General features: G+C 71.0%; 54 protein-coding genes and 6 tRNA genes (1 of these 60 running past the window's edge). 52 read left to right on the top strand and 8 right to left on the bottom strand.

Features of this window, described 5'->3' with window-relative positions:
• From lolD to Q0C12_RS00555, 17 genes are all read left to right on the top strand, one after another.
• Positions 1-296 carry the final stretch of a lipoprotein-releasing ABC transporter ATP-binding protein LolD gene (gene lolD / locus Q0C12_RS00635; protein ID WP_290884732.1) on the top strand. 418 nt of this gene lie to the left of the window's left edge, so the window shows 296 of its 714 coding nt (coding positions 419-714); its start codon lies beyond the left edge, outside the window; it ends in the stop codon at positions 294-296.
• 142 nt (positions 297-438) lie between these two features.
• Positions 439-2754, top strand: a complete 2316-nt coding sequence (locus Q0C12_RS00630; RefSeq protein WP_290884729.1) for a DNA internalization-related competence protein ComEC/Rec2 — start codon at positions 439-441, stop codon at positions 2752-2754.
• A gap of 3 nt (positions 2755-2757) precedes the next feature.
• Positions 2758-3408 carry a MotA/TolQ/ExbB proton channel family protein gene (locus tag Q0C12_RS00625; protein ID WP_290884726.1) on the top strand — a complete coding sequence of 217 codons (651 nt, stop codon included), beginning with the start codon at positions 2758-2760 and terminating at the stop codon, positions 3406-3408.
• Positions 3405-3827, top strand: a complete 423-nt coding sequence (locus Q0C12_RS00620) for a biopolymer transporter ExbD (RefSeq protein WP_034211316.1) — start codon at positions 3405-3407, stop codon at positions 3825-3827. The genes Q0C12_RS00625 and Q0C12_RS00620 overlap by 4 nt, the downstream gene beginning before the upstream one ends.
• Positions 3824-5581, top strand: coding sequence for a lipid A export permease/ATP-binding protein MsbA (msbA, locus tag Q0C12_RS00615; protein WP_290884722.1), 1758 nt, complete (start codon positions 3824-3826; stop codon positions 5579-5581). Before Q0C12_RS00620 ends, msbA begins: the two co-directional genes overlap by 4 nt.
• Positions 5578-6576, top strand: a complete 999-nt coding sequence (gene lpxK / locus Q0C12_RS00610) for a tetraacyldisaccharide 4'-kinase (RefSeq protein WP_290884719.1) — start codon at positions 5578-5580, stop codon at positions 6574-6576. Before msbA ends, lpxK begins: the two co-directional genes overlap by 4 nt.
• Complete coding sequence (gene kdsB / locus Q0C12_RS00605; protein ID WP_290884716.1) at positions 6563-7336, top strand: 3-deoxy-manno-octulosonate cytidylyltransferase; 774 nt, start codon at positions 6563-6565, stop codon at positions 7334-7336. The genes lpxK and kdsB overlap by 14 nt, the downstream gene beginning before the upstream one ends.
• 17 nt (positions 7337-7353) lie before the next feature.
• Positions 7354-7818, top strand: a complete 465-nt coding sequence (locus tag Q0C12_RS00600) for a low molecular weight protein-tyrosine-phosphatase (RefSeq protein ID WP_290884713.1) — start codon at positions 7354-7356, stop codon at positions 7816-7818.
• A 28-nt stretch (positions 7819-7846) separates the two neighbouring features.
• Entirely contained in the window at positions 7847-9271 is a 1425-nt protein-coding gene (locus Q0C12_RS00595) for a hypothetical protein (protein ID WP_290884709.1), read from the top strand.
• Positions 9268-11136: an excinuclease ABC subunit UvrC gene (gene uvrC, locus Q0C12_RS00590; protein ID WP_290884706.1), complete on the top strand. Its 1869-nt coding sequence runs from the start codon at positions 9268-9270 to the stop codon at positions 11134-11136. Before Q0C12_RS00595 ends, uvrC begins: the two co-directional genes overlap by 4 nt.
• Positions 11137-11146: 10 nt before the next feature.
• Entirely contained in the window at positions 11147-11707 is a 561-nt protein-coding gene (gene pgsA / locus Q0C12_RS00585; RefSeq protein WP_290884703.1) for a CDP-diacylglycerol--glycerol-3-phosphate 3-phosphatidyltransferase, read from the top strand.
• A gap of 54 nt (positions 11708-11761) precedes the next feature.
• Positions 11762-11837, top strand: a tRNA-Gly gene (locus tag Q0C12_RS00580).
• A gap of 90 nt (positions 11838-11927) precedes the next feature.
• Positions 11928-12001 (top strand) — tRNA-Cys (locus Q0C12_RS00575).
• 80 nt (positions 12002-12081) lie between these two features.
• Positions 12082-12168: transfer RNA gene (locus Q0C12_RS00570), tRNA-Leu, on the top strand.
• A gap of 24 nt (positions 12169-12192) precedes the next feature.
• Positions 12193-12495: a hypothetical protein gene (locus Q0C12_RS00565; RefSeq protein ID WP_290884700.1), complete on the top strand. Its 303-nt coding sequence runs from the start codon at positions 12193-12195 to the stop codon at positions 12493-12495.
• Between the two features lie 13 nt (positions 12496-12508).
• Entirely contained in the window at positions 12509-14137 is a 1629-nt protein-coding gene (locus Q0C12_RS00560; protein WP_290884696.1) for an FMN-binding glutamate synthase family protein, read from the top strand.
• 53 nt (positions 14138-14190) lie between these two features.
• Positions 14191-14265 (top strand) — tRNA-Val (locus Q0C12_RS00555).
• Between the two features lie 47 nt (positions 14266-14312).
• Here the strand turns inward: Q0C12_RS00555 and Q0C12_RS00550 are convergent.
• Positions 14313-15170, bottom strand: a complete 858-nt coding sequence (locus Q0C12_RS00550; protein ID WP_290884693.1) for a hypothetical protein — start codon at positions 15168-15170, stop codon at positions 14313-14315.
• Positions 15171-15306: 136 nt separating this feature from the next.
• Between Q0C12_RS00550 and Q0C12_RS00545 the strand changes: the two genes are divergently transcribed.
• Positions 15307-15615, top strand: a complete 309-nt coding sequence (locus tag Q0C12_RS00545; protein ID WP_290884690.1) for a hypothetical protein — start codon at positions 15307-15309, stop codon at positions 15613-15615.
• 97 nt (positions 15616-15712) lie between these two features.
• On the opposite strand, the gene Q0C12_RS00540 is transcribed toward Q0C12_RS00545, so the two are convergent.
• Positions 15713-16006 carry a DUF1244 domain-containing protein gene (locus tag Q0C12_RS00540; protein ID WP_290884687.1) on the bottom strand — a complete coding sequence of 98 codons (294 nt, stop codon included), beginning with the start codon at positions 16004-16006 and terminating at the stop codon, positions 15713-15715.
• Between the two features lie 95 nt (positions 16007-16101).
• On the opposite strand from Q0C12_RS00540, the gene folD reads away from it, so the two are divergent.
• From folD to tadA, 8 genes are all read left to right on the top strand, one after another.
• The gene (gene folD, locus Q0C12_RS00535) at positions 16102-16974 is read left to right on the top strand and encodes a bifunctional methylenetetrahydrofolate dehydrogenase/methenyltetrahydrofolate cyclohydrolase FolD (protein WP_034211292.1); all 873 of its coding nucleotides are present in this window, start codon (positions 16102-16104) and stop codon (positions 16972-16974) included.
• Between the two features lie 28 nt (positions 16975-17002).
• Entirely contained in the window at positions 17003-17881 is an 879-nt protein-coding gene (locus Q0C12_RS00530) for a TRAP transporter TatT component family protein (RefSeq protein ID WP_290884682.1), read from the top strand.
• A gap of 13 nt (positions 17882-17894) precedes the next feature.
• A complete protein-coding gene (dctP, locus tag Q0C12_RS00525; protein ID WP_290884679.1) occupies positions 17895-18896 on the top strand; it encodes a TRAP transporter substrate-binding protein DctP in 1002 nt (333 codons plus the stop codon).
• On the top strand, positions 18896-19390 hold the full coding sequence (locus tag Q0C12_RS00520) for a TRAP transporter small permease (RefSeq protein WP_290884676.1): 495 nt from the start codon (positions 18896-18898) through the stop codon (positions 19388-19390). Before dctP ends, Q0C12_RS00520 begins: the two co-directional genes overlap by 1 nt.
• Positions 19387-20667: a TRAP transporter large permease subunit gene (locus Q0C12_RS00515; RefSeq protein ID WP_290884673.1), complete on the top strand. Its 1281-nt coding sequence runs from the start codon at positions 19387-19389 to the stop codon at positions 20665-20667. Before Q0C12_RS00520 ends, Q0C12_RS00515 begins: the two co-directional genes overlap by 4 nt.
• Before the next feature lie 80 nt (positions 20668-20747).
• Entirely contained in the window at positions 20748-22205 is a 1458-nt protein-coding gene (gene guaB / locus Q0C12_RS00510; protein WP_290884670.1) for an IMP dehydrogenase, read from the top strand.
• 134 nt (positions 22206-22339) lie between these two features.
• The gene (gene guaA / locus Q0C12_RS00505) at positions 22340-23908 is read left to right on the top strand and encodes a glutamine-hydrolyzing GMP synthase (RefSeq protein WP_290884667.1); all 1569 of its coding nucleotides are present in this window, start codon (positions 22340-22342) and stop codon (positions 23906-23908) included.
• Positions 23909-23919: 11 nt separating this feature from the next.
• Complete coding sequence (gene tadA, locus Q0C12_RS00500; protein ID WP_290884663.1) at positions 23920-24405, top strand: tRNA adenosine(34) deaminase TadA; 486 nt, start codon at positions 23920-23922, stop codon at positions 24403-24405.
• Between the two features lie 46 nt (positions 24406-24451).
• Here tadA and Q0C12_RS00495 read toward each other — a convergent pair whose 3' ends face one another.
• Positions 24452-24913 carry a DUF2721 domain-containing protein gene (locus Q0C12_RS00495; protein ID WP_290884660.1) on the bottom strand — a complete coding sequence of 154 codons (462 nt, stop codon included), beginning with the start codon at positions 24911-24913 and terminating at the stop codon, positions 24452-24454.
• Positions 24914-24978: 65 nt separating this feature from the next.
• On the opposite strand from Q0C12_RS00495, the gene orn reads away from it, so the two are divergent.
• Positions 24979-25533, top strand: coding sequence for an oligoribonuclease (orn, locus tag Q0C12_RS00490; protein WP_290884658.1), 555 nt, complete (start codon positions 24979-24981; stop codon positions 25531-25533).
• A 2-nt stretch (positions 25534-25535) separates the two neighbouring features.
• Positions 25536-28481: a ligand-binding sensor domain-containing diguanylate cyclase gene (locus Q0C12_RS00485; RefSeq protein ID WP_290884655.1), complete on the top strand. Its 2946-nt coding sequence runs from the start codon at positions 25536-25538 to the stop codon at positions 28479-28481.
• 59 nt (positions 28482-28540) lie between these two features.
• On the opposite strand, the gene Q0C12_RS00480 is transcribed toward Q0C12_RS00485, so the two are convergent.
• From Q0C12_RS00480 to ppsA, 3 genes are all read right to left on the bottom strand, one after another.
• Positions 28541-31648: a diguanylate cyclase gene (locus Q0C12_RS00480; RefSeq protein ID WP_290884652.1), complete on the bottom strand. Its 3108-nt coding sequence runs from the start codon at positions 31646-31648 to the stop codon at positions 28541-28543.
• A 95-nt stretch (positions 31649-31743) separates the two neighbouring features.
• Positions 31744-32643: a mechanosensitive ion channel domain-containing protein gene (locus Q0C12_RS00475; protein WP_290884649.1), complete on the bottom strand. Its 900-nt coding sequence runs from the start codon at positions 32641-32643 to the stop codon at positions 31744-31746.
• Positions 32643-35015, bottom strand: coding sequence for a phosphoenolpyruvate synthase (ppsA, locus tag Q0C12_RS00470; RefSeq protein WP_290884646.1), 2373 nt, complete (start codon positions 35013-35015; stop codon positions 32643-32645). The genes Q0C12_RS00475 and ppsA overlap by 1 nt, the downstream gene beginning before the upstream one ends.
• Positions 35016-35174: 159 nt before the next feature.
• On the opposite strand from ppsA, the gene Q0C12_RS00465 reads away from it, so the two are divergent.
• The 24 genes from Q0C12_RS00465 to Q0C12_RS00350 all read left to right on the top strand — a co-directional run bounded on the left by Q0C12_RS00465 (position 35175) and on the right by Q0C12_RS00350 (position 54253).
• Complete coding sequence (locus tag Q0C12_RS00465) at positions 35175-35996, top strand: pyruvate, water dikinase regulatory protein (protein ID WP_290884643.1); 822 nt, start codon at positions 35175-35177, stop codon at positions 35994-35996.
• A gap of 38 nt (positions 35997-36034) precedes the next feature.
• Positions 36035-36535 carry a DUF1249 domain-containing protein gene (locus Q0C12_RS00460; protein WP_290884641.1) on the top strand — a complete coding sequence of 167 codons (501 nt, stop codon included), beginning with the start codon at positions 36035-36037 and terminating at the stop codon, positions 36533-36535.
• 43 nt (positions 36536-36578) lie between these two features.
• Positions 36579-36654 (top strand) — tRNA-Ala (locus Q0C12_RS00455).
• A 33-nt stretch (positions 36655-36687) separates the two neighbouring features.
• A tRNA-Glu gene (locus Q0C12_RS00450) sits at positions 36688-36763 on the top strand.
• Positions 36764-36855: 92 nt separating this feature from the next.
• Positions 36856-37581 carry a beta-ketoacyl synthase chain length factor gene (locus Q0C12_RS00445; RefSeq protein WP_290884639.1) on the top strand — a complete coding sequence of 242 codons (726 nt, stop codon included), beginning with the start codon at positions 36856-36858 and terminating at the stop codon, positions 37579-37581.
• Positions 37574-38356, top strand: coding sequence for a lysophospholipid acyltransferase family protein (locus Q0C12_RS00440; protein WP_290884636.1), 783 nt, complete (start codon positions 37574-37576; stop codon positions 38354-38356). Before Q0C12_RS00445 ends, Q0C12_RS00440 begins: the two co-directional genes overlap by 8 nt.
• Positions 38337-38597: a phosphopantetheine-binding protein gene (locus Q0C12_RS00435; protein WP_034211267.1), complete on the top strand. Its 261-nt coding sequence runs from the start codon at positions 38337-38339 to the stop codon at positions 38595-38597. Before Q0C12_RS00440 ends, Q0C12_RS00435 begins: the two co-directional genes overlap by 20 nt.
• A gap of 19 nt (positions 38598-38616) precedes the next feature.
• Positions 38617-38898 (top strand): acyl carrier protein, encoded by a 282-nt coding sequence (locus tag Q0C12_RS00430; protein ID WP_290884631.1) that lies wholly within the window; start codon positions 38617-38619, stop codon positions 38896-38898.
• 2 nt (positions 38899-38900) lie between these two features.
• The gene (locus Q0C12_RS00425; protein WP_290884628.1) at positions 38901-39437 is read left to right on the top strand and encodes a hypothetical protein; all 537 of its coding nucleotides are present in this window, start codon (positions 38901-38903) and stop codon (positions 39435-39437) included.
• Positions 39427-41109 carry an AMP-binding protein gene (locus Q0C12_RS00420; protein WP_290884625.1) on the top strand — a complete coding sequence of 561 codons (1683 nt, stop codon included), beginning with the start codon at positions 39427-39429 and terminating at the stop codon, positions 41107-41109. The genes Q0C12_RS00425 and Q0C12_RS00420 overlap by 11 nt, the downstream gene beginning before the upstream one ends.
• Positions 41106-41852 (top strand): glycosyltransferase family 2 protein, encoded by a 747-nt coding sequence (locus Q0C12_RS00415; protein ID WP_290884622.1) that lies wholly within the window; start codon positions 41106-41108, stop codon positions 41850-41852. The genes Q0C12_RS00420 and Q0C12_RS00415 overlap by 4 nt, the downstream gene beginning before the upstream one ends.
• Positions 41849-42787 (top strand): acyltransferase, encoded by a 939-nt coding sequence (locus Q0C12_RS00410; RefSeq protein WP_290884619.1) that lies wholly within the window; start codon positions 41849-41851, stop codon positions 42785-42787. The genes Q0C12_RS00415 and Q0C12_RS00410 overlap by 4 nt, the downstream gene beginning before the upstream one ends.
• Positions 42768-44324, top strand: coding sequence for an aromatic amino acid ammonia-lyase (locus tag Q0C12_RS00405; protein ID WP_290884616.1), 1557 nt, complete (start codon positions 42768-42770; stop codon positions 44322-44324). Before Q0C12_RS00410 ends, Q0C12_RS00405 begins: the two co-directional genes overlap by 20 nt.
• On the top strand, positions 44311-44730 hold the full coding sequence (locus Q0C12_RS00400) for an acyl-CoA thioesterase (protein ID WP_290884612.1): 420 nt from the start codon (positions 44311-44313) through the stop codon (positions 44728-44730). The genes Q0C12_RS00405 and Q0C12_RS00400 overlap by 14 nt, the downstream gene beginning before the upstream one ends.
• Positions 44727-45383 (top strand): outer membrane lipoprotein carrier protein LolA, encoded by a 657-nt coding sequence (locus Q0C12_RS00395; protein ID WP_290884609.1) that lies wholly within the window; start codon positions 44727-44729, stop codon positions 45381-45383. The genes Q0C12_RS00400 and Q0C12_RS00395 overlap by 4 nt, the downstream gene beginning before the upstream one ends.
• Positions 45376-47682 (top strand): MMPL family transporter, encoded by a 2307-nt coding sequence (locus Q0C12_RS00390; protein WP_290884606.1) that lies wholly within the window; start codon positions 45376-45378, stop codon positions 47680-47682. The genes Q0C12_RS00395 and Q0C12_RS00390 overlap by 8 nt, the downstream gene beginning before the upstream one ends.
• Before the next feature lie 28 nt (positions 47683-47710).
• A complete protein-coding gene (locus Q0C12_RS00385; protein ID WP_290884603.1) occupies positions 47711-48952 on the top strand; it encodes an NAD(P)/FAD-dependent oxidoreductase in 1242 nt (413 codons plus the stop codon).
• A complete protein-coding gene (locus Q0C12_RS00380) occupies positions 48940-49485 on the top strand; it encodes a DUF3261 domain-containing protein (RefSeq protein WP_290884600.1) in 546 nt (181 codons plus the stop codon). The genes Q0C12_RS00385 and Q0C12_RS00380 overlap by 13 nt, the downstream gene beginning before the upstream one ends.
• On the top strand, positions 49482-50666 hold the full coding sequence (locus Q0C12_RS00375; protein ID WP_290884597.1) for a beta-ketoacyl-ACP synthase: 1185 nt from the start codon (positions 49482-49484) through the stop codon (positions 50664-50666). The genes Q0C12_RS00380 and Q0C12_RS00375 overlap by 4 nt, the downstream gene beginning before the upstream one ends.
• Positions 50666-51130 carry a hotdog family protein gene (locus Q0C12_RS00370; RefSeq protein ID WP_290884594.1) on the top strand — a complete coding sequence of 155 codons (465 nt, stop codon included), beginning with the start codon at positions 50666-50668 and terminating at the stop codon, positions 51128-51130. The genes Q0C12_RS00375 and Q0C12_RS00370 overlap by 1 nt, the downstream gene beginning before the upstream one ends.
• A complete protein-coding gene (locus tag Q0C12_RS00365) occupies positions 51127-51855 on the top strand; it encodes a 3-ketoacyl-ACP reductase FabG2 (protein ID WP_290884591.1) in 729 nt (242 codons plus the stop codon). Before Q0C12_RS00370 ends, Q0C12_RS00365 begins: the two co-directional genes overlap by 4 nt.
• Positions 51855-53084 (top strand): beta-ketoacyl-ACP synthase, encoded by a 1230-nt coding sequence (locus Q0C12_RS00360; protein WP_290884588.1) that lies wholly within the window; start codon positions 51855-51857, stop codon positions 53082-53084. The genes Q0C12_RS00365 and Q0C12_RS00360 overlap by 1 nt, the downstream gene beginning before the upstream one ends.
• Positions 53085-53106: 22 nt before the next feature.
• Positions 53107-53559 carry an excinuclease ATPase subunit gene (locus tag Q0C12_RS00355; protein ID WP_290884584.1) on the top strand — a complete coding sequence of 151 codons (453 nt, stop codon included), beginning with the start codon at positions 53107-53109 and terminating at the stop codon, positions 53557-53559.
• Between the two features lies 1 nt (position 53560).
• The gene (locus tag Q0C12_RS00350; protein WP_290884581.1) at positions 53561-54253 is read left to right on the top strand and encodes a 4'-phosphopantetheinyl transferase superfamily protein; all 693 of its coding nucleotides are present in this window, start codon (positions 53561-53563) and stop codon (positions 54251-54253) included.
• A gap of 9 nt (positions 54254-54262) precedes the next feature.
• On the opposite strand, the gene Q0C12_RS00345 is transcribed toward Q0C12_RS00350, so the two are convergent.
• Entirely contained in the window at positions 54263-54745 is a 483-nt protein-coding gene (locus Q0C12_RS00345) for a DUF411 domain-containing protein (RefSeq protein WP_290884579.1), read from the bottom strand.
• Between the two features lie 10 nt (positions 54746-54755).
• On the bottom strand, positions 54756-56075 hold the full coding sequence (locus Q0C12_RS00340; RefSeq protein ID WP_290884576.1) for a copper oxidase: 1320 nt from the start codon (positions 56073-56075) through the stop codon (positions 54756-54758).
• Positions 56076-56148 lie beyond the last annotated feature (73 nt).

Below are 56148 nucleotides of genomic sequence, written 5' to 3'. Positions count from 1 at the left end.
TGGGCCATCGCCTCGGCCACAAGCCGGGCGAACTCTCCGGCGGCGAGCGCCAGCGCGCCGCGGTCGCGCGCGCCCTGGTGACGCGCCCGGCCTGCGTGCTGGGCGACGAGCCCACCGGCAACCTCGACGAGAAGACCGCCGCCTCGGTCTTCGATTTGATGCTGGAGCTCAACCGCGACCTGGGCACCGCCCTGGTCATGGTGACCCACGATCGCCGCCTGGCGCGGCGACTGGATCGGACCCTGGAACTGACCCGGGGACGACTGCAGCCGCTCGGGGACGATGTCATCGCCTGATTCCCTCCGGACGGCGCCCGCCCGCGGCTGAGCGGGATTGCGCGGCCGTGCGCCGCCACCGCCGGCGTCGCCCCGCGCGCCGCCAGTTCCCTGCGAGGAACCGTCCCGCATCGACGCCGCGCCGTCGCGCTGCGGACCGGCGGTGGCCGCCTGCCTGCTCGCAGGCGTCCTGCTGGTGCAGCGCTTCCCCGGACTGCCGGGCAACGCGGCGTCGGTCGCCGTGCTTGGCCTTGGACTCTGGACCTGGTGGCGGCCGGGTCCATCGCGCCTGTTCGGTGCCTTGCTCATCGGCCTGGCGCTGGCCTGCCTGCAGGGGCGGGCCACGCTGGAGGCGCAATGGCCGGCGACGCGCTCGGGCGAGGACGCGGTCGTCGTTGGACAGGTGCGCGGGCTGCCCGTATCGGCGTCCGACGCCGTGCGCTTCGAGTTCGAGGTCGAAGCTGGTCCCGCGGGACTCGCGGCCGGCAGCAAGCTTCGCCTCGGCTGGTTCGTGCGCCCGGGCCAGGCGCTGCCGGTCATCGAACCCGGCAGCCGCTGGCAACTGCCGGTGCGGCTGCGTGCGCCGCGCGGCCTGCTCAATCCCGGCGGCTTCGACTTCGAGCGGCGCGCCATCGAGCAACGCATCGCCGCCACCGGCTACGTCGTCGACGCCGGGGCCGCCCGGCAGCTCGGTCCCGGCGGTGGCCTCGACCGGTTGCGCGCCGGGCTGTCGGAGCGCATCGCCACCGCAGTGCCCGGACCCGCGGCGCGGTTCGTCGCGGCGTTGGCGCTCGGCGATACGCGCGGGCTCGACGACCACGACTGGCAGGTGCTGCGCGCCACCGGTCTCACCCACCTGATCGCGATCTCGGGATTCCATGTCGGCCTCGTGGCCGGCTTCGGCGCGGGACTGGGCCGCCTGCTTTACGCGATGTTCCCCGCGCTGGGGCGCCGGTGGCCACGCCCGCAAGGCAGCGCGTTCGTCGCCCTGCTGCTGGCGGGCGCCTACACCGCGCTCGCCGGGTTCGCACTGCCCACCGTGCGCACGCTGCTGATGATCGCCGCGGTGGTGCTGGCCCGCCTGGCGCGCCGGCCGCAAACCCTGGCGCAGTCGCTGGCATTGGCCGCAGTCGGCGTGCTGGTGGCGGATCCGGCCAGCGTGCTCGCGCCGGGTTTCTGGCTCAGCTTCCTCGGGGTCGCCTGGCTGGCCTGGTGCCTGCCGTTTCGTCCGGGCGAAGGGTGGCTGCGGCCCTTCCTCGCGTCGCAGGTGGTGGCGATGCTGGGGCTGCTGCCGCTGAGCGTGTGGTTCTTCAGCCAGGCCTCGCTGCCGGGCCCGCTGGTGAACCTGGTCGGCATACCGTGGATCAGCCTGGTCGTGGTGCCGCTGGCCTTGCTCGGCCTCGCTTTCGAACCGCTGCTGCCGGCGGCCGCCGACCTGTGCTGGCAGTTGGCCGCGGACCTGATGCAGTGGCTTTGGCACGCGCTGGAGTGGGTTTCGCGCTGGCCGCCGGCCCTGGCCTGGCTGCCCGAACCGGGGTTGGCCGCCACGGCGCTCGCCTTGCTGGGCGCGTTCTGGCTGCTGCTGCCGCGAACGGTCCCCGGCAAGCCGCTGGCCGCGCTCGTGCTGCTGCCGCTGCTCTGGCCCGCGCTGGACAAGCCCGCCCCGGGCGAGGTCGACCTGCACCTGCTCGACGTCGGCCAAGGCCTGGCGCTGCTGGTGCGCACGCGCCACCACGCACTGCTCTACGACGCCGGCCCGGCGCCGCCGCATGGCCTTGACCTGGGCGAAGCCGCGGTGGTGCCCGCGCTGCGGGCCCTGGGCGTTTCGCAACTCGACCGCCTGGTGCTCAGCCACGGGGACAACGACCACGCCGGCGGCGCCCCCGCGGTCCGGCGCGCCTACGCGCCGCCCGTGGTGATGGCGCCCGAAGGCTGGGCCGGCGCCGGCATGCAGGCCTGTGTGGCCGGGCAACGGTGGCGATGGGATGGCGTGGATTTCGAAGTGCTGCATCCGACGCCGCACTTTCCCTACCTGCGCAACGACAGCTCCTGCGTGCTGCGCATCAGCGCCGGCGGCCACCACGCGCTGCTGGCTGGCGACATCGGCCGCCACGTCGAAGCGCGCCTGGCCAAGCTGCCGCCTGCGCGGATCCGCGCCGACGTGCTGCTGGTGCCGCACCATGGCAGCGACACGTCCTCGAGCCTCGACTTCCTCGCCGCCGTTCGGCCGGGCACCGGCTTGCTGGCGGTGGGCGAGGGCAACCGCTTCGGCCTGCCCAAGCCGCTCGTGCTGGCCCGCTACGCCCGCTATGGCGTGGCGCTGCACGACAGCGCCGGCAGCGGTGCGATCGCGCTGCGGCTGGGCGAGGGCGGGGTGCAGCTTCGTGAACGCCGGCGCCAGGACCGCCCGCGCTACTGGCGCCATGCCGGTCCCGTCGGGGCAGGCTATGCTATCGCCAGGCAAGAACCCGAAAGGTGAGGCGTGCTGGAACTGATCAAAGCGGGCGGCTGGGTGATGCTGCCGATCATCCTCCTGGCGGTGCTGGCCCTGGCCATCATCCTGGAGCGATTCTGGAGCCTGCGTCGCAAGGAAGTGCTGCCGCCCGGCCTGGGCGAGGAAGTGCGCGACTGGGCCCGGGGCCGGGCGCTGGATCCCAAGCACATCGACGTGCTGCGCAAGAATTCCCCGCTGGGCGAGCTGCTGGCCGCCGGCCTCGACGTCCGCCACCGCCCGCGCGAACTGATCAAGGAGCGCATCGAGGACGTCGGCCGCCACGTCGCCCACCGCATGGAGCGCTTCCTCAACACGCTCGGCACCATCGCCGCCGTCACGCCGCTGCTGGGCCTGCTGGGCACCGTGTTCGGCATGATCGAGATGTTCCTGGACATCCTCACCGCCGGCGTGGGCGATGCCAACCGCCTCGCCGGCGGCATCGGCCAGGCCCTGATCAGCACCGCGGCGGGCCTGTGCGTGGCGATCCCGGCCGTGATGTTCCACCGCTACCTGCGCGGTCGCGTCACCGGCTACGTGGTGGACATGGAGAAGCAGGCCACCGCGCTGCTCGACGCGCTCGACGAGGGCTCGGCGCCGCCGCCGGCGAAGGCCCCGCGCGCGAAGCGGAGCGAAGCATGAGGCTGAGCACCGGCCGGGTTCCGGACGAGCCGGAGATCAACCTGGTCTCCCTGATCGACGTCGTCTTCTGCCTGATCATCTTCCTGGTGGTCACCACCACCTTCGACCAGCGCTCGGCGTTGAAGCTGGTGTTGCCGCAGTCGCAGGCGAACTCCGAGATCGACCCGGGCGAGCCGCTGACGATCCTGGTGGACGCCGAGGGGCGCTTCTTCATCGGCAACGACGAGGTGCTCAAGCGTGACGTCGGTTCGCTGCGCGAAGCCATCACCCGCGTCGCCGGCGAGGACCGCGAGCGGCCGGTGGTGCTGCGCGCCGACGCCCGCACACCGCACCAGTCGGTGGTGACGGCGATGGACGCGCTGGGCCAGGCCGGCTTCCGCAAGATCTCGATCGCCACCACCCCCGAGGCCACGCCTTGAGCCAGCCCGAGACCTCGGCCTGGGCCGTCTACCGCCGCCTGCTGGGGCGGGCGAAAAAGTATTCGTTCTTCCTGGGCGCCGCCGGCGTCGGCATGGTGCTGGAGGCGGCCGCGGCCTCGGCCTTCACCTGGCTGATGGAGCCCATGATCAACGGCACCTTCGTCGATCGCGACCCCGGGGTGCGCTGGACGCTGCCGCTGGTCATCATCGGCCTGTTCGTGCTGCGCGGCCTGGCCACGTTCTGCACCGACTACGGCATGGCCCGCGCCGGCCGCAGCGTGGTGCGCGACCTGCGCGCCGAGGTGCTCGAGAAGTACCTGCGCCTGCCCAGTTCGCGCTTCGACGCCGAGCCGGTGCCCTCGATGGTCTCGCGCCTGAACTACGACACCGAGCAGGTGACCCAGGCCAGCTCCGACGCCATCAAGGTCATCCTCACCGACAGCCTCACCATCATCGGCCTGCTGGGCGTGATGTTCTGGTACAGCCCGCGGGTGACCCTGGTGATGCTGGTGGTGGCGCCGCTGATCGCCGCCATCTCCGGCGTGGTCGGCCGCCGGTACCGGCAGATCAACCGCGGCATCCAGGACGGCGTCGCCAACATGGCGCAGTCGGCCGAACAGGCGCTGTCGGCCCAGCAGGAAGTGAAGGTCTACGGCGCGCAGGCGTCGGAGCTGGCGCGCTACACCGCGCTGATCAACCGCAACCTGGGCCTGAGCATCAAGGTCGAGTCCACCCGCGCGGCGGCCTCCTCGGTGGTGCAGGTGCTGGCCGCCACCGCGTTGGCGGTGATCCTGCTGGTGGCCGGCAGCGAAGCCGCCAAGGGCCGGATGGACGCCGGCAGCTTCGTCGCCATGCTCACGGCGATGATGGCGATGCTGCCTTCGCTAAAGCGCATCACCAACGTGCAGAGCCTCGTGCAGCGCGGCGTGGCCGCCGCCGACCGCCTGTTCGCCATCCTCGATGAACCCGACGAACCCGACCGCGGCACGATGCCGCTGCTGCACGCCCGCGGCGAGATCGAGTTCCGCGACGTGTCGGTCAGCTACCCGGGCCAGGAGGCGCCGGCGCTGTCGGGCATCTCCTTCCGCGCACGGCCGGGCACGGTCACGGCGATCGTGGGCCGGTCGGGCAGCGGAAAGTCCACCCTGATCCGCCTGCTGCCGCGCTTCTACGAACCCACGGCCGGCGCCGTGCTGGTGGACGGCGTGCCGGTCGAACAGTACCGCCTGGTCGACCTGCGCCGACAGATCGCCGTCGTCGGCCAGCGGGTGATGCTGTTCGACGACAGCATCGCCGCCAACATCGCCTACGGCCAGGCCGCGGGCGGTGATCCGGCCAGGATCCGCGCGGCCGCCGAGGCCGCCAACGCCGCCGAGTTCATCGACCGCCTGCCGGGCGGCATGGACGCGCGCATCGGCGAGAACGGCGGCCTGCTCTCGGGAGGCCAGCGCCAGCGCCTCGCCATCGCCCGCGCCATCCTCAAGGACGCGCCGATCCTGATCCTGGACGAAGCGACCGCCGCGCTCGACACCGAGTCCGAGCGGCTGGTGCAGGATGCGCTCAACCGCCTGATCCCCGAGCACACCACGCTGGTGATCGCGCACCGCCTGTCCACCGTCGAGCATGCCGACCAGGTCCTGGTGCTCGACGCCGGCAAGCTGGTGGAGCAGGGCACCCACGCCGAACTGCTGGCGCGCGGCGGCCTGTACGCCCACCTGCACCGCATGCAGTTCCGCGAGACGGAGGCCGGGTGAAGGCCGCGCTGGCGGACTGGCTGCTGCGGCGCTGGTACGGCGGCGTGGCGCCGGGCCCCGGCCTGCGTGCGCTGGCGCTGCTGTACGGGAGCCTCGTGTCGCTGCGTGCCTGGCTTTACCGGCGCGGCTGGAAGCGCGTGCACCGGCTGCCGGTGCCGGTGATCGTGGTGGGCAACCTGGTGGCCGGCGGCAGCGGCAAGACGCCGCTCACCATCGCGTTGGCGCGCGGCCTGGCCGAGCGCGGCTGGCGTCCCGGCATCGTCAGCCGCGGCTACGGCCGCCGCTCGCGCGCCCCGGTGCGCGTCACGCCGGGCATGGCCGCTTCCGAATGCGGCGACGAACCACTGCTGATCGCGCGCCAGACCGGGCTGCCGGTATTCGTGGACCGCGACCGCGTGGCCGCGGCCAAGCGCCTGCTGGCCGAGGGCTGCAACCTGGTGATCGCCGACGACGGCCTGCAGCACCTTCGCCTTGGCCGCGACATCGAGATCGAGGTCGTGGACGGCGAACGCCGGCACGGCAATGGCCGCCTCATTCCCGCCGGGCCGCTGCGCGAACCCGCCGGTCGTCGCGTCGACCATCGCATCGCCAACGGCGGCCAGGCCGCACCCGGCGAATGGCCGATGCAGCTGGCGCTGGGCGAGGCGGTTCCGCTGGCCGGCGGCGCATCGCGCCCGCTGGCCGAATTCGCCGCTCAGCCGGTGCACGCCATCGCCGGCATCGGCCACCCGGCGCGCTTCTTCGACGCGCTGCGCGCCGAAGGGCTCGCGCCGGTCGAACACCCGTTCCCGGACCACCACGGTTTCAGCGCGGCCGAGCTGGCCTTCGAGCCACCGGCCCCGCGCCTGATGACCGAGAAGGATGCGGTGAAGTGCGCCGCCTTCGACCTGCCGGATGCTTGGGCCGTGCCGGTCCGCGCCGCGCTCCCCGATGCCTTGTTCACCACCCTGCAGCAGCGCTTGGCCGATTGGAGCCCGCCCCATGACCCCGCCTGATTTCATCGTCGCCATCCCGGCCCGCTTCGGCGCCAGTCGCCTGCCAGGCAAGCCGCTGCGCCTGATCGCTGGCGTGCCGATGGTCGTGCACGTGGCCCGTCGGGCACTCGCCGCCGGCGCCCGCGAGGTGGTCGTCGCCACCGATGACGCCCGTGTCGCCGACGCCCTGGCCGGCGAGCCGCTGCGGGTGTGCATGACCCGCGCCGACCACGCCTCCGGCACCGATCGCCTCGCCGAGTGCGCCGACCAGCTCGGCTGGGCCGACGACCAGATCGTGGTGAACCTGCAGGGCGACGAGCCCTTCGCGCCGCCCGAGGGCATCCGCGCCGTGGCCGAGACCCTGGCCGCATCCACCGTCGAGATGGCCACGCTCGGCACGCCGGTCGAAGACAGCGACACGCTGTTCGACTCCAATGCGGTGAAGCTGGTGCGGGATGCGAATGGCCTCGCGATGTACTTCAGTCGCGCGCCGATTCCCTGGCAGCGCGACCAGTTTGCACGTGATCGCCTGGGCGCCGATCCGTCCGCGGCACTGCGGCATATCGGCATCTACGCCTACCGCGCCGGCTTCCTGCGCCGCTTCGCCGCGCTGCCGCCGGGCCGGCTGGAACAGCTCGAGGCGCTGGAACAGCTGCGTGTGCTCGAGGCCGGCCACCGCATCGCGGTCGGCCTGGCCCCGGTTCCGTTCCCGCCGGGCGTGGATACCGAGGCCGACCTGGCCCGGGCCGAGCGTCGCGCCCTTTCCAATAATTTAGATTAGATAGTTAACCTATCCTATTGAATATATTGTTTGTTTGCATGGGGAATATTTGCCGCTCGCCGCTGCTGGAAGGCTGGGCGCGCCACGTCCTGGCGACGGCCGGGCAGGGGCATCGCGTTCGCCTCGATTCCGCCGGTACCGGCGGCTGGCACGCGGGTGAACCACCGGACCCGCGCGCCATCGCGGCCGCCGCCCGCCATGGCATCGACATCCGGGGGCAGCGGGCCCGCGCCGTGCAGCCCGGGGATTTCCACGCCTTCGACCTGATCCTTGCCGCCGACCGCGACAACCTGCGCTGGCTGCACCAGCACGCCCCTGCCGACAACCGCGCTGAACTCCACCTGGCCCTGGCCTGGTGCGGGGTAGCGGATGAAGACGTGCCCGATCCTTACTACGGCAATGCCGCAGGCTTCGACGCCACCTGCCACCTCGCGCGCGCCGCCGCGCAAGGCCTGCTGCGCAAACTCGCGCCGCAGGCATAATGCCGCGACCCCCGGACGGAAGCCCCCCATGTCGCAGGCCCAGCAAGCCGCTCCCGAACTGTCGCCGAGCCTGCAGTGGCTCAACGCCGACCGCCAGTCGGTCGCCGCGCAGCAGGGACACGTGCTGGCGCTGGTGTTCTGGAACGCCGCTTCGGCGTACTGCCACAACCTGCTCGACGAGCTGATGCGCCTGCAGGCGCGCTACCCGGTGGCGCTGTCGGTGCTGGGCATCCACCAGCCCAAGTTCGACTCCGAGCTTGATGGCCGGCTGGTGCTCAAGGCCGCCAATCGCCTTGGCCTGACCTTCCCGGTAGCCAACGACCGCGCTTGGAGCGCGTGGCAGCACTACGGCATCCAGTCCTGGCCGTCGGTGGCGCTGGTGGATACCCGCGGCCGCCTGCGCCAGGTGCTGGCCGGCGACCACCAGGGCCCGGCGCTGGACGCCGCCATCGCCGGCCTGATCGATGAAGTGGGTGGCGCCGTGCGCCCGGTCGAACCGCCGCGCCGCACGGGTGGCGAATCGCGGCTGCCGCTGGCCTTTCCGGCCGGCCTGGCCGTGGGCGAAAACCATCTTTACGTCGCCGATACCAGCCACCACCGCATCCTCGAGTGCACGCACTCGGGGCGGGTGCTGCGCGAGTTCGGCACCGGGCACGGCGACTACCTCGACGGTCCGGCCGACATCGCCGCGTTCCGGAATCCGCGCGGCATGTGCCTCGTCCGCGAATCGCTTTACGTCGCCGACGCCGGCAACCACGCCCTGCGCCGCATCCGCCTGCTCGACGGCGCGGTTGAGACCGTGCTCGGCAACGGCCGCCCCGGCCCGGTGCGCGAAGGCCAGCAGGTCGGCGACGCCACGCTGTCATTGAACCAGCCGTGCGACGTCACCGGCACCCTGGACCGCCTGTACCTGGCCATGGCCGGCAGCAACCAGGTCTGGGAATACGACCTGGCCCAGGCCCGCCTGCGCCTGCTGGCCGGCACCGGCGAGCTGGGCATCGTCGATGGCCCGGTGCGCAGCGCGATGTTCGCGCACCCGACCGGGCTGGCCCTGGTGCAGCAGACGCTGTACGTCGCCGATTCGGCCACCTCCGCCATCCGCGCCATCCAGGTCGCGCAGGGCCAGGTGCAGACGCTGGTCGGGCAGGGGCTGTATGAATTCGGCGAGCACGACGGCCAGCGCCGCGAGGCCCGCATGCAGCTGCCGATGGCGCTGGCGCTTGATCCGGGCTCGCCGGTGCTGTGGGTCGCCGACAGCTACAACGGCAGCCTGCGCAGGCTGCGCCTGGGCGGGGGCGACATGAGCACGCACGACCTGCCGCAGCCGCTGGACCAGCCGGCCGCGCTCGCCGCCGGCGCCGGTTCGCTGTGGATCGCCAACACCGGCGCACACGAAGTGCTGCGCTTCGACCTGGCCAGCGGCAAGCTCGGCCGCCTGCCGATCGGCGAATGACCGCCGAGGCGAAACCGCCCGCCGGCGAGGCGCCGGCCCCGTTCGACGGCAAGGCCTTCGTCCGCGACCTGACCCCCGCGCCCGGCGTCTATCGCATGTACGGCGCGGACGGGCAGGTGCTCTACATCGGCAAGGCGCTGTCGCTGAAGAAGCGCGTCGGCAGCTATTTCCTCAAGGAGTTGCCGTCGCGGCGGATCGCGCTGATGGTGGCGCAGATCGCCCGCATCGAAGTGACGGTGACGCGCACCGAGAGCGAGGCGCTGATCCTCGAGAACCAGCTGATCAAGTCGCTGCGCCCGCGCTACAACGTGCTGCTGCGCGACGACAAGAGTTACCCGCACATCCTGCTCACCGACGAGACCTGGCCGAAGCTGGGCTACCACCGCGGGCCGCGGGCGATGGCGGGCCGCTACTTCGGGCCTTATCCGAGCTCGGGTGCGGTGCGCGAGACGCTGGACCTGATGTTCAAGCTGTTCAAGCTGCGCAGCTGCGAGGACAGCGTGTTCCGCAACCGCAGCCGGCCCTGCCTGCAGCACCAGATCGGCCGCTGCAGCGCGCCCTGCGTCGGCCTGGTGCCCACCCGCGAGTACGACGCCACCGTGCGCCGCGCCGTGCTGTTCCTGGAGGGCCGCAGCAGCGAGCTGGTGGACGAACTGGGCAGGGCGATGGACGAGGCCAGCCAGCGGCTCGAGTTCGAGCAGGCCGCGGTGCTGCGCGACCAGATCGCCGGCATCCGCAAGATCCAGGCCCGCCAGTACGTCGAGGGCGAGCAGGTCGAGATGGACGTACTGGCGCTGGCGATGGAGCAGGGCGCGGCCTGCGTGCTGCTGATGGCCTTCCGCAACGGCCTGAACCAGGGCACGCGCAGCTTCTTCCCGCGGCCCAATGGCGCCGAGAGCCCGGAGGAAGTGCTGGGTGCGTTCGTGGCGCAGTACTACCTGGAACAGCGGCCGCCGCGCGAGATCGTGCTCAGCCACGCCATCGCCGACGAGGCGCTGCTGCAGGAGGTCTTCAGTGCGCAGGCCGGGCGCAAGGTCGAGCTGAAGTCGTCGGTGCGCGGCGAACGTGCGCGCTACCTCGAGATTGCCCGACAGAACGCGGCCCTGGCCCTGGCCACCGAGGCCGCCAGCAGCGCCAGCCAACGCGCGCGGCTGCTGTCGCTGCAGGAGCTGCTTGGCCTGGGCGAGCCGCCCACGCGCATCGAATGCTTCGACATCAGCCACACGATGGGCGAGGCCACCGTGGCCTCGTGCGTGGTGTTCGACGGCGAAGGGCCGGTGCGCGGGCAGTACCGGCGCTACAACATCACCGGCATCGAGCCCGGCGACGACTACGCGGCCATGCACCAGGCGCTGGAGCGCCGGTTCCGTCGCGGCGTGGAAGAGGGGGTGCTGCCCGACCTGCTGCTGATCGACGGTGGCGCCGGCCAGTTGGCCCAGGCCCGCGCGGTGCTGGACGAACTGGGCGTGCAGGGCGTGGCCATGGTCGGGGTGGCCAAGGGCGAGGCGCGCCGCGCCGGCCACGAGGCGCTGGTGCTGCCCGACGGCCGCGAGCTGCGTCCGGGCGCGGCGTCGCCGGGCCTGCAGTTGGTGCAGCAGGTTCGCGACGAGGCCCACCGCTTCGCCATCACTGGCCACCGCGGCAAGCGCCAGAAAACACGCGAGACCAGCCGGCTCGAGGACATCCCCGGCATCGGCCCGCGCCGGCGCGCCAGCCTGCTCAAGCACTTCGGCGGCCTGGCCGGTCTCAAGGCCGCGGGCGCCGAGGAAATCGCCCGCGTCGAGGGCGTCAACGACGCGCTGGCCCAGCGCATCTACGCCGCCCTGCACGGTCTTGAGGCACAATCGCCCCGGAACGAAGCCTGAGCAGGACACCGTGACCCTCACCATCCCCACCATGCTGACGCTGATGCGGATCCTGCTGATCCCGGTGATGGTGGTCGTGTTCTACCTGCCGTACGGCTGGACCAACCTCGCGGTCGCCGGCATCTTCATCTTCGGCGCGCTCACCGACTGGCTCGACGGCTGGATCGCCCGGCGCTACGGCATGTACTCGGCCTTCGGCGCCTTCCTCGACCCCGTGGCCGACAAACTGACGGTGGCCTTCGCGCTGCTGCTGGTCGTGGAGCGGCACGACACCCCGTGGATGGCCCTGCTCAGCGCCGTGATCATCGGCCGCGAGATCACCATCTCGGCCCTGCGCGAGTGGATGGCGCAGGTAGGCGCGCACGGCCTGGTCAAGGTCGCGGCGCTGGGCAAGCTCAAGACCATCGTGCAGATGGTGGCCATCAGCTGCCTGCTGTTCCAGGAAGACCTGCTGGGCCTGCCGGTGTTCCGGATCGGCGAGTGGCTGCTGGCGATCGCGGCGGCCCTGACCCTGTGGTCGGGCTTCGACTACCTGCACGCGGCCTGGCCGACCATGCGGAAGAAGGGCTGAATTGAAAAAGGGTGTTGACACCCTCCGGGCCTTCCCCCAAAATGCGCGTCTCTTGCGGGAATAGCTCAGTTGGTAGAGCACGACCTTGCCAAGGTCGGGGTCGCGAGTTCGAGTCTCGTTTCCCGCTCCAGTTCCAGACAAAACCCCGCCCGCCGGGGTTTTGTTTTTTAAGGCGGTGGCAACCGCCGTCGGACGCGCTAAGCTTCCGGCAACGCTATCCGGCCGGGTGGCAGAGTGGTTATGCAGCGGACTGCAAATCCGCGTACGCCGGTTCAATTCCGACCTCGGCCTCCAGTGTTCAAAGCCCCGCTCTGGCGGGGCTTTTTTTTGCCCGCGCTGGCGACGCACGCCCGCATGCGGCACCATCGCGAGACGCCCGGGTGGCGAAACTGGTAGACGCATGGGACTTAAAATCCCCCGGCCGCGAGGCCATGTGGGTTCGACCCCCACCCCGGGCACCACGCACGCAGGGGAGTAGCGCGGCGATGTCGATGTGGCTGATGGGGTTGCTGTATTTCGCGGTGGACCTGGCGGCGGTGCTGCTTCTGGCGGCGTGCTGGCAGCGAACGCGCATCCTTGGGTTCGCCATCGTGGCCGCCAGCTTCGTCGCCGGCATCCTCGCGCGCTGGACGGTGCCGTGGGTCTACCGGGCCGTGGACATGGGCGACGGCGACATGGCCTGGGCGGCGAGCCTCGTCGTGCAGTCGGTCTACCTGGTGATCGCGGGCATCGCCGTCGTTGGTTTCTGGGACGTCTACCGCGTGCTCAAGTCACGCCCCACCGCCTGAACCGGAGCTGCCCATGCTGCCTTCCCGCTATTGGCCGTTCGCTGCCTGCCTGCTCCTGACGATCGCCTTCGGCTATGCGGTGACGCTGACGCCGATCGCAGGCTGGGGGCTGGCCATCTTCGGTGGGCTTTCACTGCTGGGAACCTGGGACCTGCTGCAGCGCAAGCAGGCCCTGCGGCGCAATTTCCCGGTCACGGCGCACTTTCGCTACGGGCTGGAATCGATCGGGCCGGAGATTCGGCAGTACTTCATCGAGTCGGACACGGTCGAGCTTCCCTTCTCGCGGCAGCAGCGCGCCATCATTTACCAGCGGGCGAAGGACGTGCTGGACAAGCGGCCGTTCGGCACCCAGCGCGATGTCTACGGCGACAAGTACGAGTGGATGAACCACTCGCTGCAGCCCACGCGCATCGACTCGCACGACTTCCGCATCACCATCGGCGAGGGCCGCGCGCAGCCGTATTCGGCCAGCGTGTTCAACATCTCGGCGATGAGCTTCGGCTCGCTGTCGGCCAACGCGATCCGTGCGCTGAACCAGGGCGCGAAGCTCGGTGGCTTCTACCATGACACCGGCGAAGGCTCGATATCGCGCTACCACCGCGAGCACGGCGGCGACCTGGTGTGGGAGATCGGCTCCGGCTACTTCGGCTGCCGCAACGCAGAAGGCGGCTTCGACGAGGAGAAGTTCCGCATCAATGCCTGCGACCCGCAGGTGAAGATGATCGAGCTCAAGCTCAGCCAGGGCGCCAAGCCGGGGCAGGGCGGCATCCTGCCGGCGGCCAAGGTCAGCGCCGAAATCGCCGCGGCGCGCGGCGTGCCGCAAGGCGTGGAGTGCCATTCGCCGGCGGCGCATTCGGCGTTCTCGACGCCGGTCGAACTGCTGCAGTTCATCGACCGGCTGCGCACGCTCTCGGGCGGCAAGCCCACCGGCTTCAAGCTGGCCATAGGCCACCCGTGGGAGTGGTTCGCGATCGCCAAGGCAATGAAGCAGACCGGCATCCTGCCCGATTTCATCGTGGTGGACGGCGGCGAGGGCGGCACCGGGGCGGCGCCGCTGGAGTTCACCGACCACGTGGGTGCGCCGATGCGCGAGGCGCTGCTGCTGGTGCACAACACCCTGGTCGGCCTCGACCTGCGCTCGAAGATCAGGATCGGCGCGGCCGGCAAGATCGTCACCGCCTTCGACATCGCCCGCACGCTGGCGCTGGGCGCGGACTGGGTGAACGCGGCGCGCGGCTTCATGTTCGCGCTGGGCTGCATCCAATCGCAGAGCTGCCACACCGACCGCTGCCCGACCGGCATCGCCACCCAGGACCCGAACCGGCAGGCGGCGCTGGACCCGGACGGCAAGGCGGTTCGCGTGGCCAATTTCCACCGCAACACGCTGGCGGCGCTGAAGGAGCTGCTGGCCGCCGCCGGCCTGCGCCACCCGCTGGAGATCGGGCCGGAGCACATCATCCGCCGGGTCTCGTCCACCGAGGTGCGCGCGCTGGCGAAGCTGCACCACTTCGTGCCGCCGGGGCAGCTGCTCGAGGCCGTGCCCGAGCACCCGGTGTTCCAGGTGTTCTGGGACCAGGCCCGGGCGGAATCCTTCTCACCCCCCGCCAAGGCCTCGGAAATGCAGGCCAGCAAGCAGCAGTGAGCCGCGTTCTTGACCGCCCGGGGGCGGGACACGTAAGATTCGCGCTCTCTTCCGGGCGGTTAGCTCAGCGGTAGAGCATCGCTTTCACACGGCGAGGGTCACAGGTTCAAGCCCTGTACCGCCCACCAGTTTCAGGGAAATGGCCACCTCCGGGTGGCCATTTTTTTGCGCCGGATTATTCGAGCTGGGCCTTGGCGAACTCGGCGTCGAGCTTTTCCATCGCGTCCTTGGGCTTGAGCTTGCCGGCCTTTTCGTACGCAGTGGCGGCGGCGTCTTCCTTCTTGTCGCCGTGCAGGAGCAGCAGCAGGTTGCCGTGCTCGAAGTGGGCGATGGGGGAGTCGGGCGTCAGTTTGAGCGCCGTGGCCAGGTGCTTCTCGGCCTCGCTGGCCTTGGCGCCGTAGGTCATGCCGCCGACCAGGGCGCCGATCTTGCTGATGATCTCGGCGTGGTAGAGGCCCAGCGCGGTGTGCGCCTCGGCGTGCTTGGGCGCGAGCTCGAGCGTCGCTTCAAGCGCTTTCCTGACCTTCGTGGCCAGGCCCATCTTCAGGGCCTTGGCGATCGAGATGCCCTGGCTGTAGCGGCCCATTGCGTGGGCATAGCGGTAGTGGCTGTTGGCCTCGTCCGGCAGCGCCGCCACCGCGGCCTCGGCCAGCTTCCCGGCCTGCTCGTAGCGCGCGAGCTGCTCGTCCTCGTCCTCGACCAGGTGCGTCGCGTGGATGGCCAGCGCCTTGCAGGCGACAGAGGCGCCGACCGGGCCGAGGGCCGAGCCCGCTTCGAACGCCTGCTGGAAATCACCGCGGTGGAAGGCGCGCCACGCGTCCTGCAGCGCTTCGGACAGCGCGGCGGCGTCCAGCCCCTTCGGCGCGGCCTTGCCGGCCGCCTTGATCAGGGCGGCGGCACGCTTGTCGTCGGGGAAGGGCTCGCAGTCCCCGGCATGCAGCGACGGCCAGGCCTTTTTCAGCTTGTCGCCGGCCTGGTCAAAGGCCTTGGCCTCGTGCGGGAACTTGGCCCAGGTCGATTTCTTCGCAGCCATGGCGGGTCTCCGTGCAGGGGAGGCCAGCATGTCGCGGGGCCCGGCGGGCCGCAAGCGCGGCTAGTGTGATTGCTCGGGTGCGGCGGAACAGACTCAAGGGCGAACGGCCATCCCGGCCATCGCCACGAGGTGTCCCATGACCCGCTCGACCCCGACCCGCCGTCGCAGCTCCGCCCGCAAGACCCCGATCAGCCCGCGTGCCGTCATCCTGGCCGGCATCGGTGCGGTCTCGCTGGGCCGCAAGCAGGCCCAGGCCAAGCTCGGCCAGGCCGAAACCATTGCCTGCCAGGCCCGCGCCCAGGCCGAGACCTTCGTACGCCAGGCCCGTGCCCAGGTCGAAACCGCGCTGGCGCCGGTGCTGGTGAAGCTGGGCGTAAAGCGTGCCCCGGCCAAGCGCAAGGCCCGCGCCAAGCGCGCCCCGACCCGGTCGCGCAAGCGCGCCTGATCCGAGATCTCTCTCCCGTCAGTGGGATTTACCGCCCCGGTCGATTGGCCGGGGCGTTTTTTTTGGTAGGGACTTTAGTCCCTCCCACAGGGTGTCATCAGGGATGCGCGCGGCGGGCGGCTTCGAAGGCGGCGAGCTGTTCGGGCGTGGCCTCGGGCTGGTACTTCGCCTTCCACTCGGGGAAGGGCATGCCGTAGATGGCCTCGCGGGCGGCGTCCTTGCCGATCGGAGTGCCGGCGGCCGCGGCGGCTTCCTCGTACCAGTTCGACAGGCAGTTGCGGCAAAAGCCCGCGAGGATCATCAGGTCGATGTTCTGCACGTCGGTGCGCTGCCGAAGGTGGGCGACCAGCCGGCGGAACGCGGCGGCCTCGAAAGCGGTGGTGTCGGTCATTTTCCGGTAGCCGGGCAGGGAAGGGTTCGGGGATAATCGCACTTCGCGACCCGGACCCGCCCGCGCGGGGCCGCCCCCACTGTCCCCGGAGCGCCATGACCGCCCGCATCCTCGACGGCAAAGGCATCGCCGACGCCCTGCTCGACGACCTCGCCCGCCGGGTGCAGGCCCGAATCGCGGCCGGCAAGCCCGCCCCCGGCCTGGCCGTGGTGCTGGTGGGCCAGGACCCGGCCTCCGCCGTGTACGTGCGCAACAAGCGCCGCGCCGCCAAGAAGGTCGGCATCCGCGCCATCGACTACGACCTGCCCGCGGAGACCACCGACGCCGAATTGGCCGCGCTGATCGACCGCCTCAACGCCGACCCGGCCATCCACGGCATCCTGGTGCAGCTGCCGCTGCCCGGGAACCGCGACGCCACCTGGTTGATCCACCGCATCGACCCGCGCAAGGACGTCGACGGCTTCCACCCGGAGAACGTCGGCCACCTGGCGCTGCGCCAGTTCGGCCTGCGGCCCTGCACGCCGCGCGGCATCACCACGCTGCTGGCCTACACCGACCGGCCCGTGCGCGGGCAAAGCGCCACCATCGTTGGCGTCAGCAACCACGTCGGCCGGCCCATGGCGCTGGAGCTGCTGATCGCCGGCTGCACCACCACCAGCTGCCACAAGTTCACGCCGCGCGAGGTGCTCGAGCGCCACGTGCGCGAGGCCGACATCCTGGTGGTCGCGGTCGGCCGCCCGGGCCTGGTCCCGGGTGAATGGGTGAAACCGGGCGCGGTGGTCATCGATGTCGGCATCAATCGCCTCGACGACGGCCGGCTGGTCGGCGACGTTGGTTTCGACGCCGCCTTCGAGCGCGCCTCCTGGATCACGCCGGTGCCGGGCGGGGTGGGGCCGATGACCGTGGCCACCTTGATGCAGAACACGCTCGAGGCCGCCGACGCCTCCGATGCCACCGTCGCGTCATGATGACGCCCGAGCATCGAGACTCATGGCCATGACCCGACGCCTTGCGCCCAAGCTGCTGGTCCTGAGCGCCGCCGCGCTGTTGCTCGCCGGCTGCGCCACGCTGGTCGGCCGCGCCAGCGACCAGCTGGCGGCCCAACTGGGCAGCGCCATCACCAACAGCAACGACCCGGCCACGGTGCGCGACGGCCTGCCGGCCTACCTGCTGCTGATCGACGGCCTGGTGGAAGGCCAGGCGCCCGGTGACCGCCGCAACGCCGGCCTGCTGTTCGCCGCCGCCGAACTCAACGGCGCCTACGCCGGCAACTTCACCGGCGACGACAAGGCGCGCTCCCGCCGGCTGGCCGCCAAGGCGATGGATTACGCCCGCCGTGGCACCTGCGCGCAGGATGCGCGCCTGTGCGAGGCCATCGACGCCGACATCGGGACCTTCAACGCCGCGCTCGCGGCCGCGCCGGCCAAGGACGTCGCCGGCCACTATGCGCTGGCCGCCGCTTGGGTCGGCTTCCTGCAGGCCAACAGCGAGGACTGGGGTGCGATCGCCGATCTGCCCAAGGTGCAGGCGCTGCTGGACAAGGTGGTGGCCACCGACCCGGGCCACGCCCGCGGCATGCCGCACGTCTACCTCGGCGTCTTGCACTCGCTGCGCCCGGAGGCCATCGGCGGCCAGCCGGCGCGCGGCCGCCAGCACTTCGAGCAGGCGCAGGCGCTCTCCGGCGGCCGCAACCTCTACGCCAAGACCCTGATGGCCGAGTACTTCGCGCGCCTGCTGTTCGACCAGGCACTGCACGACCGCCTGCTGGAGGAAGTGCTGGCAGCCGACCCCGTCGAGCCCGGCTTTACGTTGATGAATGTGCTGGCCCAACAGCGCGCTGAGGCGCTGGTGGAAAGCGGCAAGGACTATTTCTGAGGATCCGCCCCTGATGCACGCCCGACTCGCCCGCGTCATGCTCGCCTTCGGGCTGGCCTTCGCCTTCGCCGCGCCGGCGGCCGCGCAGACGATCAAGATCGCCACGTTGGCGCCCGACGGCTCGGCCTGGATGCGGGAGCTGCGCGCCGCCGCCGCCGAGGTCAAGGCCGGCACCGACGGCCGCGTCGACGTCAAGTTCTACCCCGGCGGCGTGATGGGCAACGACGCCGTGGTGCTGCGCAAGATGCGCCTGGGCCAGCTGCAGGGCGGCATCCTGACCTCGAGCGAGCTGTCGCTGGTCTATCCCGACGCGCCGGTCTACAGCCTGCCGTTCCTGGTGTCGTCCTGGGACGAGATCGAGCACGTGCGCAAGACCGTCGACCCGATGCTTGCCAAGGGCTTCGAGGAGCGCGGCATCCGCATGCTGGGCGTGTCCGGCCTCGGCTTCGCCTACCTGATGGGCGACAAGCCGCTGGGAAGTTCGGGCGAGCTGGGCGGCCGCAAGCTCTGGGTGCCACAGAACGACACGGTGGCCGCGCGCATCTTCGAGATGGGCGGCGTCAGCACCATCCCGCTGCCGATCGGCGACGTGTTCACCAGCCTGCAGACGGGTCTGGTGGACACCGTGGTCAACACGCCCAGCGGCGCGGTGGTGCTGCAGTGGCACGGCAAGATGAAGCACATGGTCGACCTGCCGCTGACCTTCGTGGTCGGCTACCTGGTGGTGGACGACAAGGCCTGGAAGAAGATCGCCCCGGCCGACCAGGCGGTGCTGTCCAAGGCCTTCGCCGAGGCCGGCCGGCGCATGGACGTGAACACCCGCCGCGACGACGCCGCGGCGCTAGAGGCGATGAAGAAGCAGGGCCTGAAGGTGTCGCCGATGGATCCGGCCGAGGCCCGCCGCTGGCAGGCGCTAGGCGCGAAGCTGGTCACCGAGCTGGAGGCGCAGCAGAAGATTTCGCCCGAAGTCCTTGCCGCGGTGCGCCGCGCGCTGGCCGAGTACCGGGCGCGCTGATGCTCCAGCGCTGGCTGGGCCGCCTGCACCGGGTCGAGGACGCGCTGCTGGCGAGCCTGCTGGGCGCGCTGCTGCTGCTTTCGGTCGCGCAGATAGCACTTCGGCTGGTGTTCGATTCCGGGCTCGACTGGGCCGAGCCGGTGAGCCGCGCCGGCGTCCTGTGGCTGGCGCTGCTGGGCGCGCTGGGCGCCACCCGCACCGGCAAGCACATCGCCATTGATGCGCTGCCGCGGGCGCTGCCGGCCGGCGCCCAGCGCGTGCTCTGGGTCATTGCCCAGCTGGCCGCCGCGGTGGTGGCGCTTTGGCTGGCCTGGCTCGGTTGGGGCCTGGTCGGGCTGGAACGCGAGGCACCGGTACCCTTCGTCGCCGGCATCCCGAGCTGGGTGCCGATGCTGGCGCTGCCGGTCGGCTTCGGGCTGATGGGGCTTCGCTTCCTGGTGGCCGCCGCGCTGCCGACACCGGTGCACGCCGTGATGGGCGAGGGCGGTCCATGAGCCTCGGCCTCGGGCTGGCCGTCATCCTGGTGCTGGCGGCGTTGGGCATGCCGCTGTTCGCGGTGATCGCCGCGATCGCGATGCTGGGCTTCCACCTGGCCGGCTACGACCTGATCGCCGTCACCATCGAGTTCTATCGCCTGGGCGACATGCCCGGGCTGATCGCGATTCCGCTGTTCACGCTGGCCGGCTACCTGCTGGGCGAAAGCGGCGCGCCCAAGCGCCTGGTCCGGCTGTCGAACGCGCTGCTGGGCTGGCTGCCCGGCGGACTGGCGATCGTGGCCATCGTCGCCAGCGCCTTCTTCACCGCCTTCACCGGGGCCTCGGGCGTCACCATCGTGGCGCTGGGCGCCCTGCTGTACCCGGCGCTGCGGCAGGCCGGCTACGGCGAACGCTACAGCCTGGGCCTGGTGACGGCGGCGGGCAGCCTGGGCCTGCTGTTCGCGCCCTCGCTGCCGCTGATCCTCTACGGCTTCGTGGCCGGGCAGATGGGCTCGGACCCGCCGGTGACCATCCCCGACCTGTTCCTGGCCGGACTGGTGCCGGGCCTGCTGATGGTGGCGATGCTGTCCCTGCACGCGATGTGGGTGGGGCGGGGCGTGACCCGGTCCCGGCATCGCTTCGACACCGCCGAACTGGCGCGGGCCCTGCGCGAAACGGCGTGGGAGCTGCCGCTGCCGGTGATCGTGCTGGGCGGCATCTATACCGGCGCGCTGGCGGCGAGCGAGGCAGCAGCTGTTACGGCACTTTATGTTTTAGTCGTAACTGTTTTGATTAAAAAGGAAATTAGCTTCGGAAAGCTGCCCGAAGTCATGGCTGAGTCCATGCGCCTGGTCGGCGCCATCCTGCTGATCCTCGGCGCCGCGCTGGCGCTGTCGAACTGGCTGGTGGACCAGGAGGTGCCGGCCACCCTGTTTGCCGCCCTGAGCGAGCACGTCGAGAGCCCGTGGGTCTTCCTGCTGCTGCTCAACCTGTTCCTGCTGGCGGTGGGCATGCTGCTGGACATCTTCTCGGCCGTGGTGATCCTGACCCCGCTGCTGCTGCCGGTGGCCGCCGGCTTCGGCATCCACCCGGTGCACCTGGGGGTGGTCATGCTAGCCAACCTGCAGCTGGGCTACTTCACCCCGCCGGTGGGCATGAACCTGTTCATCGCCGCCTACCGCTTCGGCAAGCCGGTGCTGGCGCTGGTGCGGGCCTGCATCCCGTTCTTCCTGGTGCTGGCCGCGGCCGTGGCCCTGATCACCTGGTGGCCCGCGCTGTCCCTCGGCCTCCTGTAGCCGGCGCCCCTACAGTGTTCTGTCCGGGGGAGGCGCGACCCGGCTATAATTGCGCGCTTCCCAATCCCCGGAGCCGCTCCATGCTGCGCATCCAGGCCGAAGCGCTGACCTTCGACGACGTATCCCTCGTTCCCGCGCACTCGGCCGTCCTGCCCAAGGACGTCAGCCTGGGCACCCAGCTCACCCGCGGCATCTCACTGAACCTGCCGATCGTGTCCGCCGCCATGGACACCGTCACCGAAGCGCGCCTGGCCATCGCCATGGCCCAGCTCGGCGGCATCGGCATCATCCACAAGAACATGTCGGTGCAGCAGCAGGCCGCGCACGTCGCCCAGGTGAAGAATTTCGAGGCCGGCGTGATCCGCGAGCCCTTCACCGTCGGCCCGGATACCACCATCGGCGAAGTGCTCCGCCTCACCCGTGCCCGCAACATCTCCGGCGTGCCGGTGGTGGACGGCGGCCAGCTCGTGGGCCTGGTCACCAGCCGCGACATGCGCTTCGAGAAGAAGCTCGACGATCCGGTCCGCAACATCATGACCCGCAAGGACAAGCTGGTGACGGTGCGCGAAGGCGCCTCCGACGACGAAGTCCTGCAGCTGATGCACAAGTACCGCATCGAGAAGGTGCTGGTGGTGGACGACAGCTTCGCGCTGCGCGGCCTGATCACCGTCAAGGATATCCAGAAGGCGCGCGACAACCCGTTCGCCGCCAAGGACGCCGACGAGCAGCTGCTGGTCGGCGCCGCGGTCGGCGTCGGCGGCGACACCGAGGCGCGCATCGCCGCACTGGCGGCGGCCGGCGTGGACGTGGTGGTGGTGGACACCGCCCATGGCCACTCGCAGGGCGTCATCGACCGTGTGGCCTGGGTCAAGAAGAACTTCCCGAACCTGCAGGTCATCGGCGGCAACATCGTCACCGGCGACGCCGCGCTGGCGTTGTTCGACGCCGGTGCCGACGCGGTGAAGGTCGGCGTGGGCCCCGGCTCCATCTGCACCACCCGCATCGTCGCCGGCGTCGGCGTGCCGCAGATCACCGCGGTGGGCATGGTCGCCGAGGCGCTCAAGGGCCGCATCCCCCTGATCGCCGACGGCGGCATCCGCTACTCGGGCGACATCGCCAAGGCCCTGGTGGCCGGCGCCAGCACCATCATGATCGGCGGCCTGTTCGCCGGCACCGAGGAGGCCCCGGGCGAGGTCGAGCTGTTCCAGGGCCGCAGCTACAAGAGCTACCGCGGCATGGGCTCGCTGGGCGCGATGGAGCAGGGCAGCAAGGACCGCTACTTCCAGGACGCCTCCGACGCCGACAAGCTGGTGCCGGAAGGCATCGAAGGCCGCGTGCCCTACCGCGGCCTGCTGCGCAACATCGTGCACCAGCTCGCCGGCGGCATCCGCGCCTCGATGGGCTACGTCGGCTGCGCGACCATCGAGGAGATGCGCACGCGGCCGAAGTTCGTCCGCGTCACCAATGCCGGCACGCGCGAGGCGCATGTGCATGATGTTCAGATCACGAAGGAACCGCCCAATTACCGGATGGGTTGAAGGGTGGGGGCTGGAAACTAGGAACTAGGAACTAGGAACTAGGAACTAGTAAAGGCGCAACTCGCGCTGACCCCACCATCGCGACCTTCCCGCTCTTACTAGTTCCTATTTCCTCTTCACTAGTTCCTGCCCTAATGACCGACATCCACAGCGACAAGATCCTGATCCTAGACTTCGGCGCGCAATACACGCAGCTGATCGCCCGCCGGATCCGCGAATTCGGCGTCTACTGCGAGATCTGGGCCTGGGACCACGACCCGGCCGAGATCGCGAAGTACGCGCCCAAGGGCATCATCCTCTCGGGTGGCCCGGAGTCCACGGTCGAGGCCGGCTCGCCGCGCGCGCCCAAGGAAGTGTTCGAGGCCGGCGTGCCGATCCTGGGCATCTGCTACGGCATGCAGACGATGGCGATGCAGCTTGGCGGCCAGGTCGAAGCCGGCCACCACCGCGAGTTCGGCTATGCCGAGGTCGAGGTGGTCGCGCAGTGCGGCCTGCTCGATGACCTCAAGGACCACGCCGGCAGCCCGCCGCGGCTGGACGTGTGGATGAGCCACGGCGACCGCGTCACCGCGATCCCGCCGGGCTTCCAGGTCACGGCTCGCACCGGCGCGGTGCCCATCATCGCCATGGGCGACGACGCGCGCCGCTGGTACGGCGTGCAGTTCCACCCCGAGGTCACCCACACCAAGTCGGGCGAGCAGATGCTGCGCCGCTTCGCGGTGGACATCTGCGGCTGCGACACGCTGTGGACCGCGGCCAACATCATCGAAGACCAGATCGAGCGCGTGCGCGCGCAGATCGGCGAGGGCAACGTGCTGCTGGGCCTGTCCGGCGGCGTCGATTCCTCGGTGGTCGCGGCGCTGCTGCACAAGGCCATCGGCCCGCGCCTGACCTGCGTGTTCGTGGACACCGGCCTGCTGCGCTGGCAGGAGGGCGACCAGGTGATGGCGATGTTCGCCGAGCACATGGGCGTGAAGGTGATCCGCGTGAACGCGGCCGACCGCTATTTCGCCGCGCTCAAGGGCGTCGACGAGCCCGAGGCCAAGCGCAAGATCATCGGCCGCCTGTTCGTCGAGATCTTCGACGAGGAAGCCGCCAAGCTCGAGAACATCCAGTGGCTGGCGCAGGGCACGATCTACCCCGACGTGATCGAGTCGGCCGGCAGCAAGACCGGCAAGGCCCACGTCATCAAGAGCCACCACAACGTCGGCGGCCTGCCCGAGCACATGAAGCTCGGCCTCGTGGAGCCGCTGCGCGAGCTGTTCAAGGACGAGGTCCGCCGCATCGGCGTCGAGCTCGGCCTGCCGCGCGAGATGGTCTACCGGCATCCGTTCCCGGGCCCCGGCCTGGGCGTGCGCATCCTGGGCGAGGTCAAGCCCGAGTACGCCGAGCTGCTGGCGAGGGCCGATGCGATCTTCATCGACGAGCTGCGCAAGTCGGGCTGGTACGACAAGACCAGCCAGGCCTTCGCGGTGTTCCTGCCGGTGAAGTCGGTGGGCGTGGTTGGCGACGCCCGCGCCTACGAGTGGGTGATCGCCCTGCGCGCGGTGGAGACGGTCGACTTCATGACCGCCCACTGGGCCCACCTTCCCTACGAGCTCCTGGACGACTGCTCCCGCCGCATCATCAACGAACTGCGCGGCGTCTCCCGCGTCGTCTACGACATCAGCGGCAAGCCTCCCGCCACCATCGAGTGGGAATGACGGGACGGGCCATGGTCCGCGCCGACGAAGAATGGATGCAGCAGGCGCTCGCGCTGGCCGACAAGGCCGAGCGGGAGCATGACGAGGTGCCCGTGGCCGCGCTCGTGGTCGGACCGGACGGCGCGCTGCTGGCCGAGGGTTTCAACCGGAACATCGGCGAGTGCGATCCGAGCGCGCACGCCGAGATCGTCGCCATGCGCGAGGCCGGCCGCCAGCTTGGCAACCACCGGCTGCTCGGCTGCACTCTGTACGTGACGCTGGAGCCCTGCGCAATGTGCGCCATGGCGATGGTGCATGCCCGTGTCGCCCGCGTGGTGTTCGGCGCCCGCGACCCCAAGACCGGCGCCGCCGGCAGCGTCTTCGACCTGCTAGAAGACCCGCGCCACAACCACCGTGTGGCGGTGCAGGGTGGCGTGCTCGGCGACGAAGCCGGGGCCCGGCTGACGAACTACTTCCGCCGCAAGCGCGGCAAGGGCCAGCCAGGCGGCACAGGCTAGCCGGGCAACGGCCGCGGCAAGCGCGCGCGGGCCGGCGCCGCCGGGCTCAGCGCCGCCGACGAGCCAGTTCGGCGTCGAGTTCCCGGTCGAAGCTGCGCACCGACAGCACCACTTCGCGCCCCAGGTTCACGCTGGCCACCAGCAGGCCGATCACGCCCACCACCGCCAGGCCGGTGGGCAGGTAGGGCAGGCGGAAACCCGCGAACGCATCCACCGCCAGCGCCAGGCTGGTGCCTACGAAGGCGCACAGCCCGAGGTAGAGCATCTGGCAGGCCTTGAGCACCAGGTGGGCGCGGCGGCGGTGCCGCGCGATCTGGGCCTCCAGCTCGGGCCGGCTCATCTCGTCGCCGCCCTCGAGCGAGGCGATGATCGAACGGAGCCGGTCAACCACCCGGGCCAGCCGGTTGTTGGCCGAGATCAGCAGCGAGCCGGTGGCCGCCATCAGCAGCGCTGGCGCCAGCATCGAGGTGAGGATGCGGTAATGGTCCAGGGCGTCCTGCGGGTTCACGGCGTCATCTCGGGCGGGGCAGGGCTGAAGTATGATGCGGCCATCCCCACTGCCGCCAGCCGCGCATGCCCAGCCACGAGCAGAACCTGATCTGGATCGACCTGGAGATGACCGGCCTGGATCCGGATACGGACACGATCCTCGAGATCGCGACCCTCGTCACCGACAGCCAGCTCAACGTGCTCGCCGAGGGTCCTGAACTCGCCATCCGCCACCCGCTGGCGCGGCTCGAGGCCATGGACGACTGGAACCGCAACACCCATTCACGCTCGGGCCTGTGGCAGCGCGTGCTCGACAGCGAGGTGGACCTGGCCCGGGCCGAGGCGCTGACGGTGGAGTTCCTTACCCACTGGGTGCCGGCCGGCAAGTCGCCGATCTGCGGCAACTCCATCGGCCAGGACCGCCGCTTCCTGGTGCGGCACATGCCCCGGCTCGAGCGCTATTTCCACTATCGCAACCTCGATGTCTCGACCCTCAAGGAGCTCGCGCGCCGCTGGGCGCCGGACGTGCTGGCCAGCTTCAGCAAGGTTGGCGCGCACACTGCGCTGTCCGACATCCGCGAGTCGGTGAAGGAGCTGGCGCACTACCGCCAGCACATGGGCAAGCTGGGCGGGCTCTGACCATGCGCGCCCTTGCCCGCATCCTGGCAGCGACGCTGCTGCTGGTGGCCGCCCCGGCCGCGATGGCCCAGGCGCAGGAGCAGAAGGCGCTGGATGCCTACGCACGCGAAGTGTGGACCACCCGCGACGGCCTGCCGCACAACCAGGTCAACTCGATCGCGCAGACGCCCGAGGGCTACCTGTGGTTCGCGACCTGGGAAGGCGTGGTGCGCTACAACGGCCAGGAGTTCCGCAGCTTCGGCCGCAACAACGTGCCGGCGCTGCAGGACAGCGGCATCCGCGCGGTCAGCGTCGGGCCCACCGGCAGCCTGGTGGTGTCCACTTCGCGCGGCGGCGTCAGCGTGCTGCGCGGCGAGGAATGGACCACCTACACCACGAAGCAAGGCCTGGCGCAGGACGAGACCTTCGCGGCGATCGAGGACCGCAACGGCCGCATCTGGGTGGCTTCCGAAAGCCGCGGCGTCACCCGGCTCGATCCCGAAGGCGCGACCCTCTTCAACACCGGCAATGGCCTGGGCTCGGACGTCGGCTACGCCATCGTCGAGGACGGCTCCGGCGCGATCTGGACCGCCACCGGCCTCGGCGTCGCGCGCATCGAGGGCGACCGCGTCCAGAACTTCAGCATCGACGCCGGCCTGCCGGCGGGCGCGGTGTTCAGCCTGGCGCTGGCGCCCGACGGCCAGCTGTACGTCGGCACCGAAGAGGGCCTGTACAAGGGCCGCGGCGGCCGCTTCGAACCGGTCGGCGCCGGGTTCCCGGCGGTGGCGGTGGCCAGCCTGCAGGTGGACCAGCAGGGCAGCCTGTGGATCGGCACGGTCAGCCGCGGCCTGTTCCGGCTCGGCGACCGTGGGCTCGAGCACTTCGATGTCTCCGACGGCTTGCCCAACAACCGCGTCGCTTCACTGTTCGCCGACCGCGAGGGCAGCCTGTGGGTGGGCACCAATGCCGGCCTGATGCGCTTCGCCGACACGCCCTTCGTCACCATCGACAGCCACCAGGGGCTGGCCGATGACTACGTACGCGCGCTGCTGCAAACCCGCGAGGGAGAAATCCTGATCGGCACCAGCCGCGGCATGGACCGCTGGCGCGACGAGCAGGTCACCAATTCTCCGGAACTCTCCGCGCACTCGGTGCTGAGCATCGCCCAGGACCAGGCCGGCGACATCTGGATGGGCACCTATTCCACCGGCCTGCTGCGCTGGCGCGACGGCGTGCTGCTCGAGCAGATGACGGCCGGCGACGGCCTGCCGGCGAACCAGGTGCGCGCCGTGCACGAGAGCCGCGACGGCACGCTTTGGATCGGCACCTCGCGCGGCCTGCTGCGGCGCAAGGACGGCACCAGCCTCGTGCTGGGCGAGAAGGACGGGCTGCCGCGCGAGTTCGTGCTCAGCCTGTTCGAGGCCTCCGACGACAGCCTCTGGGTCGGCACGTCCAACGGCGCCGGCCGCATCCGCGGCGACGAGATCACCGCGGTCGACCTGTCGGCGATGGACGGCGCCCAGGACGTGTTCGGCATGCACGAGGACCCCGACGGCACGCTTTGGTTCGCCACCGACCGCGGCCTGGTGCGGCGCCTGCGCAGCGGCGAACTGAGCATCGTCGGTGGCCGACAGGGGCTGCCGGTGGACGCGGTGTTCCAGGTGGTCGTCGACAGCTACGGCAATTTCTGGCTCAGCTCCAACGCCGGCGTGGTGTACATCCGCCGCGACGACATGGAGGCGGTGGCCAATGGCACCGGTGATCGCCTGGACTACCAGCAGTTCGCCGAAGCCGACGGCATGGGCAGCGCCCAGTGCAACGGTGGCGCTGGCCCGGCCGCGCTGCGCGCCACCGACGGCAGCATCTGGGTCGCCACCGCCAAGGGCGTGGCCGTGGTCCAGCCCGACCAGCTGCCGCGCTACCAGCTGGCGCCGCCGCCGGTGGTGATCGAAGGCCTGCGCGTGGACGACGCCAGCACCAGCGCCACCGGCAGCCTGGTGCTGCCGCCCGGCACCCGCAAGCTCGAGCTCGACTACGTGAGCCTGAGCTACCGCACGCCCGAGCAGATCCGCTACCGCTACCGGCTCGAAGGCTTCGACAACGGCTGGGTCGAGCGCAACACCCGCCGCAATGCGCAGTACACCAACCTGCCGCCGGGCCAGTACCGCTTCCAGGTCAGCGCCGCCCAGCGCGGCAGCGGCTGGAGCCCGGAAACGGCCTCGGTCAACTTCGAGATCCAGCCGCGCTTCTACCAGCGGGCCTGGTTCCTGCCGGTGGCGGGCTCGCTGCTGGCGCTGTTCCTGTACTCGCTGTACCGCGCCCGGGTGAACCAGCTCAAGGCGCGCGAGGCGCAGCTCAGCCGCATCGTCGACGATCGCACGCGGGCGCTGAGCGAGAAGAACGGCGAGCTCGAGCTCAAGAACGAGACCATCCGCAAGCAGTCCGAGGTGTTCGAGCTGCTCTCGCGCACCGACGCGCTGACCGGCCTGCCGAACCGCCGAAGCATGGACGAAGGCCTGGCCCGGGCCTACCAGGACGCCGTGGCGAACGACCAGCCGCTGTGCTTTGGCCTGCTGGACATCGACCACTTCAAGCGCATCAACGACGGCTACTCGCACGACGTCGGCGACGAGGCCCTCCGGCGCGTCGCGCGGGCCATGATCAAGCAGGTGGCGAAGCACCCGGTGGCGGGCTGGACCACCGAACAGCGGGTGGCGCGCTGGGGCGGCGAAGAGTTCGCGCTGCTGTTCCCCGGCGCAGGCCCGGACGAAGCGGCGGCGGTGGCCGAGCAGCTGCGGGCGGCGATCGAGGCGATCGACTGCAGCGACTTCGCGGCGGGCCTGAAGATCACGGCCAGCATCGGCCTGTGCGAGCGTACCGGGCTGGGCCACCACGAGCGCCTGGTCACGCACGCCGACGAGCGCCTGTACGAAGCCAAGCGCGCGGGCAGGAATCGCGTCAGCCGCTGACGCAGGCGAGCCACGCGGCGGTGGCGCGGCCCACCGGCGAACCGGCCGGGCGTAAACCGTCAGCGCGCGGGGAAGCGGGGCGCCGTCGGCGTCGAGTGCAACACCCGCACGCTGCCGGGTGCCAGCGCTTCCGGCGCTTGCCCCATCAGCAGCGCCTCCAGCCCCATCGGCCCCAGCGCGGTGCCCGGCGCCAGCCCGACCCAGGCGTTCTTCCCGGCGGCCTTGGCCGCGTAAAGCGCACGGTCGGCCAGGGCCACGCTCTGCTCCCAGTCGCCGACCACCGCATGGCGGGCCGAGAACGGCCAGGGCGCGAAGCCGATCGAGCAGGTGACCGACAGCGACAGCCCCGAGGGCAGCACGAAGGGCTGGTCGGCGATCACGCGGCGGATGCGCTCGGCCACGGCCGGCGCATCGTGCATGTGCAGCTCGCGCAGCATCCACAGGAACTCCTCGCCGCCCCAGCGCACCACCACGTCGTGGCCGCGGCTCAGGCTGCTCAGGCGCGCCGCGAAGGCCACCAGGACCTCGTCGCCGACCGGGTGCCCGTGCTTGTCGTTGACCGGCTTGAAGTCGTCGATGTCGATCATGAAGAACACCAGCCCGCCGCGATCGTCGCCGGCGGCGGCGGCCTCGCGCACGATTTGCAGGCCTTCGCGCGACAGCCACTGCTGCAGGTCGCGGCGGTTGGACACGTGCGTGAGCGGATCGGTGCGGGTGGCGACCTCGAGCTCCCGGTTGTTCGCCTGCAGCTGGCGGTTGGCGCGCTCGAGTTCGGCCGTGCGCTCGGCCACGGTGCGGTGGAGCAGGGCGATGCGCGCTTCGCGCTCGCGGCTCCGGGCGCCGATGCGCGAGTAACCCCAGCCCAGCAGCGCGAAACCGAGCAGGACATACCCGAGGTAGGCGAGGGGATGGCGCCAGATGGGCGGTGGTACCTCCAACATTAGCGTTCGCGCCGGGCCGAAACGGCCGTCGCGGCCGGCGGCCGCCAGCTCCAGCGGGTAGTCGCCGGGGGCGAGGTGGCTGAGCATCAGCTCGGCCTGGGGGCCGCGCGTGCGCACCCAGTCGTCGTGGATGCCGCCGATGCGATAGCGCAGCCGCGCGGCCGCGGGGGCCGAGAAATCGATCGCCACCAGGTCGATCGCCAGCACTGCGTCGCGCGGATCGAGGGCCACGCGATCGGCGTAGAGCGTGTCGAAGCGCCGGCCGTCGGGCGCGGGCGCGCCGCCCCGGCGCACGCCGATCACCTGCAGCCCGGCGACCACCGGGGTCGCCGGCGGGCTGGTGAACTCCAGCGCGTCGGGATCGACCACGTCCAGGCCCTCGGTGCCGCCGAAGAACAGGTGGCCTTCGGCATCCACCCATCCGGCGCCGCTGTTGTATTCGCGGTTGCCCAGCCCGTCCCCTGGACCCAATGGCTGGATCACGCCGCTGGCGGGATCGAGCACGTTCAGGCCGTTGTTCGTGCTCAGCCACAGCCGCCCGCGGCGGTCTGGCAGGATGCGGTAGATGACGTCGTTCGAGAGCCCGTCGGCGCTGGTGTAGACGCGCACCGCGTCGTCGTCGCGGTCAAGCCGCAGCAGGCCGCCGGCGAAGGTACCGACCCAGTAGGCGTCCGGGCTGGCATGCAGCGACCAGATCGAGTTGTGCGGCAGACGGCCGTTGCCCGGATGCAGGTGCTCCAGCCGGCCGTCGGGCCAGAGCCGGTAAAGACCGCGCTCGTTGCTGCCGATCCAGAGCCGGCCGCGCACGTCGCGCTTGAGGCTGGTGAGGAATTCGCCGGCCAGTTCGGGCGGCACGCCGGCCGACGTCAGCACGCCGTCGCGCACGTGCGCCAGCCCGCCGCGGGTGGCGATCCAGACGTCGGCGCCTTCGACCAGCAGGTCGGTCACGCGCGGGTCGGGCAGGGGCGAGTGCGGGCGGGCCTTGCCCTCCGCATCCATGCGCCACAGGCCGCGATGCGTGCCCAGCCACCAGCCGCCGTCCGCCGCCGCGGCGATCGCACGAATCGAGGTGTTGCCCAGTTCGGGTACGCCACGCCAGGGCGCATCCGGCGCCGGACGCCAGGCCAGGCCGGCATCGGTGCCCACCAGTTCGACACCGTCGCGGCGCCAGACCGAGCGCACGCTGCGGACTGGCCAGGCGGCGATATCGCCGGGCGTGACCAGGTCGCGCCGGATCGCCGCGGACAGCGGGCGGCCCCGGAACAGGCCGCGGGTGTGGGTGCCGATCCAGAGCACACCATCGCGGTCCTGGGTGAGCACCTGGACGGCCCCTTCGATGCGCTGGTCGAAGGCCAGGCGCTGCGCACCGCCGTCGCCGCGCACGTCCAGCCGCAGCACGCTACCGTCGTCGTGGCCCAGCAGGAGTTCACCGCCCGGCCGCTGCAGCAGGCTGGTGACGCTGGCGCCCGCCGGCGCGACCCCGGCGGTGGCGAATCGCTGCAGCAGGTTGCCGCCGGGCGAGGCCAGCACGACGTCACCCTGGGCCGTGGCGAGCCAGAGCCCTTCGGCCGAGCCCTGCAGGGCGACGCAATCGGCCAGCCCCTCGGCGAGCGGCGGCAGCGGGTCGATGCGCTTGGGCCACAGCCGCCACAAGCGGCAGTCCGCCCCCAGCGCGTAGGGGTCGCCGCCGGCCCGGGCCATGGCGACGATGCGGACATCGACCGCCAGGGTTTGCGCACCCGACAGCCCGGCGTCCACGTAATCAATGCCGCGCTCGGTGCCTAGCCACGCGCCGGCATCGCCGTCCACCAGCAACTCGCCCACGGTCGGGTGCGAGAGGCCTTGGCCAGTGCCCAGGCGCAGGCGCTGCCCGGAACGCAGGTCGAGGACTTCCAGGCCGGCATCATTGGTGCCGATCCACAGGCGGTCGCGACCGTCGTGGGCGAGGGTGTCCACGCTGCTGCTGACCGGGCCGGCCTCCTGGTCGGGCCGGCGGCGCTGGACCACGAAGCGCTGGCCGTCGAAGCGGTTCAGGCCCTCTTGGGTGCCGATCCAGAGGAAGCCGGTGTCGTCCTGCACGATCGAGGTGACCGACAGCTGCGACAGCCCCTCGTCGAGGCCGTAGCGCTCGAGGCTGAGGAACGGGGGGCGGGGCTCGAGGGCCAACGCCGGGGCCAGCGCCAGCCCGCCGGCCAGGATCATCGCCATCCGGTGCCGCTTTCGCATGCCTCCGTCGCCCCGTGTCGGGGTTTCGGGCCCCGTTCGCACGAGTATGCCCAGCCCGGTGGGCCGCGGCCACAGCGAAAATTCCGCCCCCCGGCTCAGCCGCGGTCGGGATCGTCCACGGCGGCGGTGACCTGCGGCAGCGGGCGGCCGTCGGCGTCGTGGTGGTAGACGTGCAGGTCGCGCTGCGGGAATGGGATGGACACCCCGGCCTGCGCGAAGTCGCGGTGGATCGCCTCGGTCAGCTCGCTGCGGGCGGGCACGAAGTCCGGCGTCTTCACCCAGGCGCGCAGCACCAGGTCGACGCTGCTTTCCCCCAGGCCCGTGACCAGCACGTCGGTTTCCGGGGCGTCGAGCACCTTGTCGTTGGCCTTGGCGATGCCCAACAGCACCTCGCGCGCCCGGCGGATGTCGTCGCCATAACCGACCCCGACGGTGACATCCACGCGGCGCTCGCCGCGGGCGGTGAAGTTGACGATCGGCGAAGTCGTGACCTCGCTGTTGGGCAGGGTGATGTCGTGGTTCTGGTAGGCGCGCAGCACGGTCTGGAAGATGCCGACGCGCTCAACGATGCCTTCCTGCCCGGCGATCTGCACCGCGTCGCCGGCGCGGAACGGCCGCAGCACGATCAGCATCACGCCCGAGGCGATGTTCGACAGTGAATCTTTCAGCGCCAGGCCAATCGCCAGGCCCGCGGCACCCAGCACCGCCAGCATCGAGGTGGTGGGCACGCCCAGCGCGTCCAGCGCCGCCACGAACACCACCACCAGGCCGATGGCGTAGGCGATGTTGCGCAGGAAATCGCGCAGGATCTGGTCCAGCCCGGCCCGCTGCATCACGCGATCGAGGCCCTTGGACAGCATCCGCGCCAGCCACAGGCCGACCAGCGCGATCAGCAGGGCCACGGCGATGCGCCAGAGCCAGTCGGATTGGGCGACCTGGACGGCCAGGTCGCGGGCGGTGTCGGCGGGGGCGGCGAGGAAGCTGGCGATCGCCATCAGTTCGCCTTGAGCTTGGCCAGGCGCAGCCAGGTATCGACCACGGTATCGGGATTGAGCGACACCGACTCGATGCCCTGCTGCATCAGCCAATCGGCCAGGTCCGGGTGGTCGGACGGGCCCTGGCCGCAGATGCCGATGTACTTACCCTTGGCGCGGGCCGCGGAGATCGCCATGGCCAGCAGCTTCTTCACCGCGGGGTCCCGCTCGTCGAACAGGTCGGCGACCACGGCCGAGTCACGATCCAGGCCCAGGGTGAGCTGGGTCAGGTCGTTGGAGCCGATCGAGAAGCCGTCGAAGATGTCCAGGAACTCATCGGCGAGCAGCGCGTTGGACGGCAGCTCGCACATCATGATGACCTTGAGGCCGTTCTCGCCGCGCTTGAGGCCGTTGGCCTCGAGCGTGCGGATGACCGCGCGGCCTTCCTCGAGGGTGCGCACGAACGGGATCATGATCCAGCAGTTCGTCAGGCCCATGACGTCACGCACCTTCTTCACCGCCCGGCACTCGAGCGCGAAGCAGTCGCGGAAGTCGGGGTGCACGTAGCGCGAGGCGCCGCGGAAGCCGATCATCGGGTTTTCTTCGTGCGGCTCGTAGGCCTTGCCACCCACCAGGTTGGCGTATTCGTTGGACTTGAAGTCCGACAGGCGGACGATGACCGGGTTCGGCGCGAACGCCGCCGTCAGCGTGGCGATGCCCTCGACCAGGCGCTCGACGTAGAAATCGACCGGGCTGGCGTAGCCGGCGGTGATCTGGTCGATCTGCTTCTTCAAGTCGGCCGGCTGCCGGTCGTACTCGAGCAGGGCGCGCGGGTGCACGCCGATCTGGCGGGCGATGATGAACTCCAGGCGGGCCAGGCCGATGCCCTGGTTGGGCAGCTGCGCGAAGTCGAAGGCGCGCTCGGGGTTGCCGACGTTCATCATGATCTTCAGGGGCGCCGGCGGCATGTTGCCCAAATCGGTGGTGATGACCTCGAAGCCCTGCTTGCCGGCGTAGATTAAGCCGGTGTCGCCTTCGGCGCAGGACACGGTCACTTCGGCGCCATCGGGAATCGTCTTCATCGCGTCGCCGGTGCCGACCACGGCCGGCACGCCCAGCTCGCGGGCGATGATGGCCGCGTGGCAGGTGCGGCCACCGCGGTTGGTGACGATGGCCGCGGCGCGCTTCATGATCGGCTCCCAGTCGGGATCGGTCATGTCGGCCACCAGCACGTCGCCGGGCTGGAACTTGCTCATCTCGGCCAGGCTGCGCACCACGCGCGCCACGCCGGCGCCGACCTTGTGGCCGATGGCGCGGCCCTCGGTGAGCACCTCGCCCTTGGACAGCAGGTGGTAGCGCTCGATCTGGTTGGCGCTGGCGCGCGACTTCACGGTTTCCGGGCGCGCCTGAACGATGTAGAGCTTGCCGGTGTGGCCGTCCTTCGCCCACTCGATGTCCATCGGGCGGCCGTAGTGCTTCTCGATGGTGAGGGCCTGGCGCGAGAGCTCCTCGACGTCGGCATCGGAGACCGAGAACTGGCGGCGCAGGTCGGCCGGCGTGTCCTCGATGCGCACGCGCTCGCCGGGCTGGTCGGAATAGACCATGCGGATCAGCTTCGAGCCGATCGTGCGGCGCAGGATGGCCGGCTTGCCCTGTTCCAGCGTGGGCTTGTAGACGTAGAACTCGTCCGGGTTGACCGCGCCCTGCACGACCATCTCGCCCAGGCCGTAGCTGGACGTGACGAACACGGCGTCGCGGAAGCCGGACTCGGTGTCGAGCGTGAACAGCACGCCCGACGAGCCGATGTCGGAGCGCACCATCAGCTGCACGCCGGCGCTCAGGAACACGTCCTCGTGCTTGAAGCCGTGGTGCACGCGGTAGGCGATGGCGCGGTCGTTGTAGAGGCTGGCGAAGACTTCCTTCACCTTGCGCACCACGTCGTCCTCGCCGGTGACGTTCAGGAAGGTTTCCTGCTGGCCGGCGAAGCTGGCGTCGGGCAGGTCCTCGGCGGTGGCGGAGGAGCGCACGGCGACCGCGATTTCGCTGGCGCCGGCCTCGGCGCACATCTTGCGGTAGCCGGCGCGGATGGCCTGGTCGAGCTCGGGCTGCAGCGGCGCGTCGATGACCCAGCCGCGGATCTCGCCGCCGGCGGCGACCAGCGCGTCCACGTCCTCGACGTCGAGCGTGGCCAGGCGGTCGAAGATGCGCTGGCTCAGGTCGTTGTGGGCGATGAAGCGGCGGAAGGCGTCGGCCGTGGTGGCGAAGCCGCCCGGCACCGAGACCCCGAGGTGCGCCAGCTGGCCGATCATCTCGCCGAGCGAGGAGTTCTTGCCGCCGACCTGGGCCAGGTCGGTGAGGCGAAGTTCATGCAGCCAGAGGACGTCGGCGTTCAAGGGGGTCTCCGTGGGCTCGGGAAGGGGGCGGCCAGGCGGCGGGCCCGCTGTGGATGGGGCCCAAGCTGCGTATGATGCGACCCCGGGGCTACCCCATACAAGCTTGAATTGGCTGGGGAATCATGCGTCGGGCCCCGGCGCGCGAGGCGAGGGCAGGGCATGGCGGCGGCAAGACCGGTTTTCTATGTTTCCGACGGCACCGGCATCACCGCCGAAACCATCGGCCACAGCCTGCTGACCCAGTTCTCCGGGATCGAATTCGAAACCCGCCGCATCGCCTTCGTCGACAGCGTCGAGAAGGCCGAGGCCGCCATTGCCGAGATCCGCCGCGCCGGCGAGCAGGCCGGCTGCCGGCCGGTGGTGGTGAACACCGTGGTCGACCCCGACCTGAACATCCTGCTGGCCGAAAGCGGCGCGCTGATGCTGGACGTATTCGCGCCCTTCATCAGCCCGCTGGAGCAGGAGCTGGGCCTGCGGCGCGAATCCCGGGTCGGCCACGCCCACGGCATGGTCGACTTCAAGGCCTACGAGGCGCGCATCAACGCCACCAACTACGCGCTGACCCACGACGACGGCATGGACATCCACTACGACGATGCCGACGTGATCCTGGTCGGCGTGTCGCGCTCGGGCAAGACGCCCACCTGCCTTTACATGGCGCTGCACTACGGCGTGAAGGCCGCGAACTACCCGCTCACCGAGGAAGACCTCGAGGGCCGCGAGCTGCCGCGCCGCCTGCGCGCGCACCGCCGCAAGCTGTTCGGCCTGACCATCGACCCCGAGCGCCTGCAGCAGATCCGCAACGAGCGCCGCCCGAATTCCCGCTACGCGACGCTGGAGACCTGCCGCGCCGAGGTAGTGCAGGCCGAGGCGCTGTTCCGCCAGGAGAACATCCCGGTGCTGAGCACCACCCACACCTCGATCGAGGAAATCGCCGGCAAGGTGCTGGCCCACCAGGGCATCCACCGGCACATGTTCTGAGCCCCGGGGCGCGGCCTTGCGCGTGCTAGCATCGGGCCATGCAAGCGCCCGCCCACGACCGCAACGCCTTGCCCCGCCTCAGCCGCTTCGCGTGGCTGATGGGACTGTACGGCGAGAATTTCCAGCGGCTCACCCGCATGTTCCAGCCGCAGTCGCTGCCCGCAGGGCGCTACGTGTCGCGCGTGCCGGGTGGCCTGGCGCTGGTGGTGGACGTGCTGGAGCAGCATCCATACACCGTCGAGTTGCGCCTGAGCTACCAGCTGCAGGACGCCCAGACCGGCCAGCCCGATCCCTCGGCCTACGTGCGGCTTTACCGCGACGCCCGCCAGGCCGAGGTCACCCACTGCTACGTCGGCCGCCACTGGCAGGACGTGCTCGGCCTGCGCCCCAGCGTGCAGGCGATGCTCAGCCACCGCCTGCGGATGAACAGCTTCCTCAACAAGTGGCTGGACTATCTGGATGGCCAGGGACACGGCCCCCACACCCTGTCCGGCCTGGAAGCGGAGACGGCCGGAGAAAAAAACGCGGCCTGTGCTTGACGGGCCAAAGGCGGATGTCTAAACTTCCGCTTCTTCCTTCGGTGGGGCTATAGCTCAGCTGGGAGAGCGCTACAATGGCATTGTAGAGGTCATCGGTTCGATCCCGATTAGCTCCACCACTTATTCGCGCCACGCTTCAAAAAAAGTTCCAAGTCCCCATCGTCTAGAGGCCTAGGACATTACCCTTTCACGGTAGCGACCGGGGTTCGAATCCCCGTGGGGACGCCAGTTCAAGCCTCCAGGAAAGCCCGGCTGACGCCGGGCTTTTTCTTTTGGCGGCCGGCACGGGATGATGGCGGCCGGACACGGGAGGCGAGGACTTGGACGGACAATTCAGCCTGCTCGGCTGGTCGGCCTTCGCGGCTGGCCTGGAAACCGCCGAGGACTGGCAGGCCTGGGCCCGGGCGCCCACGCTGCCGGCCGGCTCTGCCACCCCGGCGCTGGCCGAGATGCCCGCCATGCAGCGACGCCGGCTCGAACCGCTCGGCCGCATGGCGCTGCAGGTAGCCTGGCGCGTCCAGCCCGAGGCCTCGCCGGGACTGCCGATGGTGTTCGCTTCCCGCCATGGCGACGTCGCCCGCACCTATGAAATGCTGGCCGGGCTGGCCCGCGGCGAGCCGCTGTCGCCGACGCATTTCGGACTGTCGACGCACAACGCCATCGCGGCCCAGTACTCGATCACGCGCGGGCTGACCGACAACTACCTGGCGGTCTCGGGCGGCGTGGAATCGCCGGAAGCGGCCGTGACCGAGGCGCTGGCACTGCTGGCCGACGGTGCGCCGGAGGTGTTGGTGGCGCTGTACGACGGCCCCACGCCCGAGCCCTATGCCGAATACCGCGACGAGCCGGAAGCCGCCTGGGCCTGGGCCTGGCGGATCGCCGCGCCGCGGGCCGACGCGCCGCGGTTTTCACTGCTGGCCCATGCGGGCCCGCCGGCGCCGCCCGCACCGCTGCCGCACGGCCTGGACGTGCTGCGCTTCGCGCTGGCAGGCAAGGGTCGCCTGGTCTCGCCCTCTGGCACCCGCTGCTGGCACCGGCATGCTTGAAAGGCTTGGCCACGCCTGGCGGGTCTTCGGCACCGCGCTGTCGTTCGCGGCCTTCGGCCTGGGCGGGGTGCTGCTGGGCCTGCTGGTGTTCCCGCTGCTGCGCCTGGGCGTGCGTGACCGGGCGCGGCTCGGGCGGCTGGCGCGGCGACTGGTGCAGGCCAGTTTCGCCGGCCATGTCTGGCTGATGCGGCGACTGGGGGTGATGAGCTGGGAAATCCACGGCGCCGAGCGCCTGCGCCGCCCGGGCCTGCTGGTGCTGGCCAACCATCCGACCCTGATCGACGTGGTCTGCCTGATCGGCATGATCGAGGAGGCCGACTGCGTGGTGAAATCGCGCCTTGCCACCAATCCTTTCACGCGCGGGCCACTGCGGGCGGCGGGCTACATCTTCAACGACAACGGCGCCGGGCTGATCCAGGACTGCATCGATTCTGTGCGGTCGGGCAAGAACCTGGTGATCTTTCCCGAAGGCACCCGCACGCCGCGCGGCGAGGTACTCGGACCCCTGCAGCGCGGGGCCGCGAACATCGCCATCCGGGGCGCGCTGGACGTGACTCCGGTCACCATCCGGTGCACCCCGCCGACGCTGGGAAAGGGTGAGAAATGGTATCGTGTCCCGTCACGCCGGTTTCACATGAGAATAGAGGTCCTGCCGGACATCCCGGTGGCCCCGTTCCTGGCCGGAAGCGCCGAGGCCCTGGCGGCCCGCCGGCTGACCGAACACCTGGAAACGACCTTCAAGACGGAGCTGCACCGTGCTGGCGCTGGAAGCTGAAATCAAGGAACTGATCATCACCACGATGTCGCTGGAGGACATCGCCGCCGACGACATCGACGCCGAGGCCCCGCTGTTCAACGAGGGCCTGGGCCTGGACTCCATCGACGCCCTGGAACTCGGCCTGGCCCTGCAGAAGCGCTACGGCGTGACGCTCGCCGCCGACTCCGAGGAAACCCGCCAGCATTTCGCCTCCGTCCGCGCGCTCAGCGCCTTCGTGGCGGCCAACCGCAAGCAGTAAGGCCAAGCCGCCGCACCGCATGAGCAAGACCATGACCAAGGACCAGCTTTTCCAGCGCATCGTCGCCATCCTCCACGACACCTTCGGCATCGACCCGGAAAAGGTGAGGCTCGATTCGAAGCTGGGCGAAGACCTCGACATCGACAGCATCGATGCCGTCGACCTGATCGTGCAGCTCAAGCCGCTGCTGGGCGGCAACCTCAAGCCGGAGGCCTTCAAGTCGGTGCGCAGCGTGCAGGACGTGGTGGACGCGCTGCACGCCATGATGCACGGCAGCGACGAATCCGCCGCGGGCGCCTGAACATGCGCGCCGCGAAGGCGCTGGCCTGGCTGGCGACCCTGCTGTACCCGCTGGCGATCTGGCTGGGCCTGGCCCATTTCGAGCCGCGCTGGCTGGCGCTCCTCTTGTTGGCAATGGCGCTGCTGCGCGCCGCGGTCTCGCGCGAGGCGGTGTGGCTGGCCGCGGCAGCCTGCGCCGGCGGCCTGGTGCTGGCCAGCATGCTCAGCAACGACGGCCTGCCGCTCAAGCTCTACCCGGTGCTGGTGAACGCGGCTTTCCTGGTCGTATTTGCGACCAGCCTGCGGCGCCCGCCCACGGTGATCGAACGGCTAGCGCGACTGCAGCATCCGGACCTTCCGCCGGAATCGATTCCCTACCTGCGCAAGGTGACCGGGGCCTGGTGCGTGTTCTTCGTCCTCAACGGCGGCATCGCGCTCTACACCGCGCTGCGCGCCAGCGATGCGGCGTGGGCGGTTTACAACGGGCTCATCGCCTACCTCCTCATCGCCGCCATGTTCCTGGGCGAGCGTTTCCTGTTCCGGCCGCGCCATGGCCGTTAGCCGGACCCGCATCCCGCTGGGCCAGCGCCTGGCCGGGTCGCTGCCGGGCCAGGCCCGGGTGGCGACCGACGTGGACAACGCCGGCTTCCTGGCCCGCGTCGGGGCATGGCGCGACGCGCACGCCGCGCGCGGGGGCCACGACCTTGCCCTCTACCTCGACGATGGCCTGGAGTTCGCCGCCGCGCTGTTCGGCGCCTGGCTGGCGGGCAAGACCCCGTGGCTGCCCGGCGATCGCCTGCCGGCGACGCTGGCCGGACTGGATCGCCACGCCTCCACCTGCGCGGGCGAACTTCCCGGGGGCTATGTCGCCGGGCTGGACGCGCCGCCGCCGGCCCATGGCGCGCTGGATCCCGACGACTGCGCGGTCGTGCTGTTCACCTCCGGCTCCACGGGGGAGCCGGGCGCAATCCGCAAGACGCTGCGCCAGCTCGACAACGAAGTGGCCGCGCTGGAGGCCCAGTTCGGCGCCGCGCTGGGCGACGCGGTGGTGCAGGGCACGGTCTCGCACCAGCACATCTATGGCCTGCTGTTCCGGCTGCTGTGGCCGCTGTCGGCGGGCCGCCCGTTCGGGCGGCGACGGGTCGGTTTCAATGAACAGCTGGTCGCGCTGGGCGACACGCCGCTGGTGCTGGTGGCCAGCCCGGCGCACCTCAAGCGGCTGCCCGAGAACCAGGACTGGGGCCCGCTGGCGCGCAGCCTGCGCGCGGCCTTCTCGTCCGGCGGGCCGCTGCCTGCGGACGCGGCCCACGCGGTGAGGAAGCTCTGGGGCCAGGCCGCGATCGAAGTGTTCGGCAGCACCGAGACCGGCGGCATCGCGTGGCGACAGTCCGGTGGCGCGCCCAAGCCCTGGCAGCCACTGCCGGGCGTGCAGTGGCGGGTGCAGGACGGCGTGCTGGCGATCCGCTCGCCGCATCTGGCCACCGACGACTGGCACGCCACCGCCGACCGTGCCCTGGCCACGGCCGGCGGCGGTTTCGAGCTGCGCGGCCGGGTGGACCGCATCCTCAAGCTCGAGGAGCGCCGCATACCGTTGGGCGCGATCGAGCGCCGCCTGCAGGCCTCGCCGCTGCTGGACGAGGCACGGCTGCTGCCGCTGCCGGGCCACCGCATCCTGCTCGCCGTGGCCGCCGTGCCCAGCGCCGAGGGCCGGGCGATGCTCGAAAGCGACGGAAAGGCCGCGCTGGTCGCGGCGCTTCGCGCCTGGCTGGCCGACCACGCCGACGCGATCGCGCTGCCGCGCCGCTGGCGCTTCCTCGACGCACTGCCGGCCGACGCCCAGGGCAAGACCAGCGAGCGCGCCCTGGCCGCATTGTTCCGGCCGCTGCTGCCCGAGCCCGAATGGCTGGAGCGCACGCCGACCGCGGCGCACGCCCGGCTGGAGGTCCTGGCCGAACTGGCCGCGTTCGAAGGGCATTTCCCGGGCGCCACCATTCTGCCTGGCGTCGCGATGATCGACTGGGCCGTGCGGCTGGGCCGGACGGCCTTCGGCATCGAGGCGCGCTTCCTGCGCATGGAGGCAGTGAAGTTCATGCACCTGGTGCGCCCCGGCGCCCGGCTCGATGCGCGCCTGGACTGGCATCCGGACACCGGCGCGCTCGGCTTCCGTTTCCAGTCCGACACCGGCGTGCATTCCAGCGGTCGCCTGCGCTTCGCGGGCGGGGACGCGGCATGAGCAGCGCCTTCGATCCGCTGGTGGTGATCCCGGTGTTCGACCACGAACATGCCATCGGCGACGTGGTGGCGCGGGTGCGCGGCCATGGCGTGCCCTGCCTGCTGGTGGACGACGGCTCGTCGCCGGCCTGCGCCGCGGTGCTCGACCAGCTGGCGACACGGCCCGGCGTGTCGCTGCTGCGCCTGCCCGTGAACCAGGGCAAGGGCGGGGCGGTCATCGCCGGCCTGCGCGAGGCGGCGCGCCGCGGCCACAGCCACGCCCTGCAGATCGATGCCGACGGCCAGCACGACGCCGATGACGTGCCGCAATTCCTGGCCGAGGCGCGCGCCCATCCCGCGGCGGTGATCAACGGCAGGCCCATCTTCGATGCGTCGGTGCCGAAGGCGCGGCTATATGGCCGCTACGCCACCCACGTCTGGGTCTGGATCAACACGCTGTCGCTCGAGATCATCGATTCGATGTGCGGCTTCCGCGTCTACCCGCTGGCGCCGACGCTGGCGCTGCTCGACCGCGTGCGCATCGGCCGGCGCATGGATTTCGACACCGAAATCCTGGTGCGGCTTTACTGGGACGGCCTGCGCGTGCGCAACCTCGACACCCGCGTGCGCTACCCAGCCGACGGCGTGTCGCACTTCCAGGTCTGGCGCGACAACGTGCTGATCTCGGCCATGCATACCCGGCTGTTCTTCGGGATGCTGTGGCGGCTGCCGCGCCTGCTGGCGCGCAAATGGAGCCGCCGATGAACCGCCGGCACTGGGCCGACCTAGGCGAAACCACCTTCGTGGGCGGCACCTGGCTGCTTTATGGCGTGTACCGGCTGCTGGGCCGACTGCCGTTCCGGCTCTGCCTGTATCCCGTGGTGGCGGTGTACTGGCTGGGCAGCGGCGTGGCGCGCCGCGCCTCGCGCCAGTACCTGGCGCGGCTGCAGGCGGCCGAACAGGTGTTCACGCGCGAGCCGGGCATTCGCGAAAGCCTGCGGCATTTCTTCATGTTCGCCGAAACGCTGCTCGACAAGATGCTGGCGATCGGCGGCCGCTACCCACGCGCGCGGGTCGCGTTCACCGGCCACGAAGCGATGCTGGCCTCGTCGCAGGCGGGGCAGGGCGGGGTGATCATCACCGCGCACATGGGCTGCCTGGAGCTGATGCAGATGGCGGCCAGCTGGCGCGAGGGCCTGCGCGTCACGATCCTGGTGCACACCGCGCACGCGCCGCGCTTCAACCGCATCCTCGAGCGCATCAACCCCAAGGCCAGCGTGCGGCTGATGCAGGTGACCGATTTCTCGCCGACCACGGCGATGCTGCTGGCCGACCGCGTGGCCGCGGGCGAATTCATCGCCATCGCCGGCGACCGGGTGCCGGTGCGCGGCGACCGCGTGGTGCAGGCCGCCTTCCTGGGCCACCGGGCGCCGCTGCCGGCCGGGCCTTACCTGATCGCCTCGGTGCTGCGTTGCCCGGTGTGGCTGTTGTCCTGCCTGCACCACGGCGAGGGCTACCGCGCCGACATCCTGCCGTTCAGCGAGCGCATCGTGCTGCCGCGCGGCGACCGCGAGGCGGGCCTGGCTGAACACGCGGCGCGCTTCGCCGCCTGGATGACCGCCTGCCTGCGACAATCGCCCTACGATTGGTTCAACTTCTTCCCCTTCTGGGACGCCCCGCATGACCGCCGCCCCGCCTGACGCCCCTTCCCTCCTCGTCGACGGCCGCCCGCTGCGGATCGAGGACGTCGTCGCCGTCGCCCGCGCCGAGGGGCGCGTGGTGCTGTCGCGCGAGCCGGCCTTCGAGGCGCGCATCAACCGCGGCGCCGATTTCGTCGACCGGCTGATCGCCGAGGACGGCGTGGTCTACGGCGTCAGCACCGGCTACGGCGATTCCTGCACGGTGGCGATCCCGCCCTCGCTGGTCGCGGAGCTGCCGCACCACCTCTACGCCTACCACGGCTGCGGCCTGGGCCGCTTCCTCGACCCGCAGGAAACCCGCGCCGTGCTGCTGGTGCGCCTGCAGTCGCTGGCGCAGGGCGTGTCGGGCGTCAGCCTGGGCCTGCTGCGCCAGCTCGAGGCGCTGCTGGCGCACGACATCCTGCCGATGATCCCGGCCGAAGGTTCGGTTGGCGCCAGCGGCGACCTGACGCCGCTGTCCTACGTCGCGGCCGCGCTGTGCGGCGAACGCGAGGTCTGGCACCAGGGCCGGGTGATGCCCGCCGCCGAGGCGCTGGCGCTGCACGGCCTGCAGCCGCTGCGGCTACGCCCGAAGGAAGGCCTGGCGATCATGAACGGCACCGCGGTGATGACCGCGCTGGCCTGCCTGGCCTGGCGCCGCGCCGACTACCTGGGCCGCCTCGCCACCCGCATCACCGCCTTCAACGTGCTGGCCAGCGCCGGCAACGCCCACCATTTCGACCAGACCCTGTTCGCGGTGAAGCCGCACAAGGGCCAGCAGCGCGTCGCCGCGCGCCTGCGCGCCGACCTGGCCTCGGACCGCCCGCCGCGCAACGAGCAGCGCCTGCAGGACCGCTATTCGCTGCGCTGCGCGCCGCACGTGGTCGGCGTGCTCGAGGACGCGCTGCCCTGGCTGCGCACCAACATCGAGGACGAGCTGAACTCGGCCAACGACAACCCGATCATCGACGCGGTCGAGGAGCGGGTGCTGCACGGCGGCCACTTCTACGGCGGCCACATCGCCTTCGCCATGGATTCGATGAAGAACGCCGTGGCCAACCTGGCCGACCTGCTGGACCGGCAGATGGCGCTGGTGGTGGACGCCCGCTACAGCCACGGCCTGCCGGCCAACCTGTCGGCGGCGCAGGGCGAGCGCGCCGCCCTCAACCACGGCCTCAAGGCGCTGCAGATCAGCGCCTCGGCGTGGACCGCGGAGGCGCTGAAGCTGACCATGCCGGCCTCGGTGTTCTCGCGCTCCACCGAGTGCCACAACCAGGACAAGGTCAGCATGGGCACGATCGCGGCGCGCGATGCGCTGCGCATCATCGAGCTGACCGAGCAGGTGGTGGTGGCGCTGCTGGTCACCGCGCGCCAGGGCATCACGCTGCGCGAGGCGGTGTCGGGCGAGCTGAAGCTGTCGCCGGCGCTGGCCGCGATGCACGGCGACCTGTGCGAACGCCTGCCGCTGGTCACAGAAGACCGCGCCCTCGACGTCGAGCTGCGCGAGCTGCTGGCGGCCGTGCGCGCCGAAGCCTGGAGCCTGTATGCCGACGCCTGAGCACAGCCTCGAGATCGAACTGAGCCCGGGCTTCCACGACCTGGACCCGATGGACATCGTCTGGCATGGCAACTACGTGCGCTACCTGGAGCTGGCGCGCTGCGCGCTGCTGCAGAAGATCGACTACGACTACCCGCAGATGCGCGATTCCGGCTACGCCTGGCCGGTGGTGGACATGCGCTGCAAGTACGTGCGTCCGGTGCGCTACGGCCAGCGCATCCTCGTGCGCGCCACCATCACCGAGTGGGAGAACCGGCTGCGGATGGACTACCTGGTGCGCGATGCGGTGACCGGGGAAACCATCCACCGCGCGCACACCATCCAGGTAGCCGTGGACCTGGGCACGGGCGAGATGTGTTTCGCCTCGCCACCCGTGCTGTTCGAGCGGCTGGGGATCGCGCCGTGAGGTGCTGGCTGGTCGCGCTGCTGGGCGTGGCGCTGGCGTTGCCGGTGCTGGCGTCGCCACAAGCGCCTGCGCGAGCGGCCACCCCCTCGCCGGCCCCGGCGGGCGAGGGCGACAGCGTGCGCGCGCGGCTGGCGCAGCCGGCGGTGCTGCGCGGCCAGTTCGAGCAGAGCAAGCAGCTCGAGGGATTCCGGCAGCCGCTGGTGTCGCGCGGCGATTTCCTGCTGGTGCGCGACCGCGGCGTGGCCTGGGACACCCGCGAGCCCTTCGCCTCGACCACGCTGCTGACCCGCGAGCGCCTGCTGACCCGGCTGCCCGACGGCAGCCAGCGGGTGCTGCTGGACGCCGCGGAATCGCCAGGCATGGCCGCGGTGAACGCGCTGCTGCTGGCGCTGGTGGCCGGCGACCTGCCGGCGCTGGCCGAACGCTTCGCGCTGGAGGAAACGCTGGCGGCGGATGGCCGCTGGCAGTTGCTGCTGACGCCGGAGGAGGCGGGGCTGCGGCAGGCCTTCACCCGGATCACGCTGGCCGGCGATCGCTTCGTGCGCCAGGTCGTGATCGAGGAAGCGGGCGGCGACGTGACCACGCTTCGCTTCGTGGCGCTGGCCGACGAACCCAGCGCACCGACGCCCGACGAGGCGGCCCGCTTTGACTGAAGCCGCGCACACCGCGCACTGGAAGGCGCTGGCCTGGGCCTGGCTGCTGGCGGTGGCCGCGCTGGCCGTGCACCAGGCCGGCTTCTGGCGCGAGGCACGGCTGGACAGCGACGTGATGGCGTTGCTGCCGGGCGAAACCGAGGACGCGCTGCAGCAGGCGGCGAACGCACGCCTGGCCGGCGGCGCGACCCGGCAGGTGGTGGTGCTGGTCGGCGCGCCGGACTGGGCGCGCACGCGCCGCGCGGCGGACGCCTTCGAAGCCCGCCTGGCAGAAGCGGATTCTCCCTTCACCGTGATGGCCGGCGATGACGACGCGCTCGCCAGTGCGCTCGGCTTCTACGCCGGGCACCGCCGGGGATTGCTGACCCCGGCGCAGCGGGCGCAACTGGAGGATCCCGGCACCGTCGAGCTGGCGCTCGCGCGGCTTTACTCGCCCGGCGCCGGCGGCTTCGGCGCCTGGCGCGAGGATCCGCTGGGCCTGTGGCCGGCGTGGTGGCAGGCGCGCGCGGGCAACGGGCTCTCCAGCCGCGATGGACATCTGGCCGTGCGCGAGGCGTCCCGCGATTGGGTGCTGCTGCGGCTGGAAAGCCGCGTGCCGGCCTTCCAGCTCGACGGCGAGCAGCACCTGCGCGAGGCGCTCGACGCCGCCCGCGCCGCTGCCGCCGAGGCCGCGGCGGGCGAAGTCGAAGTCATCGCCGGCGGCGTGCCGCTGCACGCCGAGGCCGCCGCGGTGCGCGCACGCACCGAGGTCGGCACCATCGGCCTGGGCTCGCTGCTGGCGGTGGTGGCTTTGGTCTGGCTGGCCTTCCGCAGCCCGCGGCCGATCCTGATGGTGTCGGCCTCGCTGCTGGTCGGCTGCGCGGCCGGCGTGTCGGTCACCGCGCTGGTGTTCGGCCAGGTGCACCTGCTCACGCTCGTGTTCGGCGCCAGCCTGGTCGGCGTGGCCGAGGACTACGGCATCCATTGGTTCGCCAGCCGCCAGGCCCAGCCCGCGCTGCCGCCCCGCACGATGATGCAGCGCCTGCTGCCCGCGCTGGCGCTGGCGCTGGTCACCAGCGCGCTGGCCTATCTCGCGCTCGGCATCGCGCCGTTCCCCGGCCTGCGGCAGATGGCGGTGTTCTCGGCCGCCGGCCTGGCCGCCGCCTTCCTCACGGTCGTGCTCTGGTTCCCGTGGCTGGACCGCGCCGCGCCCCGCACCAGCACGATTGCCGGCGCGGTTGGTCGCAGCCTGGCGCGGTGGCCGCGGCTGTCGAACCGCTGGCCGACCTGGCTGGGCGTCGCCGCCCTGGCGGCGGTGCTGGCCACCGGCCTGCCGAAACTGGCCGTCAACGACGACCTGCGCAGCCTGCAGGCTTCGCCACCGGCACTGTTGGCGCAGGAAGCGCGGCTGGGGCGGGTGCTGGGGCTGCCCAGCCCCGCGCAGTATTTCCTGGTCGAGGGCGACGACGCCGAGCAGGTGCGCGAGCGCGAAGAGGCGCTCACCGATCGCCTGGCGCACCTGGTGGCGCGCGACCGCCTGGGCGGTTGGCGCGCGGTGACCGACTGGCTGCCGTCGTCGGCGCGCCAACGCGAGGACGCCGCGCGGGTGCAGGCCATCGAGGGCCGGGTGCTGGCGCGCGCCGCCGAACTGCTCGGCGAAGCGCCCCCGCCGCCGGAGCCCGCCGCGACCCCGCTGCCCCTCGCCGCATGGCTGGCGCACCCGGTGTCGGAACCGCTGCGGCCGCTCTGGCTCGGCGCGGTGGAGGGTCGATGGGGCACCATGGTGCTGCTCGAAGGCCTGGACCCCAGTCGGCTGCCAGCGCTGGCAGCGGCCGCCGACGGCCTGCCCGGCGTGCGCTGGGTGGATCGCAGCGCGACCATTTCCCGCGTGCTGGCGCACTACCGCCACCAGATGTCGGCCTGGCTGCTGGCCGGCTATGCCGCGGTCGCGCTGGCGCTGTGGCTGCGCTTCGGGCGCCGCGCGTGGCGCGCCTGGATGCCCACCGCACTGGCCGCGGCGCTGAGCCTGGCGCTGCTGGGCTGGCTGGGCGTGCCGCTGCAGCTGTTCGGCGTGCTGGCGCAGCTGCTGCTGCTGGGCGTGGGCGTGGACTACGGCATCTTCCTGCTGGAACATCGCGACGACCCCGCCAGCTGGCTGGCGGTGTCGCTGGGCGCGGCCAGCACGCTGCTCGCCTTCGGCCTGCTGGCGCTGTCGGCCACGCCGGCCCTGCACAGCTTCGGCCTGACGCTGCTGCTGGGCATCGGCCTGGTCTGGCTGATCACCCCCTGTTTCCGACCCGCCGCGCCGGCGGCGACCTGAGCCCGAATTCCGCACGGATTGCATCGACATGGACATGCGCACCGAAACCACCGAAATCCTGATCATCGGCGCCGGCCCCGCGGGGTCGGTGGCGGCCGGCATGCTGCGCCAGCAGGGGCGCGAGGTGCTGATCCTGGAGAAGGAGCAGTTCCCGCGCTTCTCGATCGGCGAGAGCCTGCTGCCCCAGAGCATGGAATACATCGAGGCCGCGGGCATGCTCAAGGCCGTGGTCGAGGCCGGCTTCCAGTACAAGAACGGCGCCGCCTTCGCCTGCGGCGACAAGCGCACGCAGTTCGACTTCCGCCAGAAGTTCAGCAAGGGCTGGGGCACCACCTACCAGGTGCAGCGCGCCGACTTCGACAAGGTGCTGGCCGACGAGGCCGCGCGCATGGGCGCGACCGTGCGCTTCCGCCATGAAGTCCTGTCGGTGGACGTGGACGGCGACCAGCCGGTGGTGACCGTGCGCAGCCCGGAGGGCGAGACCTACCGGGTGCAGGCGCGCTTCCTGCTAGACGCCAGCGGCTTCGCGCGGATCCTGCCGCGGCTGCTGCAGCTCGAGAGTCCGTCGGGCTTCCCGGCCCGCGGCGCGATCTTCACCCACGTCGCTGATCGCGTTGCCCCGGGCTCGGCGGCCTTCGACCGCAACAAGATCCTGATCACCGTGCATCCCGGGCACCAGGACGTGTGGTACTGGACCATCCCGTTCTCGAACGGCCGCTGCTCGCTGGGCGTGGTCGCGGAAACCGGCTTCCTGGCGCAGTACGAAGGCACCGAGACCGAGCGCCTGAAGGCGATCGTTGGCGAGGATCCGGGCCTGAGCGCGCTGCTGGCCCATGCCGAGTGGGACACGCCCGCGCGCCAGATCGTCGGCTACTCGGCCAACGTGAAGTCGCTGTGGGGCAAGAACTACGCGTTGCTGGGCAACGCCGGCGAGTTCCTGGACCCGGTGTTCTCTTCGGGCGTCACCATAGCCTTCAAGTCGGCCAGCCTGGCCTCGGCCTGCCTGGCGCGCGAGTTCGCGGGCGAGGTCGTGGACTGGGAGGCCGACTACGGCAAGCCGCTGCGCGCCGGCGTCGACACCTTCCGCTGCTTCGTCGAGGCTTGGTACGCGGGCGGCTTCCAGAAGATCATCTTCCACCCCAACCCCAGCCCGGACATCCGCGAGATGATCTGCTCGATCCTGGCCGGCTACGCCTGGGACAAGACCAATCCCTACGTGGCCGAGAACAAGCGCCGCCTCGCGGTGCTGGAGCAGTTGTGCTCCGCCTGATCGCCGCCATCGCCGCCGCGTCGCTGGCGCTGGCCGCCTGCACGCCGAATGCCACGCGCCCGCCGGCCGACGGCGCGCCGCTGTTCGCGCTGGCGCCGTCGACGCTGCTGGGCGGGCTGGTCGAGCAGCAGCGCCTGTCGTTCGAACATGGCGACCGCCGCGATACGGTCGACGCGATGGTGCAGGCCGACGCTGACACCGTGCGGCTGGTGATCCACACCCAGGGCCAGGTGGCACTGCGCCTGGACTGGGACGGCGAGCGGCTTGCGCAGAAGCGCATGCCCGGCCTGCCGGCGTCGCTGGACGGCGCGCGCGTACTGTCCGACCTGCAGCTGGTGTTCTGGCCGGTGGATGCGCTGCGCGCCCAGCTGCCCGCCGGCTGGACGCTGGACGAGCAGGGGGAGCGCCGTACGCTCAAGGACGCGAAGGGCATCGTTGCCCGGGTTGAACGCGAGGACGCCGACACCCGTTTGCTGGACCAGGTGCGGCTGCGTTACCGCCTGCGCATCGATTCCGTGCCGGTGACGCCATGAGTGCGGTCTTCCTCAATGAACTGGGCCTGTGCTGCGCGCTCGGCCGCGATGCGGACAGCGCCGCCGCCAACCTGTTCGCCGCCGATGCGCCCCGCGGCGTGGCCAGCACCGAGGCCGTGACGCCCGGCCGCCCGCTGGCGCTGGGCCTGGTGCCGGGCGAACTGCCCGACCTGGCGGCGCTGCCGGTCGCCCTGCACGGACGCAACAACGCGCTCGCCGCGCTGGCGCTGGCGCCGATCCGAGGCGCGGTGGACGCGGTGATCGCGCGTTTTGGTCCGGACCGCGTCGCGATCGTGCTCGGCACCAGCACCTCGGGCGTGGGCGAGAGCGAACGCGCGCACCGCCAGCATCTCGGCACCGGCCAGTGGCCGGATTCGTTCCATTATTCACAGCAGGAGATGGGCATGCCGGCGCGTTTCCTCGCCGAGCAGCTCGGCACCCGCGGACCCGCGCACGTCATTTCCACTGCCTGCTCGTCGAGCGCGAAGGCGCTGGCCTCCGGCGCGCGGCTGCTGCGCGCCGGGCTGGCGGATGCCGTCATCGCCGGCGGCGTGGATTCGATCTGCGAATTCACCATCGCTGGCTTCAGCGCGCTGGGCTCGGTGTCGGAGGGGCGCTGCAATCCGTTCTCGCGCCACCGCAACGGCATCAACATCGGCGAGGGCGCGGCGCTGTTCCTGATGACGCGCGAGCCCGGTGCGGTGCGGCTGGCGGGGTGGGGCGAGAGCTCCGATGCGCACCACATGTCCGCCCCCGAGCCCGAGGGCCACGGCCCCGAGCGTGCGCTGCGCGAAGCGCTCCGGCGCGCCGGCCTGGCGCCGTCGGACATCGGCTACGTCAACCTGCACGGCACCGCCACGCCGCAGAACGATGCGATGGAGGCCGCCGTGCTGCACCGCGTGTTCGGCGGCGACACGCCGGCCAGTTCGACCAAACCGCTCACGGGCCACACCCTGGGCGCCGCCGGCGCCGTCGAAGCCGGCCTCTGCTGGCTGGCGCTGGCGCGCAATCCCCGCCACGCCCTGCCGCCGCACTGGTGGGACGGCGCGCAGGATCCGGCGCTGCCTGCGCTGGACCTGGTGGCACCGGGTCGGCGCGCCGCGGCACCGCTGACGCACGTGCTGAGCCAGTCCTTCGCCTTCGGCGGCAGCAACGCCGCGCTCGTGCTGGGGGCCGGCTGATGGATCCGCGCGAAGAGGCCATCGAACGCCTGGTCCCGCACCGCGGCGGCATGCTGTGGCTTGACTGCGTGCTGCAGGTGGACGCCGAGGACGTGGTCGCCGAGGCGACGGTGCGCGACGACCACCTGCTGCTGGAGGACGGCGGCGAGGCGGTGCCGGCCTGGGTCGGCATCGAGTACATGGCGCAGGCCATCGCCGCCTGGGCCGGCGGCCGCGCGCTGGCCCGCGACGAACCGGTCAAGCCCGGCTTCCTGCTCGGCACCCGCCGCTACGACGCGCACTGGGACCGGCTGCCGGTCGGTACCCGGCTGCGCATCGAGGCGCACTGTGAACTGATGGGCGACAATGGCCTGGGCCTGTTCGCCTGCCGCATCCTGGTCGGGGACGCCGTGGTGGCCACCGCCAGCGTCTCGGTGTTCGAGCCGCCGGATCCCGACGCCTACCTTGGAACCGTTTCCGCATGAATTCACGCACCCTCCTGGTCACCGGCGCCAGCCGCGGCATCGGCAAGGCCATCGCCCTGCGCCTGGCCCGCGACGGCTTCGACATCGTCGTGCACTGCCGCAGCCGCCGCGAAGAAGCCGAAGCCGTCGCCGCCGAGATCGTCGCGATGGGCCGCGCCGCGCGCGTGCTCTGCTTCGACGTCGCCGACCGCGCCGCCTGCGCCGCCGCCCTCAACGCCGACATCGAGGCGCACGGTGCCTACCACGGCGTGGTCTGCAACGCCGGCATCGCCCGCGACAACGCCTTCCCGGCGATGACGGGCGAAGAGTGGGACAGCGTCATCCACACCAACCTCGACGGCTTTTACAACGTGCTGCAGCCGGTCGTGATGCCGATGGTGCGGCGCCGGAAGCCCGGCCGCATCGTTACCTTGTCTTCGGTGTCGGGCCTCGCCGGCAACCGCGGGCAGACAAACTACAGCGCCGCCAAGGCCGGCATCATCGGCGCCACCAAGGCGCTGGCGCTGGAGCTGGCCAAGCGCGAGATCACGGTCAACTGCGTCGCGCCCGGCCTGGTGGACACCGAGATGCTGCCCGCCGAAGTGGTGGACGAGGCGATGAAGATGATCCCGCTGCGCCGCGTCGGCCGGCCGGAGGAAGTGGCCGCCGTGGTGTCTTTCCTGATGTCGGACGAGGCCTCGTATGTCACCCGCCAGGTGATCTCGGTCAACGGAGGCATGGTCTGATGCGCCGTGTCGTCGTCACCGGCCGCGGCGCGATCAGCCCGCTCGGCCACGACTGGACCAGCGTGCTGGCGCACCTTCGCTCCGGCCGCAACGCCGTGCGCCGCTTCGACGAGTGGGGCCAGTACAAGGGCCTGAACACGCGCCTGGGCGTGCCCTGTGCGCCGTTCGAGCTGCCCGACCACTACAACCGCAAGACTCTGCGCAGCATGGGCCGGGTGGCGATGCTGGCCACCCGCGCCAGCGAACTCGCGCTGACCGACGCCGGCCTGCTCGGCGACCCGGTGCTCAAGTCCGGCCGGGTCGGCATCTCCTACGGCTCGTCGGCCGGCACGCCGTCCTCGATCGGCGACTTCGGCCGCATGCTGTCCGAGCTGACCACGCAGTACATCAACGCCACCACCTACATCAAGATGATGAGCCACACCGCGCCGGTGAACATCGGTGTGTTCTTCGGCATCACTGGCCGCATCATCACCACTTCCAGCGCCTGCACCTCGGGCAGCCAGGGCCTTGGCTTCGCTTACGAGGCCATCAAGAGCGGCAAGCAGGTGGCGATGCTGGCCGGCGGCTGCGAGGAGCTCGACGTCACCGACGCCACGGTGTTCGACACTCTGTTCGCCACCAGCACGCTCAACGACACGCCGGAGCTCACCCCGCGGCCTTTCGATCGCGACCGCGACGGCCTGGTGGTGGGGGAGGGCGCCTGCACCCTGGTGCTGGAGGACCTGGAGCACGCGCAAGCGCGCGGCGCCACCATCCACGCCGAAATCGTCGGCTTCGGCACCAACAGCGACGGCCAGCACGTCACCCAGCCCAATGCCACCACGATGGCGGTGGCGATGCGGCTGGCGCTGGAAGACGCCGGGCTGCCGCCGGAAGCCATCGCCTACGTCAACGCCCACGGCACCGCCACCGACCACGGCGACATCGCCGAGACCACCGCCACCCACGCCGTGTTCGGCGAGCGCATGCCGATCAGCTCGCTCAAGAGCTACACCGGCCACACGCTGGGCGCCTGCGGCGCGCTCGAGGCCTGGGTGACCCTGGAGATGATGCGCGAGGGCTGGTTCCATCCCACGCTGAACCTCAAGAACGTCGACCCGCGCTGCGGCGCGCTCGACTACGTCACCGGCGATGGCCGCGCCATCGATGCCGAGTACGCCATGAGCAACAACTTCGCCTTCGGCGGCATCAACACCTCGCTGGTGCTGCGCCGCTGGTCCGCCTGACCTTCCAAGGGAAACAAGACACATGAAGCCCATCACCGCCCTGGCCGCCGCCTTCGCCGTCCTGCTCGCCCTGCTGGCACCCCCGGCCGAAGCGCGCGACAAGCGCGTGCAGTTCAACATCGCCAGCGCCATCGCGCAGGGCAAGGCGCAGGGCGTGCTGGACGGCAGCGTAACCTTCTACTTCGAAGGCCAGGCCACGCCGGCCGTGGTCCAGGACTTGGGCATCGCCAACACCAACCGCAAGACCAATGCCGTGGGCAAGTCGGAGCAGGAATCCTGCGACTGGGCCCTGCTCGGCGCGCTGGTGGCCCTGCAGGAGGCCGCCAAGGCCCGCGGCGCCAATGCCGTCGTCGGCGTGCGCAGCAACTTCAAGCGCCAGGTCTTCAGCAGCGCCACCCAGTACGAATGCGGGGCCGGCCGGCTGATGGTGGGCGTGGCGCTGCTGGGCAGCTACGCCAAGGTGGCCGACCGCTGACGTGGCGGGCACCGCCGACTGCCGGATCGCGCTGGCGGCCCTCGCGGAGGTCGAAGCCCGGCTGCCGGGCCCCGGCACGGCCTGGCTGACGGCGGGCGAGGACCTGCGCCTGCAGGCCATCGTCGCCGCGCTGCGCCGGCGCCAGTACCTTGCGGGCCACTGGCTGCTGCGGGAGATGGCCAGCGACGCGCACGGCGGCGAGCCCGCCGACTGGCGCTTCGAGACCGATGCCGACCCGCGTCCGCGATTGCGCCATGCGGACGGCCGCGGGCTTTGGGCGTCCCTCAGCCACAGCGGCGAACACCTGGCCGCGGCCATCGCTTCCGCCCCCGTCGGGCTGGACCTCGAGCGCCCGCGCAAGCCGCGCGACTACGTGGCGATCGCGCGCTTCCTGTTCTCGCAGGAGGAAGCCGACCAGGTCGCGGCGACCGACGAAGGCGCCGCGCGCGAGCGCGTCTTCCATCTGTTCTGGGCCCTGAAGGAAGCGCGTGGCAAGCGCGGCGGTGAGGGCCTCCAGCCGTCGCAGGCCCGGCGCGTCACTGCGCGCGCCGCGGATACCTCCGATGCCGAGGCCTGGCACTGGAACCTCGACGGTGGCGGCTGCGTGGCGATCGCGGCCTGGCCCGGCGCCGTCATCGCCTCCCTGCCGGCGGCGACGACCGACGGCGCCTGGCGATACGCCGGCGCCGACTGACGTTCCAGCTCACTCCGCCCCGGCGTGGGTGGAGTAGGTGCTGCTCAGGCCGTTCTGGTCGATCAGCTGCACCTCGTAGGCCTGCACGCGGCCATCCGGCGACTCCATGCCGGGCGAACCGATCGGCATGCCCGGCACGGCGATGCCGCGGGCGGCGGGCTTCTCGGCCAGCATCCGCTTCACGTCATCGGCCGGCACGTGGCCCTCGACGAAGTAGCCGCCCACCTCCGCCGTGTGGCAGGAGCCCTTGCCGGGCGGGATGCCGACGCGCTGCTTCACCGGCGTCATGTCGTCGGTGTCGACCACCTCGACCTGGAAGCCCGCGGCCTGCATGTGCTCGATCCACTTCACGCAGCAGCCGCAGTAGGGGCTCTTGTGCACGGTGACCAGCGGCAGCGCGCGCTCGACCGGGCTGGTGTTGGGCGTGGCGGCGAAGCCGGCGCCGGCCGCGGAAAGCAGCAGCGCGGCAAGCATCATCTTCAGGAACTTCATCTCGTTCTCCTCAGGTTGCGTTGCGGCGCACGGGTGCGCCGAAATCGGGGTTGGTGCTGACGCGGCTGGCGACGGTGCCGGGCGGGTTGCGGTACCAGCCCGGGTCGCTGAAATCGCCCGGTGCGATATCGTCGCGCACCTTGACCACGGTGAACATGCCGCCCATCTCGATGTTCCCGAACGGACCCTTGCCGGCCATCATCGCCAGCGTGTTCTCCGGGCCCTTCATGTGGCCGCTGTCGGTGTGGTCCTGGTGCTCGGCCATGCCGTTCTCACCCATGGCCATGTAGCCGGGCAGCATGCGACGGATCTTTTCCTCGACGCCGGACTGGTCGACGCCCAGCGTATTGGGGATGTCGTGGCCCATGGGACCCATCGTGTGGTGCGACATGTGGCAGTGGAAGGCCCAGTCTCCGGCGACCGCCGTGAACTCGATGTCGCGCATCTGTCCGACGCCGACGATCTCGGTCACCTCGCGCCGCCACTGCCCGCGCGGCCAGCGGCCGCCGTCGGAGCCGGTGACCTCGAACTGCACGCCGTGCAGGTGGATCGGGTGGTTCCACATGCTCAGGTTGCCGACGCGGATGCGCACGCGCTCGCCGGTGCGCGCCACGATCGGCTCGATCGCCGGGAACACCTTCGAGTTGAAGGTCCACAGGTCGAAGTCCTGCATCACCGCCGGGTCGGGGCGGCGCGTGCCCGGGTGCAGGGCGAAGTTGTGCAGCAGGAAGGCGTAGTCACGGTCCACCGGCACCGCCTCGGCCTCGCGCGGGTGGATGATGAACAGGCCCATCATGCCCTGCGCCATCTGCACCATCTCGTCGGCGTGCGGGTGGTACATGTGGGTGCCGTGCTGGCGCAGCGTGAACTCGTAGGCGAAGGTCTCGCCGGGCTGGATCTGCGGCTGGTTCAGGCCGCCGACGCCGTCCATGCCCGAGGGCAGCAGCAGGCCGTGCCAGTGGATGGTCGTGGCTTCGCGCAGGCGGTTGGTGACGAAGATGCGCACGCGGTCACCCTCGACCGCCTCGATGGTCGGACCGGGCGTGCCGCCGTTGTAGCCCCAGCAGATGGCCTTCGAGCCGGACGCGAACTCGTGCTCGAACTCCTCGGCGACCAGGTGGAATTCCTTGACGCCCCCGTTCATGCGGTGGGGCAGGGACCAGCCGTTCAGCGTGCGCACGCGGCCGGCGCCGCGGCGGGTGGCCGCCGGCGGCGCGGCCTCGGGCGTGGCGTGGTCGACGTGCGCGTCCTGGGCGAAGGCGGCGGTGGCGCCGGAGGCGACCAGGCCCGCGCCGGTGCCGATCAGCAGGTTGCGGCGGGTGAGCTTCATGGCGTGTCTCCGTGGTCGTGTTCGTCGTGGCGGGGCGCGTCGTCCTCGGGCTCGGCGGCGTCGGCCTCGTGCT

The organism is Arenimonas sp. (genome assembly GCF_022842045.1).
Taxonomy (GTDB): domain Bacteria; phylum Pseudomonadota; class Gammaproteobacteria; order Xanthomonadales; family Xanthomonadaceae; genus Arenimonas.
The sequence above is the reverse complement of the archived record's forward strand: the minus strand, read 5'-3'. Positions and strand labels throughout refer to the sequence as shown.

Bases quoted from the DNA above. Each gene is read 5' to 3' on its own strand.
- Q0C12_RS00620 (WP_034211316.1), top strand. From the start codon at position 3,405: ATGAGGCTGAGCACCGGCCGGGTTCCGGACGAGCCGGAGATCAACCTG.
- kdsB (WP_290884716.1), top strand. From the start codon at position 6,563: ATGACCCCGCCTGATTTCATCGTCGCCATCCCGGCCCGCTTCGGCGCC.
- Q0C12_RS00595 (WP_290884709.1), top strand. From the start codon at position 7,847: ATGTCGCAGGCCCAGCAAGCCGCTCCCGAACTGTCGCCGAGCCTGCAG.
- uvrC (WP_290884706.1), top strand. From the start codon at position 9,268: ATGACCGCCGAGGCGAAACCGCCCGCCGGCGAGGCGCCGGCCCCGTTC.
- Q0C12_RS00565 (WP_290884700.1), top strand. From the start codon at position 12,193: ATGTCGATGTGGCTGATGGGGTTGCTGTATTTCGCGGTGGACCTGGCG.
- Q0C12_RS00560 (WP_290884696.1), top strand. From the start codon at position 12,509: ATGCTGCCTTCCCGCTATTGGCCGTTCGCTGCCTGCCTGCTCCTGACG.
- Q0C12_RS00550 (WP_290884693.1), bottom strand. From the start codon at position 15,170: ATGGCTGCGAAGAAATCGACCTGGGCCAAGTTCCCGCACGAGGCCAAG.
- Q0C12_RS00545 (WP_290884690.1), top strand. From the start codon at position 15,307: ATGACCCGCTCGACCCCGACCCGCCGTCGCAGCTCCGCCCGCAAGACC.
- Q0C12_RS00540 (WP_290884687.1), bottom strand. From the start codon at position 16,006: ATGACCGACACCACCGCTTTCGAGGCCGCCGCGTTCCGCCGGCTGGTC.
- folD (WP_034211292.1), top strand. From the start codon at position 16,102: ATGACCGCCCGCATCCTCGACGGCAAAGGCATCGCCGACGCCCTGCTC.
- Q0C12_RS00530 (WP_290884682.1), top strand. From the start codon at position 17,003: ATGACCCGACGCCTTGCGCCCAAGCTGCTGGTCCTGAGCGCCGCCGCG.
- dctP (WP_290884679.1), top strand. From the start codon at position 17,895: ATGCACGCCCGACTCGCCCGCGTCATGCTCGCCTTCGGGCTGGCCTTC.
- Q0C12_RS00520 (WP_290884676.1), top strand. From the start codon at position 18,896: ATGCTCCAGCGCTGGCTGGGCCGCCTGCACCGGGTCGAGGACGCGCTG.
- Q0C12_RS00515 (WP_290884673.1), top strand. From the start codon at position 19,387: ATGAGCCTCGGCCTCGGGCTGGCCGTCATCCTGGTGCTGGCGGCGTTG.
- guaB (WP_290884670.1), top strand. From the start codon at position 20,748: ATGCTGCGCATCCAGGCCGAAGCGCTGACCTTCGACGACGTATCCCTC.
- guaA (WP_290884667.1), top strand. From the start codon at position 22,340: ATGACCGACATCCACAGCGACAAGATCCTGATCCTAGACTTCGGCGCG.
- tadA (WP_290884663.1), top strand. From the start codon at position 23,920: ATGGTCCGCGCCGACGAAGAATGGATGCAGCAGGCGCTCGCGCTGGCC.
- orn (WP_290884658.1), top strand. From the start codon at position 24,979: ATGCCCAGCCACGAGCAGAACCTGATCTGGATCGACCTGGAGATGACC.
- Q0C12_RS00485 (WP_290884655.1), top strand. From the start codon at position 25,536: ATGCGCGCCCTTGCCCGCATCCTGGCAGCGACGCTGCTGCTGGTGGCC.
- Q0C12_RS00480 (WP_290884652.1), bottom strand. From the start codon at position 31,648: ATGCGAAAGCGGCACCGGATGGCGATGATCCTGGCCGGCGGGCTGGCG.
- Q0C12_RS00475 (WP_290884649.1), bottom strand. From the start codon at position 32,643: ATGGCGATCGCCAGCTTCCTCGCCGCCCCCGCCGACACCGCCCGCGAC.
- Q0C12_RS00465 (WP_290884643.1), top strand. From the start codon at position 35,175: ATGGCGGCGGCAAGACCGGTTTTCTATGTTTCCGACGGCACCGGCATC.
- Q0C12_RS00460 (WP_290884641.1), top strand. From the start codon at position 36,035: ATGCAAGCGCCCGCCCACGACCGCAACGCCTTGCCCCGCCTCAGCCGC.
- Q0C12_RS00440 (WP_290884636.1), top strand. From the start codon at position 37,574: ATGCTTGAAAGGCTTGGCCACGCCTGGCGGGTCTTCGGCACCGCGCTG.
- Q0C12_RS00430 (WP_290884631.1), top strand. From the start codon at position 38,617: ATGAGCAAGACCATGACCAAGGACCAGCTTTTCCAGCGCATCGTCGCC.
- Q0C12_RS00425 (WP_290884628.1), top strand. From the start codon at position 38,901: ATGCGCGCCGCGAAGGCGCTGGCCTGGCTGGCGACCCTGCTGTACCCG.
- Q0C12_RS00420 (WP_290884625.1), top strand. From the start codon at position 39,427: ATGGCCGTTAGCCGGACCCGCATCCCGCTGGGCCAGCGCCTGGCCGGG.
- Q0C12_RS00415 (WP_290884622.1), top strand. From the start codon at position 41,106: ATGAGCAGCGCCTTCGATCCGCTGGTGGTGATCCCGGTGTTCGACCAC.
- Q0C12_RS00410 (WP_290884619.1), top strand. From the start codon at position 41,849: ATGAACCGCCGGCACTGGGCCGACCTAGGCGAAACCACCTTCGTGGGC.
- Q0C12_RS00405 (WP_290884616.1), top strand. From the start codon at position 42,768: ATGACCGCCGCCCCGCCTGACGCCCCTTCCCTCCTCGTCGACGGCCGC.
- Q0C12_RS00400 (WP_290884612.1), top strand. From the start codon at position 44,311: ATGCCGACGCCTGAGCACAGCCTCGAGATCGAACTGAGCCCGGGCTTC.
- Q0C12_RS00385 (WP_290884603.1), top strand. From the start codon at position 47,711: ATGGACATGCGCACCGAAACCACCGAAATCCTGATCATCGGCGCCGGC.
- Q0C12_RS00375 (WP_290884597.1), top strand. From the start codon at position 49,482: ATGAGTGCGGTCTTCCTCAATGAACTGGGCCTGTGCTGCGCGCTCGGC.
- Q0C12_RS00370 (WP_290884594.1), top strand. From the start codon at position 50,666: ATGGATCCGCGCGAAGAGGCCATCGAACGCCTGGTCCCGCACCGCGGC.
- Q0C12_RS00365 (WP_290884591.1), top strand. From the start codon at position 51,127: ATGAATTCACGCACCCTCCTGGTCACCGGCGCCAGCCGCGGCATCGGC.
- Q0C12_RS00360 (WP_290884588.1), top strand. From the start codon at position 51,855: ATGCGCCGTGTCGTCGTCACCGGCCGCGGCGCGATCAGCCCGCTCGGC.
- Q0C12_RS00355 (WP_290884584.1), top strand. From the start codon at position 53,107: ATGAAGCCCATCACCGCCCTGGCCGCCGCCTTCGCCGTCCTGCTCGCC.
- Q0C12_RS00345 (WP_290884579.1), bottom strand. From the start codon at position 54,745: ATGAAGTTCCTGAAGATGATGCTTGCCGCGCTGCTGCTTTCCGCGGCC.
- Q0C12_RS00340 (WP_290884576.1), bottom strand. From the start codon at position 56,075: ATGAAGCTCACCCGCCGCAACCTGCTGATCGGCACCGGCGCGGGCCTG.